At 41.7% G+C, this 57,671-nt stretch carries 57 protein-coding genes; 54 read left to right on the top strand and 3 right to left on the bottom strand.

Annotated elements, in window-relative coordinates; translation table 11 throughout:
* Positions 1 to 118 precede the first annotated feature (118 nt).
* From metG to BLS16_RS06860, 9 genes are all read left to right on the top strand, one after another.
* Entirely contained in the window at positions 119 to 2,068 is a 1,950-nt protein-coding gene (gene metG, locus BLS16_RS06900) for a methionine--tRNA ligase (RefSeq protein WP_092331586.1), read from the top strand.
* Entirely contained in the window at positions 2,065 to 2,841 is a 777-nt protein-coding gene (locus tag BLS16_RS06895; RefSeq protein ID WP_092331583.1) for a TatD family hydrolase, read from the top strand. Before metG ends, BLS16_RS06895 begins: the two co-directional genes overlap by 4 nt.
* A gap of 52 nt (positions 2,842 to 2,893) precedes the next feature.
* Complete coding sequence (locus tag BLS16_RS06890; RefSeq protein ID WP_092331580.1) at positions 2,894 to 3,853, top strand: 3D domain-containing protein; 960 nt, start codon at positions 2,894 to 2,896, stop codon at positions 3,851 to 3,853.
* A gap of 73 nt (positions 3,854 to 3,926) precedes the next feature.
* Positions 3,927 to 5,102 carry a resuscitation-promoting factor gene (locus BLS16_RS06885; protein ID WP_092331578.1) on the top strand — a complete coding sequence of 392 codons (1,176 nt, stop codon included), beginning with the start codon at positions 3,927 to 3,929 and terminating at the stop codon, positions 5,100 to 5,102.
* 162 nt (positions 5,103 to 5,264) lie between these two features.
* Positions 5,265 to 5,972 carry an N-acetylmuramoyl-L-alanine amidase family protein gene (locus BLS16_RS06880; RefSeq protein ID WP_092331575.1) on the top strand — a complete coding sequence of 236 codons (708 nt, stop codon included), beginning with the start codon at positions 5,265 to 5,267 and terminating at the stop codon, positions 5,970 to 5,972.
* A gap of 108 nt (positions 5,973 to 6,080) precedes the next feature.
* A complete protein-coding gene (locus tag BLS16_RS06875) occupies positions 6,081 to 7,247 on the top strand; it encodes a glycosyl hydrolase family 18 protein (protein ID WP_092331573.1) in 1,167 nt (388 codons plus the stop codon).
* A gap of 99 nt (positions 7,248 to 7,346) precedes the next feature.
* Positions 7,347 to 7,895: a ribonuclease M5 gene (rnmV, locus tag BLS16_RS06870; RefSeq protein WP_092331570.1), complete on the top strand. Its 549-nt coding sequence runs from the start codon at positions 7,347 to 7,349 to the stop codon at positions 7,893 to 7,895.
* Positions 7,879 to 8,703: a 16S rRNA (adenine(1518)-N(6)/adenine(1519)-N(6))-dimethyltransferase RsmA gene (gene rsmA, locus BLS16_RS06865; protein ID WP_092331568.1), complete on the top strand. Its 825-nt coding sequence runs from the start codon at positions 7,879 to 7,881 to the stop codon at positions 8,701 to 8,703. Before rnmV ends, rsmA begins: the two co-directional genes overlap by 17 nt.
* 217 nt (positions 8,704 to 8,920) lie before the next feature.
* Positions 8,921 to 9,514 carry a hypothetical protein gene (locus BLS16_RS06860; RefSeq protein WP_092331565.1) on the top strand — a complete coding sequence of 198 codons (594 nt, stop codon included), beginning with the start codon at positions 8,921 to 8,923 and terminating at the stop codon, positions 9,512 to 9,514.
* Between the two features lie 6 nt (positions 9,515 to 9,520).
* On the opposite strand, the gene BLS16_RS06855 is transcribed toward BLS16_RS06860, so the two are convergent.
* Positions 9,521 to 10,387 (bottom strand): glycosyltransferase, encoded by an 867-nt coding sequence (locus BLS16_RS06855; protein WP_092331563.1) that lies wholly within the window; start codon positions 10,385 to 10,387, stop codon positions 9,521 to 9,523.
* 169 nt (positions 10,388 to 10,556) lie between these two features.
* Between BLS16_RS06855 and yabG the strand changes: the two genes are divergently transcribed.
* Complete coding sequence (gene yabG, locus BLS16_RS06850) at positions 10,557 to 11,402, top strand: sporulation peptidase YabG (RefSeq protein WP_092331560.1); 846 nt, start codon at positions 10,557 to 10,559, stop codon at positions 11,400 to 11,402.
* Between the two features lie 78 nt (positions 11,403 to 11,480).
* Here yabG and BLS16_RS06845 read toward each other — a convergent pair whose 3' ends face one another.
* Positions 11,481 to 11,819 carry a L,D-transpeptidase gene (locus BLS16_RS06845; protein ID WP_092331558.1) on the bottom strand — a complete coding sequence of 113 codons (339 nt, stop codon included), beginning with the start codon at positions 11,817 to 11,819 and terminating at the stop codon, positions 11,481 to 11,483.
* A 127-nt stretch (positions 11,820 to 11,946) separates the two neighbouring features.
* Here BLS16_RS06845 and BLS16_RS06840 point away from each other — a divergent pair, with 127 nt between their 5' ends.
* The 8 genes from BLS16_RS06840 to BLS16_RS06805 all read left to right on the top strand — a co-directional run bounded on the left by BLS16_RS06840 (position 11,947) and on the right by BLS16_RS06805 (position 21,051).
* The gene (locus tag BLS16_RS06840) at positions 11,947 to 12,747 is read left to right on the top strand and encodes a cyanophycinase (RefSeq protein WP_014901081.1); all 801 of its coding nucleotides are present in this window, start codon (positions 11,947 to 11,949) and stop codon (positions 12,745 to 12,747) included.
* A gap of 96 nt (positions 12,748 to 12,843) precedes the next feature.
* The gene (gene cphA, locus BLS16_RS06835; protein ID WP_092331555.1) at positions 12,844 to 15,501 is read left to right on the top strand and encodes a cyanophycin synthetase; all 2,658 of its coding nucleotides are present in this window, start codon (positions 12,844 to 12,846) and stop codon (positions 15,499 to 15,501) included.
* Positions 15,502 to 15,672: 171 nt separating this feature from the next.
* Positions 15,673 to 16,524, top strand: a complete 852-nt coding sequence (gene ispE, locus BLS16_RS06830) for a 4-(cytidine 5'-diphospho)-2-C-methyl-D-erythritol kinase (RefSeq protein WP_092331552.1) — start codon at positions 15,673 to 15,675, stop codon at positions 16,522 to 16,524.
* Positions 16,525 to 16,552: 28 nt separating this feature from the next.
* Positions 16,553 to 17,251: a GntR family transcriptional regulator gene (locus tag BLS16_RS06825; protein WP_014901085.1), complete on the top strand. Its 699-nt coding sequence runs from the start codon at positions 16,553 to 16,555 to the stop codon at positions 17,249 to 17,251.
* Positions 17,252 to 17,253: 2 nt separating this feature from the next.
* Positions 17,254 to 18,069 (top strand): pur operon repressor, encoded by an 816-nt coding sequence (gene purR, locus BLS16_RS06820; protein ID WP_092331550.1) that lies wholly within the window; start codon positions 17,254 to 17,256, stop codon positions 18,067 to 18,069.
* A gap of 122 nt (positions 18,070 to 18,191) precedes the next feature.
* Complete coding sequence (gene spoVG / locus BLS16_RS06815; RefSeq protein ID WP_007777981.1) at positions 18,192 to 18,446, top strand: septation regulator SpoVG; 255 nt, start codon at positions 18,192 to 18,194, stop codon at positions 18,444 to 18,446.
* A 289-nt stretch (positions 18,447 to 18,735) separates the two neighbouring features.
* Positions 18,736 to 20,097, top strand: a complete 1,362-nt coding sequence (gene glmU / locus BLS16_RS06810; protein ID WP_092331547.1) for a bifunctional UDP-N-acetylglucosamine diphosphorylase/glucosamine-1-phosphate N-acetyltransferase GlmU — start codon at positions 18,736 to 18,738, stop codon at positions 20,095 to 20,097.
* Positions 20,098 to 20,112: 15 nt separating this feature from the next.
* Positions 20,113 to 21,051, top strand: coding sequence for a ribose-phosphate diphosphokinase (locus BLS16_RS06805; protein WP_092331545.1), 939 nt, complete (start codon positions 20,113 to 20,115; stop codon positions 21,049 to 21,051).
* A gap of 60 nt (positions 21,052 to 21,111) precedes the next feature.
* On the opposite strand, the gene BLS16_RS06800 is transcribed toward BLS16_RS06805, so the two are convergent.
* Complete coding sequence (locus BLS16_RS06800; RefSeq protein WP_092331542.1) at positions 21,112 to 21,840, bottom strand: PRC-barrel domain-containing protein; 729 nt, start codon at positions 21,838 to 21,840, stop codon at positions 21,112 to 21,114.
* A 90-nt stretch (positions 21,841 to 21,930) separates the two neighbouring features.
* Here BLS16_RS06800 and pth point away from each other — a divergent pair, with 90 nt between their 5' ends.
* The 36 genes from pth to lysS all read left to right on the top strand — a co-directional run bounded on the left by pth (position 21,931) and on the right by lysS (position 57,141).
* Entirely contained in the window at positions 21,931 to 22,488 is a 558-nt protein-coding gene (gene pth, locus BLS16_RS06795; RefSeq protein ID WP_092331539.1) for an aminoacyl-tRNA hydrolase, read from the top strand.
* A 61-nt stretch (positions 22,489 to 22,549) separates the two neighbouring features.
* Positions 22,550 to 22,726 carry a hypothetical protein gene (locus BLS16_RS23490; RefSeq protein ID WP_176786096.1) on the top strand — a complete coding sequence of 59 codons (177 nt, stop codon included), beginning with the start codon at positions 22,550 to 22,552 and terminating at the stop codon, positions 22,724 to 22,726.
* A 190-nt stretch (positions 22,727 to 22,916) separates the two neighbouring features.
* On the top strand, positions 22,917 to 26,459 hold the full coding sequence (mfd, locus tag BLS16_RS06790) for a transcription-repair coupling factor (RefSeq protein ID WP_092331537.1): 3,543 nt from the start codon (positions 22,917 to 22,919) through the stop codon (positions 26,457 to 26,459).
* A 38-nt stretch (positions 26,460 to 26,497) separates the two neighbouring features.
* Positions 26,498 to 27,439, top strand: coding sequence for a peptidylprolyl isomerase (locus BLS16_RS06785; RefSeq protein WP_092331534.1), 942 nt, complete (start codon positions 26,498 to 26,500; stop codon positions 27,437 to 27,439).
* A 176-nt stretch (positions 27,440 to 27,615) separates the two neighbouring features.
* Positions 27,616 to 28,176: a stage V sporulation protein T gene (spoVT, locus tag BLS16_RS06780; RefSeq protein WP_092331531.1), complete on the top strand. Its 561-nt coding sequence runs from the start codon at positions 27,616 to 27,618 to the stop codon at positions 28,174 to 28,176.
* Positions 28,177 to 28,530: 354 nt separating this feature from the next.
* Complete coding sequence (gene yabN / locus BLS16_RS06775; protein WP_092331528.1) at positions 28,531 to 29,991, top strand: bifunctional methyltransferase/pyrophosphohydrolase YabN; 1,461 nt, start codon at positions 28,531 to 28,533, stop codon at positions 29,989 to 29,991.
* An 84-nt stretch (positions 29,992 to 30,075) separates the two neighbouring features.
* Positions 30,076 to 30,351 carry an HU family DNA-binding protein gene (locus BLS16_RS06770; RefSeq protein WP_007778009.1) on the top strand — a complete coding sequence of 92 codons (276 nt, stop codon included), beginning with the start codon at positions 30,076 to 30,078 and terminating at the stop codon, positions 30,349 to 30,351.
* A 170-nt stretch (positions 30,352 to 30,521) separates the two neighbouring features.
* Positions 30,522 to 30,785, top strand: coding sequence for an RNA-binding S4 domain-containing protein (locus BLS16_RS06765; protein WP_092331526.1), 264 nt, complete (start codon positions 30,522 to 30,524; stop codon positions 30,783 to 30,785).
* A 177-nt stretch (positions 30,786 to 30,962) separates the two neighbouring features.
* The gene (locus BLS16_RS23485) at positions 30,963 to 31,103 is read left to right on the top strand and encodes a hypothetical protein (RefSeq protein WP_176786095.1); all 141 of its coding nucleotides are present in this window, start codon (positions 30,963 to 30,965) and stop codon (positions 31,101 to 31,103) included.
* Between the two features lie 104 nt (positions 31,104 to 31,207).
* On the top strand, positions 31,208 to 31,486 hold the full coding sequence (gene yabP / locus BLS16_RS06760) for a sporulation protein YabP (RefSeq protein ID WP_092331523.1): 279 nt from the start codon (positions 31,208 to 31,210) through the stop codon (positions 31,484 to 31,486).
* Between the two features lie 36 nt (positions 31,487 to 31,522).
* Positions 31,523 to 32,053, top strand: coding sequence for a spore cortex biosynthesis protein YabQ (yabQ, locus tag BLS16_RS24855; protein WP_427846370.1), 531 nt, complete (start codon positions 31,523 to 31,525; stop codon positions 32,051 to 32,053).
* 148 nt (positions 32,054 to 32,201) lie between these two features.
* Positions 32,202 to 32,444, top strand: coding sequence for a sigma factor-like helix-turn-helix DNA-binding protein (locus BLS16_RS06750; RefSeq protein ID WP_034599402.1), 243 nt, complete (start codon positions 32,202 to 32,204; stop codon positions 32,442 to 32,444).
* Positions 32,419 to 32,730 (top strand): FtsB family cell division protein, encoded by a 312-nt coding sequence (locus BLS16_RS06745; RefSeq protein WP_092331518.1) that lies wholly within the window; start codon positions 32,419 to 32,421, stop codon positions 32,728 to 32,730. Before BLS16_RS06750 ends, BLS16_RS06745 begins: the two co-directional genes overlap by 26 nt.
* A gap of 99 nt (positions 32,731 to 32,829) precedes the next feature.
* Positions 32,830 to 33,219, top strand: a complete 390-nt coding sequence (locus tag BLS16_RS06740) for a S1 RNA-binding domain-containing protein (RefSeq protein WP_014901100.1) — start codon at positions 32,830 to 32,832, stop codon at positions 33,217 to 33,219.
* A gap of 214 nt (positions 33,220 to 33,433) precedes the next feature.
* Positions 33,434 to 35,518, top strand: coding sequence for a SpoIIE family protein phosphatase (locus tag BLS16_RS06735; protein WP_092331516.1), 2,085 nt, complete (start codon positions 33,434 to 33,436; stop codon positions 35,516 to 35,518).
* Between the two features lie 318 nt (positions 35,519 to 35,836).
* The gene (locus BLS16_RS06730) at positions 35,837 to 37,597 is read left to right on the top strand and encodes a formate--tetrahydrofolate ligase (RefSeq protein WP_092331513.1); all 1,761 of its coding nucleotides are present in this window, start codon (positions 35,837 to 35,839) and stop codon (positions 37,595 to 37,597) included.
* A gap of 276 nt (positions 37,598 to 37,873) precedes the next feature.
* Positions 37,874 to 39,328: a tRNA lysidine(34) synthetase TilS gene (gene tilS, locus BLS16_RS06725; RefSeq protein WP_092331511.1), complete on the top strand. Its 1,455-nt coding sequence runs from the start codon at positions 37,874 to 37,876 to the stop codon at positions 39,326 to 39,328.
* Positions 39,329 to 39,406: 78 nt separating this feature from the next.
* Positions 39,407 to 41,326 (top strand): ATP-dependent zinc metalloprotease FtsH, encoded by a 1,920-nt coding sequence (gene ftsH / locus BLS16_RS06720; protein WP_092331509.1) that lies wholly within the window; start codon positions 39,407 to 39,409, stop codon positions 41,324 to 41,326.
* A gap of 35 nt (positions 41,327 to 41,361) precedes the next feature.
* On the top strand, positions 41,362 to 41,814 hold the full coding sequence (ndk, locus tag BLS16_RS06715; RefSeq protein ID WP_092331507.1) for a nucleoside-diphosphate kinase: 453 nt from the start codon (positions 41,362 to 41,364) through the stop codon (positions 41,812 to 41,814).
* A 62-nt stretch (positions 41,815 to 41,876) separates the two neighbouring features.
* The gene (locus tag BLS16_RS06710) at positions 41,877 to 42,587 is read left to right on the top strand and encodes a DUF881 domain-containing protein (RefSeq protein ID WP_092331504.1); all 711 of its coding nucleotides are present in this window, start codon (positions 41,877 to 41,879) and stop codon (positions 42,585 to 42,587) included.
* Positions 42,587 to 43,297, top strand: coding sequence for a DUF881 domain-containing protein (locus BLS16_RS06705; protein ID WP_092331501.1), 711 nt, complete (start codon positions 42,587 to 42,589; stop codon positions 43,295 to 43,297). The genes BLS16_RS06710 and BLS16_RS06705 overlap by 1 nt, the downstream gene beginning before the upstream one ends.
* Before the next feature lie 49 nt (positions 43,298 to 43,346).
* Positions 43,347 to 43,829, top strand: coding sequence for an HD domain-containing protein (locus tag BLS16_RS06700; protein WP_092331868.1), 483 nt, complete (start codon positions 43,347 to 43,349; stop codon positions 43,827 to 43,829).
* 10 nt (positions 43,830 to 43,839) lie between these two features.
* Complete coding sequence (gene folP / locus BLS16_RS06695; RefSeq protein WP_092331499.1) at positions 43,840 to 45,054, top strand: dihydropteroate synthase; 1,215 nt, start codon at positions 43,840 to 43,842, stop codon at positions 45,052 to 45,054.
* Complete coding sequence (folB, locus tag BLS16_RS06690) at positions 45,041 to 45,406, top strand: dihydroneopterin aldolase (RefSeq protein WP_092331496.1); 366 nt, start codon at positions 45,041 to 45,043, stop codon at positions 45,404 to 45,406. Before folP ends, folB begins: the two co-directional genes overlap by 14 nt.
* A gap of 4 nt (positions 45,407 to 45,410) precedes the next feature.
* Positions 45,411 to 45,887 (top strand): 2-amino-4-hydroxy-6-hydroxymethyldihydropteridine diphosphokinase, encoded by a 477-nt coding sequence (folK, locus tag BLS16_RS06685; RefSeq protein ID WP_092331494.1) that lies wholly within the window; start codon positions 45,411 to 45,413, stop codon positions 45,885 to 45,887.
* Positions 45,888 to 46,149: 262 nt separating this feature from the next.
* Positions 46,150 to 47,010 carry a Rossmann-like and DUF2520 domain-containing protein gene (locus BLS16_RS06680; RefSeq protein ID WP_092331491.1) on the top strand — a complete coding sequence of 287 codons (861 nt, stop codon included), beginning with the start codon at positions 46,150 to 46,152 and terminating at the stop codon, positions 47,008 to 47,010.
* Positions 47,011 to 47,049: 39 nt separating this feature from the next.
* Positions 47,050 to 47,907: a pantoate--beta-alanine ligase gene (gene panC / locus BLS16_RS06675; RefSeq protein WP_092331488.1), complete on the top strand. Its 858-nt coding sequence runs from the start codon at positions 47,050 to 47,052 to the stop codon at positions 47,905 to 47,907.
* A complete protein-coding gene (panD, locus tag BLS16_RS06670; RefSeq protein WP_092331486.1) occupies positions 47,900 to 48,283 on the top strand; it encodes an aspartate 1-decarboxylase in 384 nt (127 codons plus the stop codon). The genes panC and panD overlap by 8 nt, the downstream gene beginning before the upstream one ends.
* Before the next feature lie 81 nt (positions 48,284 to 48,364).
* Positions 48,365 to 49,291: a quinolinate synthase NadA gene (gene nadA / locus BLS16_RS06665; protein ID WP_092331483.1), complete on the top strand. Its 927-nt coding sequence runs from the start codon at positions 48,365 to 48,367 to the stop codon at positions 49,289 to 49,291.
* Positions 49,292 to 49,309: 18 nt separating this feature from the next.
* Positions 49,310 to 50,953, top strand: coding sequence for an L-aspartate oxidase (gene nadB, locus BLS16_RS06660; protein WP_092331481.1), 1,644 nt, complete (start codon positions 49,310 to 49,312; stop codon positions 50,951 to 50,953).
* Entirely contained in the window at positions 50,919 to 51,791 is an 873-nt protein-coding gene (nadC, locus tag BLS16_RS06655; protein ID WP_092331478.1) for a carboxylating nicotinate-nucleotide diphosphorylase, read from the top strand. Before nadB ends, nadC begins: the two co-directional genes overlap by 35 nt.
* A complete protein-coding gene (locus tag BLS16_RS06650) occupies positions 51,792 to 52,769 on the top strand; it encodes a biotin--[acetyl-CoA-carboxylase] ligase (RefSeq protein ID WP_176786094.1) in 978 nt (325 codons plus the stop codon).
* 188 nt (positions 52,770 to 52,957) lie between these two features.
* A complete protein-coding gene (locus BLS16_RS06645) occupies positions 52,958 to 53,731 on the top strand; it encodes a type III pantothenate kinase (RefSeq protein ID WP_092331476.1) in 774 nt (257 codons plus the stop codon).
* A gap of 13 nt (positions 53,732 to 53,744) precedes the next feature.
* Entirely contained in the window at positions 53,745 to 54,701 is a 957-nt protein-coding gene (gene dusB, locus BLS16_RS06640) for a tRNA dihydrouridine synthase DusB (RefSeq protein WP_092331473.1), read from the top strand.
* 232 nt (positions 54,702 to 54,933) lie between these two features.
* Positions 54,934 to 55,404, top strand: coding sequence for a transcription elongation factor GreA (greA, locus tag BLS16_RS06635; RefSeq protein ID WP_014901122.1), 471 nt, complete (start codon positions 54,934 to 54,936; stop codon positions 55,402 to 55,404).
* Between the two features lie 246 nt (positions 55,405 to 55,650).
* Positions 55,651 to 57,141 carry a lysine--tRNA ligase gene (lysS, locus tag BLS16_RS06630; protein WP_092331470.1) on the top strand — a complete coding sequence of 497 codons (1,491 nt, stop codon included), beginning with the start codon at positions 55,651 to 55,653 and terminating at the stop codon, positions 57,139 to 57,141.
* Positions 57,142 to 57,671 lie beyond the last annotated feature (530 nt).

The raw sequence follows: 57,671 nt of genomic DNA, 5'->3' as shown, positions 1-57,671 counted from the left end.
TATTAGCCTGTACAAGAAATCCCTTACTTTACATATTAATTCTTAATCATGGGTAGACTTGACAAATATTAATTTCTATATTATTAATTCAAAAAGATATTTGAGAGGGAGACTTAGCGTGAAATACTATATAACAACCCCAATTTTTTATCCTAATTCAAGTCCGCATATTGGAACAGCCTATACAACAGTTGCTGCAGATGCCTTAGCTCGTTATCATAGATTGCAAGGGGATCAGGTCTACTTTTTAACGGGAACCGATGAGAATGCCCAGAAAATCGTTCGTACTGCAGAAGCAAACAATACTGATACAAAAAGTTACGTTGATGGGGTCGTGGAACGGTTTAAAGATTTATGGAGAGCTTTAGATATTTCCAATGACGACTTTATCCGGACAACGGAGGAGCGTCATCAAAAAGTTGTTCAACAAATCTTCACCAAATTATACGAACAAGGAGATATCTACAAGTCAGAGTATTCGGGCTGGTATTGTACCCCTTGTGAAACGTTCTGGATGGAAAATAAATTAAATGAAGGTAAGTGCCCAAATGCCGATTGTGGAAGAGATGTTGAATTACTGAAAGAAGAAAGCTATTTCTTTCGTCTTTCTAAATATCAAGGAGCCTTGCTAGACTATATTAATACACATTCTGATTTTATCCAACCGGTTTCGAGGCGGAACGAGATGGTTAAGTTTATTGAAGGTGGTTTAGAGGATCTTTGCGTTTCGCGCACTACATTTCAATGGGGAATTAAAGTACCCTTTGATCCCAAGCACGTGGTATATGTGTGGCTTGATGCCTTAATTAATTATATTTCTGCCTTGGGTTACCCTGACGGGGAAAACTATAAAAACTATTGGCCCGCTGATGTTCATATAATGGGAAAAGATATTGTGCGGTTTCATGCGATTATTTGGCCAATTATTTTAATGGCAATTGATGTTCCGCTGCCTAAAGTAATATATGGACATGGATGGTATTTAACTAAAGATGGTGGAAAAATTTCTAAATCCCGAGGCAATGTCCAAGACTCCTTTGCCTTGATCCAAAGATATGGGTCAGATGCCATTCGCTATTTTTTGTTGCGTGAGATGCAAGTAGGAACAGATGGGACATACTCGGAGGATAATGTGGTAGAACGGCTAAACAGCGATTTAGCAAACGATTTCGGGAATTTTATATCTCGAAGCTTGGCCATGGTTGTTAAGTTTAGAGATGGAATAGTCCCTCCTCTCGGTCAAGAACAAGCTCTGGAACTGGAATTAAAGGCTTTAAGTACGGAGGTCAAAAAAGCCGTCGATAAAAACTTAAGGAAATGTGATCCTGCAAGTGCACTGGAAGAAATATGGCGGTTTGTCGCAAGATGCAATAAGTATGTTGATGAGACAGCTCCCTGGTCACTAGCTAAACAAGAGGATCAGAGGGAACGCTTAGACACCGTTCTTTACACCTTTGTAGAATGTATTAGGATCATGGCAATTCTGACAGCTCCGTTTATGCCTGGTTTACCCTCTAAGATTTGCGGGCTGCTTGGCAAAGATGAAAGACTTATCAAATGGGAAGAAGCAGATCAATGGGGTATTCTAGAAGAAGGGATCAAGGTACAAAAGGGAGAACCGCTCTTTCCAAGAATTGATATGACCGAGTATTTGACACCAGAGGAGACGAAAACGGTGGATGAAAAACAGAACGCTCCCACAGAAAGTTTAGAAATGCCTGTTCTTGAATTTGAACCGATTAAAGAAGAAATTAGTATTGATGAATTTGCTAAAATTGATTTGCGTGTGGGAAAAGTCATAAGTGCGGAAAAAGTAGAAAAAACAGATAAGCTGATGAAGTTAGAAGTTGAAATAGCAGGAGAAGTTCGTACAATAGTCTCCGGTATTGCCAAACATTATTCTGCAGAAGATTTAATCAATCAGTATGTCGTTGTAGTTGCTAATCTAAAACCTACCAAGCTAAGAGGAATTACCTCCCAGGGGATGATATTAGCAGCCTCACAAGGAGAAGTCTTGGAAGTGCTTACGGTCAACAAGAGACTTCCCGGAGGGGCGCGGGTAAAATGATTTGGGATACACATGCTCATATCGATGATCCCAGCTATGCTGAAGATTTTCAGGAAGTTTTACTTCGAATTCAGTCAGCTCAGATTTCAAGGGTAACAAATGTTGGCTATGATCTGCCTTCCTCGGAACGATCTGTCAAGTTAACCGAGGACTACAATTTTATCTACGCAGCGATTGGAATACATCCTCATAACGCTCAAGATGTTACAGTGGATACCTGGAATAGGCTGCTAGAGCTTGCTAAGCAGCCAAAAGTTCTGGCTTGGGGTGAAATTGGTCTGGATTACTACCGGGATTTATCTCCACGGCCTATTCAAAAGGAGGTATTTATTCAACAGATAAAGCTCGCTAATGAAATTGGATTGCCGATTGTTATCCATAATCGCGATGCCCACCAGGATGTCTTAGAAATCGTTAAGGCTAATCCTCCAAAGTATGGGGGAGTATTTCACTGTTACTCAGGATCATGGGAAATGGCGGATATTCTTTTGAAGTTAGGATTTTACTTGTCTTTTGCTGGGCCCGTTACGTATAAAAACGCTCGCCATACCGTCGAGGTGGCGAAGCGCATCCCCTTAGATAGAATGTTGGTAGAAACAGATTCCCCCTATTTAACTCCGGAGCCACGCCGGGGAAAACGTAACGAACCGACCTATGTGCAGGAAATTGTGCAGAAATTATCCGAAATAAGAAATTTGAGCTTTGAGGATGTAGCATTTGCAACTATGCAAAATGCGGAAACGATCTTTAGACTAAAAGAACCTTCATTTTAGAAGGTTCTTTTTTTTGTAAAAACTTCATACGCTTTTTGTAAGGAGGGGTAAAATGTATTCTTTGCCGATTACTACTTATTCCGATTATTGGCGTAAAACAAAGGCGTTGAGCGTATACTTTGGGAGTTTAGCAGTATTAGCCGCAGGTACCAGGTATTCATCACTATATGAAGCGGATAGCGGGAAGACGCTTAAACCATCCGTACAATTAGTTGATTCCATAAGTTTAAAAAGTGTAAGAACGAATGACTTCCCTGAAGGTACTCAAACAGTTAAAAAAGGTAGTGAGAGTTTAGTTAAGCAAGGATTGAATAAGCCTAGGCAAATTAGCCGGGGATTTCGGGGCTTTAGCCCGCAGGAATCTAGTGTACTTGATGAATCAGCATCGCGAAGCTTGAATTTACAATCAGGTGATATAGAGTCAAGGACGAGTAAAATAGCAATAGTTGATATGGAGTTGCCCTTTAAAACTGAATTTGTTGAATCCGAGAAAATTCCACCGGGAACTAGCCAGATCCAGGTAAAAGGGGAAAATGGCACTAGACGTCAAGTTATCAAGACCTTTGAGATCGGTGGACAACCTGTAGATCAGCAAGTTCAATCATTCTATGAACTTAAAAAGCCAAAGAATGAAGTCGTTCTCCGAAACACTCAACCCATTCCGAAGAAAAAGGTTATTATTGACAACTCAAAGCTTGAAGCCGGCAAGTTAGAATTGGATTTGAGTAAATTGAGTATTGCTAAAACTATAAACGTTGAAGCAACTGCCTATACATTTACGGGAAATAATACAGCTACAGGTATTAAACCGAGAGAAGGGTTGATTGCAGTTGATCCTAGAGTAATAGCTATGGGAAGTCAGGTTTATGTTGAAGGGTACGGATATGCAATAGCTGCCGATACTGGCGGAAATATTCGTGGCCATAAAATTGATGTTTTTTTCTCAACACTAAGACAATGTATTGATTGGGGCCGAAAGCCAGTAAGAATACATATTTTAAATACCAAATAATGTAAAAATATTTTGACAAGTGACCACCTATGCCTTAAAATGAAGTTGTTATCAGTGATTTTGGAGGGATTTAATGTTTCAGAAGAATCCAACTCAGGTAGTAACCTTAGTTCGGAAATCTCGTATTGCTCAGATTGCAGTTGCTTTGGTCGGTATCATACTGGTTGCAGGCATAACGGTTTTATACAATGTGAAGACTATCAATGCCAATATAGATGGGAAACAGGTTTGTATCAGAACTCTTTATGGGACAGTAGGGCAGGCACTTGAGCATTCGTCGAAAATTGAGTTTTATCCAGAAGATATTGTGAGTCCTTCAATAGATACCAAAGTTACCAGTGGGATGGCAGTTGATGTACAAAGTAGCGTTCCAGTTAATCTCTCAGTTGATGGTCAGATTTTTAACACCCGAACAGCTAAAGAAACAGTAGGTGAAGCTCTTAGCGAGTTATCAGAACGTTATAAGCTTGAGATCAAAGATGTGGATGAAGTCAATGTTGCATTATCGGAATCAGTAACTGATAACATGGATATCCAAGTACTTAGATCAATCCCTATTAAAGTTAGTGCTGACGGAAAAAAAATAGATACTTATATTGCACCACGAACTGTGGCTGACGCTCTCAACAAGCTTGGTATAACCTTAGGGGCAGAAGATAGAATTTCTTTAGCTCTGGACCATATGTTGGAACCTAATGACCAACTGAATGTGGTTCGAGTTACCCATCCTATTGAGACCGTAAAAAGTGAGATCCCCTATCAAATAGTTGCTCAACCTGCTGATTACCCCCTTGGCTTACCGGATAGACTAGTCAGTCGGGGCTCTAACGGTCTTCAAGAACAGACAGTAAGACTGACACTTGAGGATGGAAAAGAAGTAGATCGTGAAATACTCAACCAACGGGTTGTGAAACCTCCCACAAATCAAGTTGTTTCCCGCGGTACACAGACGACAATTTCGAGGGGGGGAAATACCATTAGCTTTAAACGGGCTTATGTCATGAAAGCGTCTGCGTATTGTATGCCCGGAGGGAGAACTGCTACCGGTGCATCGGTAGGTAAAGGAATTATTGCAGTTGACCCCAGAGTGATTCCTCTAGGAAAGTCAGTTTATGTTGAAGGGTATGGTTATGCTCAAGCTCTTGATACCGGAGGAGCAATTCGTGGAGAGCGCATTGACCTTTATATGGATTCTAAACAAGCTGCTTTATCATGGGGAGTTCGAACCGTCACAGTATATGTTCAATAAATTCAGCCCTTTTATAACACTTTAAGCCGTTACTTCAACTTCAATAAATGGGAAGAAGCCTTAGGTCAAGCCAAGGCTTCTTTTTTGTTGAGAACAGAAAGTATATCTTTATTTATCAGCACATAATCATTAAAAAGAATCGCTAATTGGGGGAGTGCTAAAATGCGATGGCCGAAGGTGATTATTGGAACAAAGCTAGCTATTTTACTTGTCATTGGTGTTATGGGTACACTAGTACTCTCGGTATTTTGGCAAGGCTCAGCAGCAGTAATTAATCAATTTGAAAACCGTTATGTAGTAATGCTTGATCCTGGGCACGGAGGGTATGATCCTGGAGCAGTTTCATCTCAAGGTGTCTATGAAAAAGCCATTAATCTTAAGATTGCCCAGAAAGTTAAGGAGATGTTGCAACCAAGTGGTATAGAAGTTTTCCTTACACGGGAGGAAGATCTTGATTATGTTCCGGATGGAGTTAAAGGAAAGACGACAAAGAAGCAAATTGATTTAAATCATCGTATTGAAATGGCAAAGGAAGAGAAGGCGGATATATTTGTAAGCCTACATGTCAATGCAACTAAAACAGGTCAAAATTCCGGTGCAGAAACATTTTATCATTATAAATCAGAATCTGGAAAAAGATTGGCAGAATTAATACAACAAGAAATGATTAAAATAAATGGGATGAATCGTAGGGTTGCCAAACCTGGAGATTTTTATATAATCAAAAACACTAGTATGCCCGCTGTAATTGTAGAGGTTGGTTATCTTTCTAGTGTTAAAGAACAGAAGAAGCTACAACAGACTTGGTATCAAGAACAACTATCTAGAGCAATTGCCAAAGGTATTTCTAATTATTTTGAACTTCCATAATTAGCTTGAATAGGATATTAACGTACAATCCTTATATACATAACCTCTTTTTGAAGCGGGGAAGATAAAGTCAGTTACCGAATCTAGATTAAGGAGTTGAAGTGAAGCATGAAACGGTTTCTGACTTTATTAGCGAGTAGTGCCTTGGTTTTAAGCCTTTCTTTGGCGGGATGTACAAATGTTCAACCACCGGCTGCTCCGGAAGCCCCTGAGCAAACAACACAATTGCCGGAAGCCGAAGCAGGAGCAACACGTGATTCTGTATTAGGTCCCGAGAAGCGGGTAGTAATGGGTTTTTATACTGACCAGGAAGGACCTGTACCCAGCTCAAAAGAATCTACATTAAAAAATGCAAAACTGTTGGATGAAGTAGCGTTTTTTTGGTATTCCTTTGATGCAAACGGTAAAGTCATTCCGACTGGAGACATTGATCTGAAGTTAAAGGATCAGGTTCAGAAGAATGGCTCCAAAGCCTATGCCTTAGTGCATAACATGAAATTAAAAGGGACAGTTGGCTTTGATGAGAATTTGGCTCATAGTGTGTTATCAAACCCAGGAAAGCGTTCTAACTTAGTTACAAATTTAGTTAATCTGACAACGAAGGATAATTGGGATGGTATTTCTATTGACATTGAAAAAACCCCTCCCGGAGACCGTGACAATTTCTCGGCCTTTGTTGCAGAACTGAAAAAAGCCTTGCAAGCAAAGGACAAAGTTTTAAACATTTCTATACCTGCCAAATTTGCAGATTATCCATCTGACCTTTGGTCGGGAGCTTATGATTATGCAGCAATCGGAAAATCTGCTGACCAAATCATTCTTATGACTTATGATGAGCATGGGCTGGGAACAACTCAAGGACCTGTGGCATCGGAAGGATGGGTTGATCGGGTTATTAAATTTGCAGTAGGAAAAATTCCTAAAGAAAAAATTGTAATGGGTCTGCCAGTTTACTCCTTTGACTGGGGAACCAATAAGCCAACAATGCCAGACTATCTGTCTTACGCCCAAACTGTTGAGAGGGCTAAGAAACATGGAGTAGAGATCCATACTGACCCGAATGCTAAAGTCCCGCAATTTACCTACACAGCAAATGGGATTCGTCATGAAGTTTACTTTGAAAATATCGCCAGCTTAAGAGCAAAAATGGATGATGCTCTTAAGTATAAACTACATGGTGTTGCCGTCTGGCGTTTAGGAATGGAAGATCCTCAGATTTGGGAACAGCTTCTGAAAACCTACGGAACGAACAAAGAGACCCAAGAAAAGAAATAATTCGGAAGAACTTGAGCCCCCACATAAAAGTGGGGGCTTTTATTTGAGTATTTTAACATTCTCGGTTAAGATATAAGAGTTGAAAACGGAGGAATCAAGATGATAAAGGAACTTATAGTTGTTGAAGGGAAAAATGACGCTCATGCAGTGCGCTTAGCCCTTGGTGAAGTGGATATAATATGGACTGATGGTTATGGGCTTACGAGAAAAAAACTAGAATACATCGCAGAAACGGCCAATCGACAAGGGGTAATTGTATTTACTGACCCAGATACTGTTGGGGAGCAGATCCGCAATCGTATTCGAAGGCACGTACCAAAGGCGAAGCATGTTTACTTAACAAGAAAGGTCGCAACTAAGCAAGGGGATATTGGGGTTGAGAACGCAGCACTGGAGGAAATTCGACGTGCCTTTGCGCAGATCCGGCAAGAGCAGTTTGAAATTGGTCAATTTAGTATAGAGGATTTAATACAAGTTGGTCTTGCAGGAACCGGGCATGCTAAAGAATGTCGCTTTGAACTTGGTCGTAAGTTAGGAATTGGAGATTGTAATGCAAAACAATTTCTCCATCGATTAAACAGGTTTGGAATTTCTCGACAGGAGTTTTTTCAAGTACTGAAGGAGGTGCAACATGGAGAGCGCCGCTGAATATACTCAACGTCTGGTAAAGCATGGGGCACGAGCTTTGAAATCCATGGGCCAGAATTTTTTAATAAATGATGAAGTAATTGAAGAAATTGTTGCTGCAAGTCTATTACAAACAGATATTCCTTTAGTTGAAATTGGGCCTGGCCTGGGAGTGTTAACTCGTAAATTAGCGCCAAGAGTACCGCAGATGTGGGCAATAGAGTTAGACCAACAGAAAATAAATCTTTTATACAAAGAACTTAAGGAGCACTCTGTGGAAATTGTTCACCAAGATGCCTTAAAGGTTAATTTAAGGGATTTATGGGGTGATAGAATGGGGTATTTGATAGGGAATTTACCCTACTACATTACCAGTCCACTAATCATGCATTTTTTAGAGCAAGCTGACCTTTTAAGTGGGATGACGATCATGGTTCAAAAAGAGGTTGCTGATCGGATTAATGCTCGGCCAGGCACTAAAATATATGGAATTTTATCTATTGCAGTCCAGATATCAGCCAATGTTACAAAAATCATGGATGTTTCAGCTAATTCTTTCTGGCCTGTCCCTAAAGTAGATTCTGCAGTAATTAGGTTAGACCTCCGCCCTTATCCAGGATTTGATGTTGATAAGAAAGACTTCTTCCGAGTTGTTAAAGCTGCCTTCAGTCAACGAAGAAAAACTCTAGGGAACTCATTGGCCGGTGGGTTAGGCCTAAAAAAGGAGGAAGTCATCGAACGCATGCAGTGTGCGGGGATTTCAGACGGCAGACGAGCAGAGTCACTGAGTATTGAGGAATTTATAGTATTAACTAAGTCCTTTATTTAAAAATAGAGATTAGTAGTCAAAGGGATGTATGGGTTATAGACAAGTAGGATTGAACAAAGCTCTCCGTGTGGAGGGCTTTTTATTATTTATAAGCCAAAAATATTTGATTTTGAGGGCATAAAACAGAAAAAAAATCCAAAACTATAAAAAAGGTTCTAACTATTTTTCGGAATATCAATTAGATTAAGTTTTTACATACTGGAGGTCGAAGGGAATATTGGGAAAAGGTAAGCACCGCTCAATAAAGTGGTCGAGCGTTATTGCTACGTCTGCGACTTCTGTGTTAGCGCTGACCGCATTAGTTACAGTATACCTAACAGTTGCAGCTTGGAAAGTTCAGCAAGGGACGACACGTCCTTATTTTGTACTCAAAGAGTCGCCAAAAGTAGAGATAAGCAATGAACTTAGCTTAGAATTAAAATTTAATAATGTGGGGGTACACCCGGCGGTTGATCTTTCTAGTGAGACTATCGTTTTCGATGAACAATTATCCGCAGAGCCGATTTATAATGATGAGTCATCAATTGTCAATGAAATACCTAAAGACGCTGCTTCAAGCCTGGTAATGAATATACCAAGTGACGAAATGTACCTTAAACAATCTAATATTAATGCTCATTTCGTAGTTGTTGATTTATTGTACACAGATCCCATTTTAAATAAATCTTATAATCAAACGATTTACATGAAGTGGAGCGGAGTGAATGAGGGAAAGATGCAACCAATTGTACACGTACAAGCTGATGAAAAGGAAGAGATTTTAGATTACTTTCAAAAGTATAATATTGATCCAAGATTAAGAAGGAATTAAAGACAACTAGAAAGCTTCAGGTAGATTTGGCGGTGGCAGGGGAGATCCGGGGATAATTATATGCTGTTCAAAGAAAATTCCTTCAGACTTAAGGGACTGCTCCCAGTATTCAAGAAGATCAAAACGTCGTTCAGGATGATAGCCTAATAAAGTGTGTTTTCCCAAGGATCTAGAGGGAGGCTCATTTTTAACAAGGGATAATCCCATTAAGCAATCTCCGATAATGGTTTCAGCAATCAGTCGGGCATGACGACGATGTTTTCTCGGAGAATGAAGAGCTTCGTGGGGAATTGATGTAGCAACTTTAACAGTCAGGCTGTTTTTTTGGGCCCAATATAGGGTAAGGGGTGGGATTGCTATTGCTTCAGGGGGAAGAGTGGACAGAGCTCGTTGGGAAAGTGCATGTGGTCCGTGTGTTGGGGTTGCGAGGCCAAGGCTTTTAAACAAATCCAGCTCACGGTTTAGTTTTGCCCTAAACCTTAAGACTAGATTGGCCAACTTTTGACGATGTGGAATATAAGGATAGCAATTTGTTAAGGCGACATCAACTCCTGACTCGATGGAATCAAGAAGTTTAACGAGATTCTCATAGATATCTCCCGACATATCCCCATCGACGAAGAGGGCCCCTTTAACACCTAAATGAAGTGCATAGAGTGCTCCAATTGCCCTCGGGATATCAATTCCCAGGGAGTCTGAGAAATAGAGAGTGTGAATTCTAGCATCAGGAATTGAACGGACAAGTTCAAATGTCCGGTCTGTACAGCCATTGAGTACTAATATGATATGACTGATAGGAAGACGCAGAATGGTGGTCAAGGCAGCCAAGATGCTCTTTTCTTCATTTTGGGCGGGAATGATGCCTGCGAACATCATGGAGACCCCCTTTTAGGTAAATTGTTATAATTCTAATATATGCCGTTTTAGTCAGGTTCGACATAGGATATGGAGATATAGCAAATTTACTATCATAACTATGATGAAACTCTAGCTAAGAGTTAAGATGGCCGATGTTAGAATTACCAAAGAGGGGGTCAGACTGATGATTCAGGTTGGGGATGTTGTAGCACGTCTATCACATCAGCAGGATGTCTATTTCCATGTTTATAAAATACAGGGCAACAATTTTAAAGGCAAAGGATCTAACTCTGTAATTCTTAAAGGACTTAATTTAAGGTTATTGGCAGATGCCCCTATCTCTGATCTTGTGTTAAAGAGTCCTGTAGAGGTTGCAAATTATGAACGCGAAGACCATAAAATGATTTATCAAAAGTTACACAAACTGACAAGTCAGAGAAAAGTAGAATTAGACGATCAAAAAGAATTCTTTGAAATACCTGGTCGAGTGTTGCAACTTGATGGAGATCAGGAATATTTACAGCAATGTATTAAGACATATCGTCAAATGAGAATTGAGGCTAAAGGGATTTGTAAATCGGAAATAGAGCAACCGAGAGTAATACGCAAAATATTGCAAGAGAACCCTACGGATATATTAGTGTTGACAGGACATGATGGGCTGATTTCAGGAAAAAAAGATTTTCATAATATGGACAGCTACCGCAGTTCTCGATATTTTGTGGAATCTGTTTTAGAGGCTCGTCGTTTTCAGCATAATCGAGATGCACTTGTTATCTTTGCAGGTGCCTGTCAATCAAATTATGAGGCGATTCTATCGGCAGGAGCAAATTTTGCTTCATCGCCTAAACGCATGCTAATTCACGCTTTCGATCCAGTATTTATTGTTGAGAGAATTGCATTTACCCCAACAGATCAAATTGTTTCAGTAAAGGATATCTTAACCCACACAATTACGGGAACTGACGGAGTAGGCGGGGTAGAAACGAGGGGACAGATGCGACGGGGTTATCCGCGAAGCCCTTATTAAATATCATAATCTTAGACATGAGGAGGGTTGTCTTAAGACAACCCTCCTCATGTCTGGCGTAGCCACCGCGCATCGATGTTATGCCTGTATGATTACGGGAGTTTCGGTTTCAACAATTTGGTAGAGCTCTTCTACGTCCTGATTGTACATACGAATACAACCTTTTGAAACAGCTTGCCCAATGCTCGAGGGGTTATTGGTACCATGAATTCCGTAGTAAGGGATAGATAGTCCCAGCCAACGGGTGCCGAAGACTCCGCCGGGCTGCATTGTTTTGGTTGCGATATAGTAATTGCCTGGAGGAGTAGGGGTAGACTTCTTGCCTACTGCTATAGAATATGAACGAATGCGTTGATTGTCTTTATAGAGTTCAAGCAATCGGCTAGCTGTATAAATATAGATTTGGTAGTTGGGCATAGAGTATTAGCCCCTTTCTTTAGGTAATATATTTCTTAACTCATGGTATGTTTGCAATTTCTGAATGTTCGCTTGCATAATTAAACCCTTTTTAGGTGGAAAATAAGTCAGACTGGAGGGATCAGTTTTGACAGAACGTGTTGAAGGAAAACTGCTTATTATTGGTGGAGCAGAAGATAAGAAAAATGAGTGTAAAATTTTAAAGAGATTTGTTGAGGAATCAGGGGGTAGAGAAGCACGTATTACCGTATTGACCGCTGCGACGGAGTATCCTCTTCAAGTGGGAACAGAGTATTACTCATTGTTTTTACAACTAGGAGCTAAAGAAGTTCAGGTTCTGGATGTTTCAGACCGTACACAAGCTAACAGACAAGGAATTGAAAAAGAATTTGAACAGTCAACAGGAATTTTTTTTACAGGGGGTGATCAACTAAGAATTACTGGATTGCTGGGCGGTACGTTGCTAGGCCGTAAACTTCAACTATTATATGAGAACGGGATCATTATTGCAGGAACAAGTGCAGGAGCATCCGTCATGTCCGATACGATGATTGTCGGTGGAGAAGCAGGAACCGCCAAGAAAAACACTTTATCCATGGCTCCGGGGTTGGGGCTCCTTCGTTCTGTAGTGGTCGATCAACATTTTGCCCAACGCGGGAGAATTGGCAGACTCTTATCTGCGATTTCCCAGAATCCCTATGTACTAGGAGTGGGCATTGACGAGGATACTGCTATTTTAGTTCAATCAGATGCTAGCTTTTCAGTGATAGGAAGCAATACAGTAACTGTCGTTGATGCATCAACTTCAACCACTACAAATGTTTCTGAAACCACTCCTGGCCAATCATTGGTATTAAGCCCGATTGTAATGCATGTTCTATCTGAGGGCTATGGATTTGATCTTAAGCAGCGAGTCTCTAAGCTTTGACCAATTGAAAGAATTAAGAGGAATACCAAGAGAGAAAAAGGTTAAAACTAGTGAAGGATATTTAACCATTGCTTCTTAAGGAGGAACAATAATAAAATGGAGATTAGAGAAATCCATGCAGTCGAAGGGGCTAATGTGTACAGCCATCGCCCAATTATTCGAGCGATTGTGGATCTCCAAGAATGGACGGAACGGTTTACTGATGAACTGGGTGATTTTCCTCATCGACTTGTTGAACATCTACCCGGCTTAGAGGAGCACTACTGCTCTAGAGGCAAACGCGGAGGGTTCCTAGAGCGTTTACATGAGGGAACTCTTATCGGCCATGTCATTGAGCATGTGACTATAGAACTATTAACTCAAGCTGGCCAGACAATTAAATATGGTAAAACTATGGCTGTATTAGATAAGCCTGGATGGTATGAAATTATTTTTAATTACGAAGATAAAAACGGTGCCATTGAAGGTTTTAAACTAGGCTTTTTACTTGTTGATACACTCTTAAAGGAAAACTCCTTTGATGTATCAAAGGCAGTAAATCAAATTATATCCGAAATGTCTAAGTGCGAGTTAGGGGTTTCAACACAAGTAATTGTTAAGGCCTGTGAGGAACGAGGAATTCCAGTTTCTCGTCTCAATGAGGGAAGTTTATTGCAGTTAGGCTATGGCCGTAACCAAAGACGCATTCAAGCGACAATCACAGATGCAACGTCAAGCATAGGGGTGGATATCGCTTGTGACAAAGAAATGACCAAGAAAGTGCTTAGTGAGGGTGGAGTGCCCGTTCCATATGGCCTGATTGTGCGAACCGAAGAAGAAGCTGTAAAAGCATTTATTGATATGGATACTTCGGTTGTCATTAAACCCTTGAATGGTAATCAAGGGAAGGGAGTAACTCTTCAACTCACAAGCATAGCTGAAGTCAGAGCAGCGTTTAAGGTAGCTCAAACTTATGGCGAGTGGGTCATTATAGAGGAATATATAGAAGGAGAGCATTTCCGTTTAGTTGTTGTAGGCGAGCGGCTGATTGCGGCAGCCAAGAGAGTGCCGGCCCACGTGATTGGAGATGGGCAATCCACTATTGAAGAGTTAGTTGCCCAAACTAATTTGGATCCGCTGCGTGGAGATGATCATGAGAAGGTCTTAACGAAGATCAAAATTGATTCCGTCGTCCTTCTGAACTTAACTCTTAAAGACTTAACCCTGGAATCTGTTCCGGTAAAGGGAGAAGTTGTCTACTTGAGGGACAGTGCCAATCTAAGCACCGGAGGGATTGCAGAAGATGTGACGGATCTTGTCCATCCGGATAATGTAGAGCTGGCGGTCTATGCCTCGAAGCTGGTAGGGCTAGATGTGGCTGGAATAGATTTGGTTATTGAGGACATTGAAGCTTCCTATAGGGAGAGAAAAGGCTGTATCATCGAGGTGAACGCTTCTCCGGGTATTAGAATGCATCATTTTCCAAGTAAAGGGAAAGCGAGAGATGTGGGGAAAGCTATTGTAGAACAAGTTATCCCCACCGGAAACGGGCGCATCCCCATTGTTGCAATCAGTGGCACCAATGGTAAAACCACAACTACCCGTATGATTAGTAAGTTACTTACAGATCAAAAGCTATTTGTGGGAATGACTTCAACTGATGGGATAGTTATTAATAAAAAAATGTGGGCAAGAGGAGACATGACCGGGCCGGATAGTGCTAAAGTCGTTTTGAGACACCCACAGGTTCAAGTAGCTGTATTAGAAACCGCAAGGGGAGGAATCCTCCGATCGGGCTTGGGTTATGATTATGCAGATGTGGCTGTTATTACTAATGTTTCAAGTGATCATCTTGGTCAATACGGAATAGAAACTCTTGAAGATATTGCTCATGTTAAGAGCCTAATTGCTGAAGTAGTCAAACCTCATAGCTACGTGGTTTTAAATGCCGATGATCCGTATGTTGTCCAAATGGCACAGCGAACTAAAGGGAGGGTCATCTTCTTCAGCACTGAAAAAGATAATATCCATATTCGAAAACACCTGGCAAAAGGTGGAATAGCTGTCTTTGTGCGCAGAGGTATAATACTTCTTTGTCAAGGCTCCCAGATTTATCGCATCTGTTCTGTAAAACAAATTCCCGTGACCTGGGATGGGAAGGCTAAACATAATATTCAAAATACCCTTGCAGCAATTGCTTCAGGATGGGCTCTGGGGATAAGTACTGCAGCTATTCGAGATTCTCTCCAAGGGTTTTCTTCAGACTCAGAACACAATCGTGGACGGCTTAATCTATATAAGGTCGATGGTGTGGATGTATTTGTTGATTACGGACATAATGCAGCAGGTATTGCAGAAATTGCCAAGACCCTTAAAAATTTTAAGAAAAAATCCCTCGTTGGCTGTATTACTGTTCCGGGAGATAGACCTAATGAGATGGTGAGAGAAGTAGGGCGGATTGCAGCAAAAGGATTTCAACGACTAATTATTCGTGAGGATCAGGATCTACGGGGACGAAAACCCGGTGAAATTGCTCAAATTCTGTATAATGAAGCTATTGCCAGTGGTATGGATACTAAGAACATAATGGTTGTACTCCCAGAGTTAGATGCCTTTTGTCGAGGGCTGGATAGTTGCTCGCCTGGGGACACATTTGTAATGTTCTTTGAGCATCTAGAGCCGATTGAGGAAGAAATTAGAAAGAGGCTTGAATTGCAGAAGGCTTTATCGTATGTTCCAGCACAGAATGATTGGGTTGTTGGTGGTGAATTTTAAAAACTTAAAGTATTCAAAGGGTAGTTTTAGTAAAGAGTTTTGTAGGGGCGAGGATTATCTTCGCCCCTATTGTTCTATTAAGATTTTGCCTAATGAAGTGCTGGAACTCCAACCTGAAAATATGTATAATAGTAAGAAATACTCTGGCAATGTTCGGAAGAGGTAATGTATATGGGAGAATCTTTTCTTACAATGTTCGCAAATGCGAAGATTAATTTAGCCTTGGCCATAAATGGTGTCCGGGAAGATGGGTTCCATGATCTTCAGAGTGTTATGCAATCCATTGAATTACACGATATTGTTAAGGTTCGTCGTTATGGTGAAAAAGTTGTATGTCGTTGTGGAAGATTAAGTGGTTCGGGAAATTTGGCCTATAAGGCAGCGATGGAGTTTCTAGAACAAGCTAAACTATCCGGTGGAATAGAGATTGAAATTGAGAAACACATTCCGATACAGGCTGGATTAGCTGGAGGTAGTGCTGATGCCGCAGCCACTCTTTGTTTATTAAATCGGCTTTATGATGAACCCTTTAGCACTGATGAGCTGCTTAAGCTGGCAGGTATATGTGGAGCTGATGTGGCCTTTTGTCTTCAAGGTGGAACCATGTGGGCAACCGGACGTGGTGAGCGGCTAGAGCCATTGCCTAAAGCTCCCAGAATAGATCTTGTCTTAATAAAGCCAGATTTAGGAGTGAATACGGGGGAGGCTTATCGACAGTTTGATTTATTAGGGCAATCAGGTCAATTAAGCAAAGCGGATTGGGAACAGGCCTTAGTAGAAAAATCTTTAGAGAAAATCAGGGAACTTCTCTATAATGATCTGGAACCTGCCTCAATTCAACTAGTTCCCATTATTCAAGAATATAAGAAAATTTTACTGGATTTGGGCTGTTCGGGAGCCTTAATGTCTGGAAGCGGATCGAGTGTATTTGGAATTGCCCAAGGAGAGAACCATGCAAGGCAAGTTGCATCCGAGTTGAGAAAAAGGGGTTTTAAACACGTTTGGGTGACTAATACTATTTAAAAATAATTCTCTGAAAGGGGATATTACGATGGGAAAAAGATTATTGCCGGTAATACTAGACGGTTATAAACCATTACGGGAGATTGTTTTTGAGTCTATGAGGGATGCGATTTTAAGTGGCGTTCTTGAACCGGGAGAGAGGTTGATGGAGATTCAGTTAGCCGAAGAAATGGGGGTTAGCCGAACTCCGGTACGTGAAGCAATTCGGAAATTAGAATTGGAGAACTTTGTTGTCATGATTCCACGTAAGGGAGCCTATGTTGCCGGGGTTTCGTCAAAAGATGTCGCCGATGTTTTCGAAATACGTTCAGCTCTTGAAGGACTTGCAGCAGGGCTGGCAGCAGAACGTATTACGGAAGATGAATTAGAACAAATGGAGCGAGTATTATTTTATCGAGCCAATGCCGAAGGCGAGATGGATTTAGAGCAGATTGTAAAGTCTGACACGGATTTTCATGCCTTGGTGTATAGTGCCAGCCGCAATGAACGATTAATTCAAATTTTAGCTAACTTGAGGGAACAAATCCAACGTTTTCGGGCCACTTCCTTAGCGGTACCAGGACGAAATAAGCTGGCTCTTGAGGAGCATAGAATGATTGTTGAAGCATTAAGAAAACATGATAGCGAAGAAGCCCAGTCATTAGCAATGGCGCATATAGTTACAGCAGAGAATGTCATGTTTGATGTACTCAGTATTAAGAATGAGCCGGACAAGGTGGATAAATAATCGTGGAGAAAATGAAAAGAGCGGAACGGATGGTGGCCATCACTCAAGTGCTGATGTTAAAGCCCAATGTCCTGACTCCTTTAGCCTTATTTGCCGAACAATTTCGAACAGCTAAGTCCACAATTAGTGAGGATTTAATGGCTGTCAAGGGGAGTTTGCAGCTCTCCGGGCATGGTCATCTTGAAACCATTCCAGGGGCTGCCGGAGGGGTGCGTTATATTCCGGAGATTTCCAGGGAAGAAGCAACTGCCGTGCTCAATTCCTTAGCAGAACGGTTGAATGATAAAGAGCGAATTTTAGCGGGTGGCTTTATTTATATGACGGATTTGTTGTTTAATCCATCTATTCTACGACCACTAGGGTTAATATTTGCAGGTGCCTTTCGACAAAAGAAGCCTGATGTAGTAGTAACTATCGAAACTAAAGGTATTCCCTTGGCCCTTGTTACAGCAGAGGCGCTGGGAGTGCCTATGGTGGTCATTCGAAGCGGCAACAAGGTTACGGAAGGTTCCTCGGTCAGCATCAATTATGTTTCAGGATCATCCCGACGTATTCAAACAATGTCCCTCTCTAGAAGAGCTTTAGAAGCACGACAACGAGTGCTGATTATTGATGATTTCATGAAAGCCGGCGGAACAGCGTTGGGAATCAAAAGTCTGATGGAAGAATTTCAAGCTGATGTTGTCGGTATTGGTATATTGGTGGAAGCACAAATAACTTCAGAGCCAAAGCTTGTTGAAGGGTATCTGTCGTTGTTACAGCTTAAGGAGTTGAATCCTGACTCAGGAAAAACCACAGTTGTTCCTGTCTTTTTGTAAAAATGATATAAGATATTTTAATTAAATTAAAAGAAATTTTCCTGAATTTGAGGCAGGATTTTTTTACCATACAGAGAATATTATTATGAATAGGCCCGGAAGTGGAAGGGTGGTGATTCATAATGAATATTACCGATGTGCGGGTTCGGAAGATTAATACTGAAGGAAAAATGAAAGCAGTAGTCTCAGTAACCTTTGATAATGCTTTCGTTGTTCACGATGTCAAAGTTGTAGAAGGTATGAATGGGATTTTTGTAGCTATGCCAAGTCGTAAAACTCCTGAAGGGGAATTTCGTGATATCGCCCATCCCATTTCAGCTGTTGCTAGAGAAGTCATTCAGACTGCGGTTTTAAAAGCTTATCAAGAAGCCATTTGAATAGCTTATTTTAGATATTTTAGGCATGCTAAAGGGGACCTTGCAGTTGGGTCTCCTTTAGCGTGTCTAAATTTTTTGTTATTGTATAGCGGGAATTTGATTAGTTATAGGCCATAGATAAAAAGGATGGTAAATAAAATAAAAAAGGATTCTCGCTAAATTTGGCGAATAAATTAGATTTGAGGTCTGCTACAAAAGTCTTAGTTGCACTTAAGCCATCTGAAAGTTATACTTTTACGGGTATATAAAATAAGTAGAGGTTAAACTAGAGCTGGAGGCGAATTAGATTATGTCTAATTTGGTAGCGGTGATTATGGCAGCAGGAAAAGGTACAAGAATGAAATCAAAGTTGCCGAAAGTTATGCATACATTGGCTGGAAAAACTCTTGTTGAACATGTCTTGGATATGGTGGGCAAAGTTGGGGTTAACCGCCCGCTGGTTATTGTAGGACATGGTCGGGAGAGTGTCGAAGCCTGTATAAATAATAGAGCGGAGATTGTCATTCAAACTGAACAACTTGGTACCGGACATGCAGTTCTGCAAGCGATGCCTTATGTAGAAGATGATCAGACAGTTCTTGTTTTAAGCGGTGATCAACCGTTGCTTAGATCCGAGACTTTAAATGCTCTGGTTGAATTGCATCAGGCTCAGGGGGCCAGTGCTACGGTTTTGACAGCCTTTATAGAGCAGCCTTTTGGATATGGCAGGATTATTAAAAAAGGTGTGGATCTTGTTAGGATTGTTGAAGAAAAAGATGCAAGTCCAGAGGAAAGAGAGATTAAGGAAATAAATACGGGGACTTACTGCTTTAAGGGATCGGCATTAAAAGCTGCACTGTCAAAGATTACAACCCAGAATGCCCAAGGGGAATATTATCTAACGGAAGTGTTTGATATTTTCCTTAAAAATCAGGAAAAAATATTAACCTATAGTACAACCAGTTCCTATGAAGCGTTAGGTATTAATAGTCGTGGTCAATTAGCTGAGGCTGAGGCAATTGTACGTAAGAGCATCTTAGACTATTGGATGGCCGAGGGAGTTACAATTGTGGATCCTTCGTCTACATTTATTGGGATAGATGTAGAACTGGCTCAGGACGTGACAATATTGCCGTTTACACGATTATTAGGTAAAACTGTCATTGAAGAGGATGCCGTTATTGGGCCACAGACAACCATCGATGATTGTATCGTTCGATGTGGTGCCGCAGTAACTTACACCGTCGCTAGGGATTCGGAAATAGGTGAAGGTTGTAATATTGGTCCGTTCAGTTACTTGCGTCCAGGAACTAAGCTAGGACCTGGAGTCAAGATAGGGGACTTTGTCGAAATTAAAAATAGCTGGATTGAAGCTGGAGCCAAGGTGCCCCATTTAAGTTATATTGGGGATGCGCATGTTGGGAAATCTGCTAATATCGGAGCGGGAACGATTACTTGTAACTATGATGGGGTTAACAAACATCCCACCAAGATTGGAGATCATGCATTTATTGGCAGCAATACTAATTTAGTTGCTCCTGTCGAAGTGGGGGAATATGCGGTCACGGGTGCAGGGTCTACTGTTACTAAGAATGTTCCGGCAAAGGCCTTGGTTGTTGAACGGAGCCAACAAGTTATCAAGGAACATTGGCATCGCGAAAAGATTAAATAGGGGGCAAAAAGAGGCATGGCAGCAAAGGAATTTAAAATTTTTTGTGGGAATGCTAATCGTCCATTGGCACAAGAAATTGTAGACTATCTGGGAGTACCACTCGGTGAAGCCAAAATCAAACGTTTCCAAGACGGAGAGACATGTTTAGCTATTGATGAAAGTGTCCGAGGGGCAGATATTTATGTTGTTCAGCCAACATGTTACCCGACAAACGACAATATTATGGAATTGCTGATTATGATCGATGCTATACGCAGGGCGTCAGCACGTCGAATTACGGCAGTTATGCCTTATTATGGTTATGCACGTCAAGAGCGAAAGACTAGGGCTCGTGACCCTATTACTGCAAAGTTGATGGCGAACCTTATAACAACTGCTGGGGCAGACCGTGTTGTCACTATGGACTTACATGCTCCTGCAATTCAAGGATTCTTTGATATTCCACTCGATCACTTGCCCGGTGTCCCAATTTTGGCAGAATACTTTAGGGAAAAAGGCTTGGAAAATCTTTGCGTTGTGTCTCCTGACTTAGGTGGTGTTACCCGGGCAAGAGATTTGGCTGAACGGATTGGTGCCTCACTTGCCATTATCGATAAGAGACGACCGGAAGCAAATGTTTCGGAAATTATGCATGTCATCGGCGAGTTGAAAGGTAAAACTGTTATTATGATCGATGATATTATTGATACAGCTGGGACAATTACTCAAGGAGCTCAGGCTCTGGTTGAGCGGGGAGCGAAGGAAGTCTATGCCTGTTGTACTCATCCTGTATTGTCAGGACCGGCTGTGGAACGCTTGGCTAACTCGGTTATTCGTGAACTTGTCGTGACGAATACAATACCTTTAAGGGAGAAAGTAATTCCCCAAATTAAAGTCTTGTCAGTAGCTCCATTATTAGGGGAAGCTATAGTTCGGATTCATGAAGATCTCTCAGTGAGCAAACTTTTTAGTTAATAAGTTGGACCTATTGTCTGAGGCAATAGAGCCAAAACATAAAAAGAGGCCCCCGGGGCTTTATCCCTGGGGGTCTTTGGGTGTAGGCACCTCTGAGACGTTTTCCTCCTCAATTGGAAGATTTGGGCTGGCTTGCTGAACAATGACCAGTTCTTTAGTATCGGGGAGCTGAGAGACAGATTTAACCTTGTCTTTTTTAAAATAATGACTGATAGTATGAGTGGTGTCGGAGGCTAGGCTGGATGTTGTATGAATGAGATTTTTAAAGGAATTACTCAGGCCTTTGTCTGATACATTAAGTGCATTTTCACTTCCTTTTTGACTTATAATAACATCATGGCCGATAGTGGTAATGTAATCTGCCGAAATAGACGCCTTGCCATTAAGAAAGCCCTCTAACTTGCCGCCGGAAATCTCAATCTCTGTTATTTTACCGGTACTTGGATCAATATAATACTCTTCTGCTGTTCCAAGGGTTTTCCCGGTTTCTGTGACCATTTTTGTTCCGATGATGGTCAGCTTTTCCTTGACTAAATCTAATAACTCAGGCATGCTGGAGGTTTTTTCAACGTGAGACTCCTTGCTAATGGTAATCGCATCGTCGCCAACGCTGACGACTTTTGAATAGGGTATAATTCGTTGATCCTTAAAAAAGCCCTTAGGGTCTACGACAATTGCTGCAAGGGATTTTGTGCTGGCATTAAGAATTAAGCTTTTTACATAGCCTAGCTGCTGTCCTTCTTGGAGGGAAATAATGGGTAAGGATAGAAATTTTCTGCTGGGTTTCATAGTTCACCCCCTCTATTTAGTGTGAATTCGTTTCCTATTCTTAAAGAATGTATTCAAAGTGTGGCATGAATATGCTTTGGAGGAGATAAGATGAAGGTCATCATGGGCCTGGGAAATCCTGGAGTTCAATACGAAGAGACTCGCCATAACATCGGTTTTTTGTTGATTGATCTTATTGCAGAGGTTCATAATCTGCAATTTCGCTCCAAGTTCCAAGGATTAGTGGCAGAGGGGCAAATTGAGGGAGAACGATTATTTCTCTTAAAGCCTCAAACATTTATGAATTTAAGCGGACGTTCTGTAGCTGAGCTTACTAAATTTTATAAAATTCCGCTGAATGATTTACTAATAGTACAAGATGATATGGATTTGCCCCTTGGAAAACTCCGTCTGCGTGATCAAGGGAGTGCAGGAGGGCATAATGGTATTAAATCTATTCAGGCCGAACTAGGCTCTGAAAAGTTATGGAGACTTAAATTGGGGGTTGGTCGTCCGCCAAAAGAGTGGGATCCTGCCCGATACGTCCTTGCTCCTTTTTCAAATGATGAATCGCAGATGTTGGATGATGTATTAGAAAGGGCTGAAAAAGCTAGCTATTTATGGATAAAAGAGGAATATAGTCGGGCCATGAATTTGTATCATCGGTAGGATCAAAGTATAACCTCCTATCCTAGGGGTAATTCTACTAGCTAGGGAGGTGAATTACGGGATGAAAATCTTTAAGGTTTGTCATGCTTGTGATCGAATTATTGGTGAGATTGAATTAAATGACTTGACCGGCAATAACTCGGATCCTATAATGGATATCATTGGTAACGTAGCCTATGCTCTTTGTACGGATTGTTTGCATGATATGGAAACTAAGCCGCGCAATGTATACCATTAATCTTAAATCCTAGATCATGTTTAGAGACTAGGTAGAATAAAATGTTGATGAACGCAGCCGCAGCTATGATTGGCGTTAGGGCTGGTAAATGGGGGCCCTTGAGCGGGCGTTCATCTTTTTTGAATGTCGTAAAGAGAATAAATTGTTATTAATAATGAACTCTAGCTAAGTTTCTTTAATACCCGAAAGGATGGACATCTTGAATACTATTCATAGTTATCTGCGACGGGGGCTCGATATTAAGGAGATTAATCAATCCTTAAGTCATAGAGAATGGCCCCAAATGATTTATGATTTAACAGGAAGTCAAAAGGCAGCGTTTGTCTCTCAGATTTTTCAAAGATCAAGGCCGGGGTTGATTTTGACATATTCAGAGGAGCAAGCTCAAAAGTGGGTTAATGATCTGCGGACATGGTGTTCAGATCAGACTGTTATACATCTGCCAACTACTGAATGGCTTCCTTTTGAAATATTGGGTAGAAGCAAAGAAACTACCTCCGAAAGAATTCGTGTATTAAATCGATTGTCACATGACCCAAAATGTACCGTAGTCGCTTCTGTCCTTGCTGTTGAACGTCTCTTATTCCCTTCTTCACGGTGGAGGGAGTTTACTTTGACGTTTGAAATTAGCCAAAGGTACAACTTGTCTGACATTCTGTCCTTACTTATTACCGGAGGATATGAACGAGTAGAGACTGTAGAAGGACAGGGGCAATTTGCTTTAAGGGGCGGAATCTTGGATATTGCCCCCTTGGATGGCGGGGCTGTACGAGTTGAGTTTTTTGATGATGAAGTGGATTCAATCCGAACCTTTGATTTAGGAAATCAGAAATCTACCGGTTCGATGAACAAGGTCTCAGTTTCTCCTGCTATGGAATATATCATTACCAAGGAGGAGTTAGGAGAACTTCGATATGCCATCCGGGCTGAGGCTCGCAAAACCACTGGACGGTTGCAGCGCTCAGGGCGAAAAGAAGCCGCTGAGCACCTACAAAATAAAGTTGATTTCTTAGTAGAACGCCTTGAACAGGGGATTCTGGATGAAAATGTTTATCCATTTTTAAGTTTAGTCAATACACCACTCGTTCCCTTTTTCTCATATCTTTCCAATGACCATTTTATTGTACTGGATGAGCCACTGCGTCTAAAAGAACAGTTGGAGTTTCAAGCCAATGAGCGTTTATTGGATTTCACACAACAATTGGAAAATGGAGAAGGAATTGTTCACCCAGAGTCACAATATATTGCTTACGAGGAGCTATTGAAGTTTGGAGAGCACCATCCCTTGATTGGACTTTCTACTCTCCTCAGGCAGGCGCCTGGGCTTTCTCCCAAGCGAATTTTTAACCTTAATGCTCGACCTCTAACAGGTTTTATGGGAAAAACAAGTAAATTGGTTGATGAGATTGTACATCGCAAGGATGCAGGGAACGTGGTTGCGCTATTTGTTGGAGATGAGGATCATGTTGAACGGTTGATTCAAGGCCTGAAGGATAGAGGAGTAACTGCAGCTCGTAAAGAGCTGCAGGATCCAGTTGAAGAAGGAAATGTCTATATCTATCCATATTCTCTTGATCAGGGCTTCGAGTTGCCTCTGGGGAAACTTGTTATTCTGACCGAAGCAGAAATCTATAAACGAGAGAGTAAGGCTGCTGGAAAAAAACCAAACGCACCGGTTCCGAAGAATGTTTTTGTATCGGATCTTAAGCCCGGAGACTTTGTAGTTCATGTTCATCATGGAATAGGTCAATTTACAGGTATTGAACGGTTAGAAGTAGGTGGCATTGCCAAAGACTATTTTGGGATTCGTTATGCTGGGGAAGACCGGCTTTATGTTCCTTTAGACCAGCTCCATCTCCTTCAGAAGTATTTGGGGAGTGCCGGGGAAACTTTGCCGAAGCTTTACAAACTTGGCGGTTCAGAATGGTATAAAGTCAAGAAGAAGACAAGAAGTGCTGTCAAGGAAATGGCTATTGATCTGGTAAAGCTATATGCTCAAAGAGAAGCTATTAAAGGTTATGCTTTTTCCCAGGATAATGTCTGGCAAAATGAATTTGAAGAGAAGTTTCCCTACGTTGAAACCCCAGATCAACTCCAGAGTATTGTCGATGTCAAGTCAGATATGATGCGTTCACGACCTATGGATCGGTTGCTTTGTGGAGATGTTGGCTACGGAAAAACAGAAGTTGCTCTTCGAGCGGCCTTTAAGGCTGTGATGGATAGCAAACAAGTAGCGGTACTTGTTCCTACCACAATTCTAGCTCAACAACATTTCAATACCTTTAAAGAACGCTTTATTGGGTATCCGATAAGCATAGAGATGCTAAGCCGTTTTCGTTCACAGAAGGAACAAAAGGAAATAATTAAGGGACTCACAGATGGGAAGATTGACATAATAGTGGGGACACATCGTATCCTTTCAGAAGCCGTTAAATTCAATGATTTAGGGTTATTGGTAATCGATGAGGAGCAACGTTTTGGAGTTGCACACAAAGAAAAACTTAAAACCCTAAAAGGAAATGTAGATGTGTTGACTTTATCCGCAACCCCAATCCCCAGAACCTTGCACATGTCCCTCGTGGGAGTTCGGGATATGAGTGTTATCGAGACCCCGCCGGAAGGGCGTTATCCTGTTCAAACCTATGTTACTGAATTTAGAGCTGATGTGGTACGGGAGGCAATTCGTCGTGAAATCCAACGCGGAGGACAGGTCTTCTATGTGCATAACCGAGTTGAGGATATGGATCAAGTTACCCGTTTCTTGAGTGAATTAGTGCCTGAAGCGAGGTTTGGAGTAGCCCATGGGCAAATGCGCGAAAGAGAATTAGAAAAAGTTATGCTGGATTTTCTAGAACATGAAATGGATGTCTTGGTATCCACAACAATTATTGAAACAGGGCTGGATATGCCTAACGCCAATACTTTGATTATTGATGAGGCAGATCATTTTGGATTATCTCAACTTTATCAACTGCGAGGGAGGGTTGGACGGTCCAATCGTAAAGCTTATACTTATCTTTTGTATAAGCCTCAAAAGGTTCTTACAGAAATTGCCGAAAAACGCTTGGCTGCTATACGTGAGTTCACAGAATATGGAGCAGGTTTTAAGATAGCAATGCGAGATTTGGAAATTCGGGGTGCTGGGAATTTAATTGGTGCTCAGCAGCACGGGCATTTGGCTGCTGTAGGATTTGAAATGTACAGTCAGATGCTAAAAGAAGCAGTTCAGGAACTTCGTGGGGAGAAAGTTGAAGAGGCCATAGAACCCAGCATTGAGCTGCAAGTGGATGCTTATTTACCGGATACCTATGTTGCTGATAATCAAACTAAAGCATCATTGTATCAACGCTTAGCTATGGTGCGTGATGAGGGTCAACTTAGTGAGATGGTGGATGAACTGGTCGATCGTTTTGGAACCCCTCCCCGAGAAGTGGAACACCTTATTGAAATTATTCGCATAAAATTATTGGCTGGTTCGTTGAAAATCGAGCAAATCCAGCAGGCCAAACAAAACGTTAGTCTGCGTTTCTTAGCTAATATTGACTTCTTGACCGGTGAACATCTGATGTCCGTGGCGTCAGCATCCCCCTATCCGTTGTCGTTTAAAACTATGCCTAATGGAAATCTAGAGTGCAAGATACGTATTCGAACCCTTGGTCAAGAAGCAGCCATTGAGGCAGTTCGCAGGGTACTCTCGACATTTTGCGACATTGCTTCAAGGACAACTCCTTGATATACTATTCTCACGTCTAATTGAAAGGGTGTGTCTATATGAGAAGGTCCCGTGTTGGGTTGATTTATGGAGTGCTGGCATTGATGCTTGTGACCACGGGGTGCTCTTCGCTGGTTGGAGGTAAATGGGCAGTTAAAGTTAACGAAAATCCAATCTTAGTGAAAGATTATGATGCTCGTGTTGAAGAGGCCCAAAAAATTTATGAAAAACAGGGTATGAAATTCGATACTGACCAAGGAAAACAAGCATTACCCCAGATCAAGAGTCAATTGTTAGATCGTATGGTCGAAGGGGAGCTAATGGCCCAAGAGGTTAAAAAGCTCGCCCTTAATCCAGAGGATGAAAAAGTAAAAGAGCAAGAGGAAACTATTAAGAAGAACATGGGTGATGAAGCGACATTTCAAGATACTCTTAAACAACAAGGGATGTCAGAAACTGAATTACGAAACTTTTTGGCAGTTTACGGAAAAATTACCAATGATGTTACAGTGAGTGATGCAGATATTAAATCTTTTTATGATCAAAATATTGCCTATTACAGTCAACCTGAAAGTGTAAAGGCTCGGCATATTTTAGTTAAAACTGAAGATGAAGCCAAAGCAATCATCGCTCAATTAGATACGGGCGTTAATTTCGAAGAGCTTGCTAAAGAAAAGTCCATTGAAACAGGGGCTAAAGAGTCTGGCGGGGATTTGGGATCTTTTACAAAGGGAAAAATGGTTCCTGAATTTGAAACTGCGGCTTTTGCTCAAAAAGTAGGAACTTATTCAACAACACCTGTGAAAACCGAATTTGGGTATCATGTAATTAAAGTTGAAGCTCATACACCTGCAGCGGCTCCAGAATACGAAAAGGTGAAGGGTCAAGTAGGACAGGACGCCTTGAACCAAGCTAAAGACGCAAAGTTTCAGACCTATTTTGACGATCTTCGTAAAAATGCAAAAATAGAGTATTCCCAAGGATATAAGCCAATAAGCTAGGAAAACCGGGGAAAGAAGGCATTGTAAAGATGCCTTCTTTTGTTTTACATTGGAAAATAATGAATAATTGGCAATCCCTAGATATATACTATCATTGAATTTACAAATAAAACTACAGAAGCAAAAAGGACAAGACGAAATAAGATTCGAAAACGACAAAGGAGGAATGTGCGTCTATGAAAGCAACAGGTATAGTAAGAAGAATCGATGACCTCGGTCGTGTCGTTATACCAAAAGAAATTCGTCGGACTCTTCGTATTCGAGAAGGAGATCCGTTAGAGATTTTTGTTGATCGGGAAGGAGAAGTGATATTAAAAAAATATTCCCCTATCCGCGAATTGGGAGAGTTTGCCAAGGAATATGCAGACTCATTATTTGAGGCGACGGGGCATATAACTTGTATCACTGACCGAGATACAATTATCGCCGTCTCTGGGGCATCAAAGAAAGAGTATCTGAATAAAGCAATTGGCCCGGCGGTAGAACAAGCAATGGAAGAAAGAAAGACTATACAAATAGGTATAGCAGGAGAACATGCCTCTTGTAAAACATGCCCAGATAATGAGGATGAGGAATGCAAAGTTACGAGTGAAGTAGTTGCACCTATTATTACCCAAGGGGATCCAATTGGTGCAGTGATACTAATGTCCAAAGATGCTAATATGAAGATGGGTGACTTGGAAGTTAAATTGGTAGAGACCGCTGCCGGATTCTTAGCCAAACAAATGGAACAATAAAACATAATTCCATAGACTTACATAGTTATCGTGGACTATATTAGGCATAGGAGATTTTCAACATACTAAAGGCGCAACCCCCAGGTGCTAAGGATAAATCGCCTTAGAATGACTGGTTCTCCATAAAATCTGGGAAAATCCCATTGCAGTAGATGTCATAAACTTTGACAAAGCGGTCTCACCGCTTTTTTTTTATATCAGGTAAACTCACAGGTCAATTCTTGTTAGTGTATAAATAGCAGGATTTCCATCACATTCTTGACCTAATATCATGCCGGTAAAGCGGAAGACCAGTGATTTAGCTATACTGACCAAGAAAGTTTGTGGTAAAATATATAAGAGGTGATACCGAAAATGTCTTCGTGTCTTCATGTTATTGGGTTAGGCCCGGCTGGGCTAGAGCAGTTAACCCTTGGAAACTATCGACGTATCTGTAGTGCTAATAAAGTCTTTGCGCGCACAGATCAGCATCCTTGTGTGCAAGAATTAGTGGCCGAAGGGGTATGTATAGAATCATTTGATAAAATCTATGCAAAGGAAAATACGTTTGAGGAAGTCTATGAAAAGATAATTGAGCATCTACGCCAGGAATTAAGTAAAAGCCCGGAGGTTATCTATACCGTACCCGGACATCCCATGGTTGCGGAAAAGACTGTACAACTAATTGGAGAAAGACTTGCGCAAGAGTATGATGTAGTAATCCATCCAGCTATGAGTTTTGTGGATGAGATTTTTAGGGTTTTGAAATTCGACCCAATCGATGGAGTCTCCATAATAAACTATAGTGCCCTTAAGGATTTCGAACATACGGGGCGGGAGTGGCTCATTGTTCCCCAAGTGTATAATAAATTAATTGCTTCTGAGGTCAAATTGGATCTTATGGAAGTCTATCCTGATGATGCCGGGGTTTATGTTGTCCAAGCCTTAGGGACAACCTACGAACATATTGACAGGCTTCCGCTTTATGAAATGGATCATGGAGAATACGATCATTTGACAACAATTGTTTTACCGCCCAATACAGAGGTCACCTCTTTTAATAGGTTGGCCAAAGTAATGAAAACTTTGTGCTCGGAAGGAGGTTGTGCATGGGATAGAGAACAAACTCATGAGTCATTAAAGAAATACTTAATTGAAGAAAGCTATGAAGTTATCGATGCTATTGAGAAACAAGATATGTATAATTTGTGCGAAGAGTTGGGAGACTTACTATTGCAAGTAGTTTTTCATGCTCAGATTGCCACTGAAGCAGGTACCTTTGGACTTAAAGATGTTTTGAGCGAAGTTATTCAAAAAATGATTCGTCGGCATCCTCATGTTTTTGGAGAGGAAAGGGCAGAGACCGCGGATGACGTCATTGTTACTTGGGATAAAATCAAATTAAAGGAGAAACAGAACAAGGCATATAAGGAGTCTGACTTCTTTAGTGATCCCAAAGGTTTACCAGCTCTTATGTTGGCGACTTCTACACAACGCAGAGTAGGAAAAATAGGATTTGATTGGTCAGATATAGAAGGCCCTTGGGCTAAAGTGCTGGAGGAATTAAAAGAGCTGGAGAATGCTTTAGTTGATGAGGTTGGAATTCGTGAAGAGTTCGGTGATTTGTTGTTTGCAGTCGTTAATCTTTCTAGGTTTTTAAAGCTTGATGCTGAAGAAGTTTTACGGGATACTATACATAAGTTCCAGAGACGCTTTTTGAAAATGGTTGAGTTAAGCAAAGAAAATGGGATTGATTTTGAGCTTCTTTCTCTTGAACAGATGGATGTTTTCTGGGAAAAGGCAAAATCCCAAGAAAAAAGTGGTAATATGGAGTAATCTAATCCAAAAAAAGCAGGAGAATGGTTTTTTATCGCGAAATATAATTTACGTAGTAGATCAGTTATTTAGGAGGGACTCATTTTGAATAAGGCTGAATTAGTTAGCGCAGTTGCAGAGAAAGCCGACATGTCCAAGAAGGATGCAGAGAAAGCAGTTAAAGCTGTTTTCGAAGTAATTGAGGAATCGTTGGCACAAAGTGAAAAAGTCCAACTAGTTGGCTTCGGGACATTCGAAGTTAAAGAACGTGCGGCAAGGACAGGGAGAAACCCACAAACCAAGGAAGAAATTCAAATCCCTGCTGCAAAGGTGCCTGGCTTCAAGGCAGGAAAAGCACTTAAGGACGCGGTACAAAAATAAGTCTTCGGACTGGTGATAAAGTCAGGTTCCAGGTCTTTCTGGAACCTGACTTTGTATATCTGCCAAGATTTGTCTTGCCCCAAAGTTTATTGTGAGGTTGCACGAATTAGCTGGTTTTGCAGGATGTAAACGAAGCCGACTGACCCAAAGACCTATAAAGGGGGGGTTATATGCGAATTGACAAATATCTGAAAGTATCTAGACTAATAAAACGCCGGACGGTGGCTAAAGACGTCTGTGTTGGTGAAAAAATTTCAATTAACGGAAGGCTTGCTAAGCCCTCGGCAGAGGTCAAAATGGGGGATCGAATAGTTTTAGAGTTTGCTAATCGAGTGATTGAAGTTCAAGTATTGTCAACTCCGAACAGTATTAAAGCTAACGAAGCACAGACGCTCTACGAATTGATTCGAGATGAAAGAAGGACAGAGTCTTAATTTAAAGGCTCTGTTTTTTAATACAGCAGAAAGTATAAGGGGCTACCTCCTATTGAATGTTTAGAACATTCAATAGGAGGTGGCCCTTTCACTTTCGTCAGTAATAATTCAAGAAAGCTATCAAGATCTAAATTAATATCAGAGTATAATCATCTGGGACTGGAAGGGAGAAAGGACATGGATTATCGCTTAAAAGTACGTGATTCACTTAAGTACCTTGAAGAGAATCTGGGTGGTTGGCGAGGTCAGATGCTCTCAAAGGTGAGCTTCGAGTTGAACAGAGTTATGATTTCATCGGCTGGAGTGATTGCGGTCTGACTAATATGAATGAATTGCGTTACAACTAAAAACTAATTCCTAATGTCTAAAGTTCGGGCAAGCTGAATAGGGTTATAGAAGAAAAAGAGATAGGGGGATGGGGCATGGTCGAAAAAGCTGCCAAAGGGCATCGCCTTGTCATGGAGAACCGAGAACTTCTCGAATTGTCGGGGATCCGAAAGGTTCAGTCCTTTGACCCCAAGGAAATTATTCTGGAAACCGAACTTGGGATCTTAAGTGTCAAAGGGGATCAGTTAAGCATCAAGTTGCTAAATCTTGAAGAAGGTTTAGTTGATCTTCAGGGGTCGGTGGGTGCTTTAATCTATCATCGAAGTTCGGGGAATGCTTCACGTCGTGGATTTTTGAACAGAGTATTTCGTTGACCTGGATTAAATGGATTCCTCCCAAAGCTTGTTAGAATTAGAGGGAGAGGAGGAAGGGCAATCTCAGAATTCGAAACATTTTTTTGGGTAATCTTCGCTGGTGCGACTGTGGGATTAGTTTTTGACTTTTACCGTTCTTTTCGTCGCTGGCAAAACTGGGGGCAAATCTTAACGTTTTTCGGGGACGTAACTTTTTCACTAATAGCGATGGTAATACTATTTTACTATTTTGAAAGAGCTAATGCCCTTGACTTCCGCTTGTATATTATTTGGGGGAGTTTGCTGGGCTTAGGGTTGTACCTGAGAGTTTTAAGCCGGTTTGCCTTGAGAGCTTTCTTTGGATTCTATAGATTTATAGCATTTCTTGCGGAGCTTATCCAAAGAGGCATTAGGATTCCTATTCGTGGCTTAGTACTGATTATGCGACCACCCTTCGCTATTTTACAATGGTTAAGTTTGCTTCTTTTTAGAATTGGAGAAGTTATCTTTTTTAAGAGAGTTGTAAACACGAAAATCAAATTGCGGGAATGGTTGAAGACTCTGTTACCCCCACGAACAAATGGCTAAAATTTTCCAGGGGTATTGATTCCTTAAGGCTTAGTGACTATAATGGAGTTATTATCCCAGATTGTAAGTAGTTTGTACATGGTTTGTAGGCAATATGTCCACAGTATATCCACAAATTGTGAATAACTTTAAGCAAGGGCGTGCCGGGGTGCAACTAGAAATTAGAGGTTTGGAAAAACTTAGTTTTCGGGAACGCCAAGCTGTAATTCTCAAAGAAAGTGGAAGATCTTTAGAGGACATTGCTAAGCGCCTTCATCTTAGTCAGAGCTCAGTTGCTACGTTATTAACCCGGGCAAGAAGTAAGGGGTACGAAATTGTGTGTATTATTCCAGGTACGGAACTTGGGTTAGGAGGAGAGGAATTAGATGAAGAGGGCTCGTCAGAAGATTAACCCAAGAAATTACCAAAGAGTCCGAATTCGTCAAAGCTCCATTCTTATATTTTTAGCAGTCATGATAATCGTCGGGAGTTCGATGTGGCAGATCTGGAATCTTAGAACTAGGGTAGACGGTCAACTGGCTCAGCTGAATGAGGAAAAGGCTAAATTGCTTAAACAAGAGAAACTTCTCAATGAAGAGATTACTCGTTTAAACACTCCGAGTTACATTGAACAGTTAGCCCGAGAACAGCTAGGCCTTGTAAAACAAGGTGAAATTCTCATTTCTCCCAAGAATTAGTACTGCACATTAGTCTTCTTAACCTTGACAGGCATGAAATCTACTGCATATAATATAGATAAGTATAGATAGATCATCACAAGGAGGAGTTTGCTTCGTATGGCCATTGACGTTGGCAGTATTGTTGAAGGTGTCGTTACAGGGATCACGAACTTTGGGGCATTCATTGAATTGCCGGATCGAATTACCGGACTAGTACATATCTCGGAGGTCGCAGATGCTTATGTCAAGGACGTTCGAGATTACTTAAAGGAACAAGACCATGTTAAAGTAAAGGTCATTCACGTTGACGAAAAAGGGAAAATAGGACTCTCTATTAAACAAGCAAACCCCACTGTTCGTAATGTGGGTCGTGAACGCCGTCTTCCGCCGACTGTGTCCTTTGAGGATAAATTGGCTAAGTTTATAAAAGACAGTGATGAACGTCAAACCGAATTTCGTCGTGCCACAGACTCTAAACGTGGAGGTAGAGGATCAAGTCGTTACTAATATAACCGCCGAAAGGCGGTTTTTTATTTTATTTTGATTTGAGGCAATTACTAAAATGCTGGAATATTTCTTTGGCATAAAGAACATCTCGGTATTTTTAAGAGATTAACTGTGAATGAAGTCGAAAGTTTCTGTGCGTTATTGACGTTACTAGACAAGCTTTGCCAATAATTTAAGCTATAATATTACCAATAAATGGTTAAGAGGTGACATTATGGCAGAGTGGGCGACACTGAAACTAGATCAAGGTCTGCGAAGCAGAATTTCCATTGAAAGTGCGGTTCTTCCCATGTTATTAGGGGGGGTGTTGGCTCGAGGAAGCATTTTTGAGTTATACCCTTTTGGGGTCGCTTTTGGGGCAGCATTAATACTTAGAGGGGAGAAAGGATTTCCGTTTGGTATACTTGGTATTTTAATCGGTATGGTATCATTAAATGACATATCCTTCGTTTTAAAAAGTGTAGCTGTTTTAGCCTCCTTGATGGTTATTTTACCTTTAGTGCGGAAGAAAAATCATGAAGGGGCTTATTTGGTTGCAGCAACAAGCGTTATGACAGCCTTAGTCTCATTTCTTGCAATTACCTTTACAGATCCTGATCCTTATGCCTTTTTGATAGTTGCTCTGCAGGGGATGATTGTAGGAGGATGCTCAATTATTTATTGGTTTGCTTTATGTCATAAGGAAGTAATTTGGAAGGGCGAATTTCAAAACGAACAAGGTATTGCTTGGCTTTTTATCCTAATTGGTGTAATCAGCGGTCTCCAAGGGGTTCAAGTCATGGGAATTAATTTTGCTATTGTCTTATTGAGCTTTTTTACTTTATTTGTTTCAGAACGATATGGGGCCGGAACTGCAGCAGGTGTGGGAGCACTGCTCGGTTTTATGCCCCAATTGTCTATAAGTACTCAGAATCTGATTGATGCGGGAATATATGGTTTGGCAGGATTTTGTACCGGAGCCTTCCGGCGATTCGGCAAACTGGGAATAGGGACAGCCTTTATAGCGGTTATGCTGATGCTTACTATTTTCCTGCGACAGGAGGCAATCTATTCTCAGCTTATTTCTTCAACAGTAGGCCTGTTTCTCTTTTTGATTTGGCCAGGAGCAACACCGGAAAAGAATTTTTTAAAGCCTAAAGTTATACCGGAAGTTGAGACAACAGTTTCTAAAGTTAAGGCTTTGTCGGAGATCTTTGATCAGATTGCCATGAGTTATCAGGCTGCAGAAGCGGAGTCTTTTGAGATGCGTCCTGAGGTTCCGGAATTAATGAATGTCCTGGTTGAGCGAGTATGCCATTCCTGTCCGACAATGGATGTATGTTGGAATCGAGAGTTTTACAAAACATACCATATTTTTTTCGAGCTTTTTGGCCTGGTAGAAAAAGAAACAGATATAAAATTGCAATCCTTACCAATTGAGTGGAAACGACACTGCGGACGATTAAAAGAGATGCTTTTGGGAGTTCAGTTTATTATTGAGCAAGAAAGGAGCCAAGAAACATGGCGACGCCGCTTGATAGGCAATCAAGAGGCCTTGTCCAGGCAATTTCTCAACGTTTCACAAGTTATCGGAAACTTGGCGAAAGAGCTGCACACACAACATAACTGGGAAGTAGTAAAACCATCAAATCTAGCACGTCGGCGTCGCTTCTTTCTAGATGTAGGGATAACCACATTTGCTAAAACCGGAAACGGAATGAGTGGAGATAATTATGCTTCGATTGCCTTCTCATCAAAAGAACACGCCTTTGTTCTGAGTGATGGAATGGGTGTGGGGGAAAATGCTGCGAAGATGAGTGCAACGGCCTTAACCCTTCTAGAGCAACTGTTAACAACGGGTTTTAAGCCTGAGGGTGCTATTCAAGCACTTAATTCCATTTTAGTATTGCGATCGCCCGAAGAAAGCTTTGTAACAATTGATATGGCCATTCTTGACTTAGAATCTACCGGGTTGAAGTTAATAAAAGTAGGGGCATCACCCTCCTATTTGATTGGACAAGATGGAGTTAAGAAAATCGAATCATCAAGCCTTCCGGCAGGTATTTTAAACCAGATTGATACTCCCATTATTGAAATGGATATGCAGAGTGGGGAAGCGCTGATTTTGTTAACCGATGGCGTGCAAGATGTTATAAAGGAAGGGGGGGACTGGATTATGGAGTTTTTAGAGAAGACCCCCTTAGATAAATCTCAGGAAATGGCGGATCTTATTGGTCAGGAAGCTCGCAGAATAAGCGGGGGGGATTTGGATGATGATGGGATAGTCATGGTCATTCGAAAAAACTTTTGGAGTACCTGATATTTTTGATGTGGAAAACATGCCTAAAAGATTAGAGTAAAAGCAGGATATCAGAAATGCGTGTCGAATCAAACTATTGTGTCTATTTCAAGACCGCCCGGCACCCAGAGTCAGAAATAATTGTTGGGAAAATTTTAACTCTGCGATGTATTTTTCACTTAAAATAAAAATACATTTTGTGGAATATACTAATTCTTATTGATTAGGAGGCTGCGAAGGGATTGACTATTTTTAGATACTACTGTTAACTGAGGTGCGGGAAAGCTTTCCATATTATTAGGGAAAGTAGAAATTTATTATAAGGGAGCGGATTTAAAAATGGCTTGGGATGCAACAAAACTTAAAGACTGGCAGATTGCCGAAGAGGCCGAGAAAAACATGCCTTCCGTGGAAGAATTGATCGAAAAGCTATCCCTCAGGAAAGAGGAAATAATCCCCTATGGAAAAACCCCTAAAGTTGACTTTCTGAAAATGATGGAGCGCCTTGGAGATAAACCTGATGGCAAATATATTGAAGTAACAGCAATTACTCCAACACCACTCGGTGAAGGAAAGACTACAACGACACTGGGGCTTATTGAAGGACTGGCTAAGAGAGGCAAGAATGTTGGTGGCGCAGTACGTCAACCCTCCGGCGGCCCAACCATGAATATTAAGGGTACTGCTGCAGGTGGTGGCAACGCCCTCTTGATTCCAATGACTGAGTTTTCTTTAGGACTCACAGGAGATATTAATGACATCATGAACGCTCATAATCTTTGCATGGTTGCCCTAAATGCCCGGATGCAGCATGAGGCTAACTATACGGATGAAGAGTTAGCTAAAAGAGGCTTGAAGCGTTTGGACATAGACCCTAAAAATGTAGAAATGGGCTGGGTTATCGATTACGCTGCTCAAGGACTAAGAAATATTATCATAGGTATTGGCGGTAAAAAAGATGGTTTCCAAATGCAGTCAAAATTCGGGATTGCTGTTGGATCAGAGTTAATGGCCATTTTGGCTGTCGCTAAAGATCTTCCGGATCTCAGAGAGCGGATTGGCAAAATCGTAGTTGCTTATAATAAAACTGGTCAACCTGTAACTGCTGCAGATTTAGAAGTTGACGGCGCTATGACTGCTTGGATGCGGAACACCATTAATCCAACTATTTGTTACACTGCTGAAGGTCAACCGGTTATGGTTCATGCAGGTCCTTTTGCTAATATTGCAATCGGGCAATCCTCTATTATTGCGGACCGGGTTGGTCTGAAAATGTTTGATTATCACGTTACTGAAAGCGGCTTCGCTGCCGACATTGGATTTGAGAAGTTCTGGAACGTTAAAGCCCGTCTGGGTGGCTTAAAGCCAAATGTTTCTGTTCTCGTGGCAACAATTCGGGCGCTTAAAATGCATGGTGGCGGACCCGCAGTGGTACCGGGTCGTCCATTACCTGATGAGTACACTAAGGAAAATCTCGAACTGGTTGAAAAGGGATGTGCGAATCTATTACATCACCTAGAAATCATTAAGAAATCCGGTATTGTACCTGTTGTTTGCATTAATGGGTTCTATACAGATACTCAAGCTGAAATCGACTTGATCAAGAAGATAGTTGGAGCTGCGGGTGCTCGTTGTGCCCACTCAGATCACTGGCTCAATGGCGGCGATGGCGCTTTAGAGTTAGCGGATGCTGTTATGGATGCCTGCGAAGAAGAGTCCAATTTCAAATGCCTCTATCCACTAGAAATGCCCCTTCGTCAACGTGTTGAGCTTATTGCTAAGGAAGTTTACGGTGCAGACGGTGTCGATTGGTCACCTGAGGCTGAAGCTAAGGCTAAGAGATTTGAATCAGATCCCTATTATGCTGATTTCTCAACTATGATGGTAAAAACTCATTTAAGTTTATCTCATGATCCCGCACTGAAAGGTGTTCCTAAAGGTTGGAGACTGCCTATCCGTGATGTATTAGTTTACGGAGGAGCAAAATTCCTTTGCCCAATGGCAGGTGCAATTAGCTTAATGCCAGGAACAAGCTCAGACCCAGCTTACCGAAGAATTGATGTGGATACAAAGACTGGTAAGGTAAGTGGATTGTTCTAAAAAGTATGGTTTTGTTTGAAAGAATTGAGCCCTGAGAAATCAGGGCTTTTTCTATTTGTTGAATGGGTAATTGCATATGTCCCTGAAAAGAATTTCAGAGTTAACCTTTTTAAAAGCCAAAGATATCGCATCTGGCTTACTGATTATCAAAGGAACTACAATTTTATGGGCAAAGAGTGTTTGTTTTTAGAGAAAGTGTTAAACTAGTTTATGAAGATAAGTTATAAAGTATTTTTTCAGTGGAAAGATATAAGTAATGAACAAAGGAGGCGCAAGATGTACGAGCATTTGCGCAAATACATACTGCCTCAATTAATTCCTTCGAAAACTAAAGTTATGGTTGCAGTATCCGGCGGGCCGGATTCTATGGCTTTAAGTCATATCCTTTGGAGATATGTACAGGAGGAATCGGGCAAAGAAATATCTCTTGTATTAACTCATGTACATCATGGGGTTCGAAAAGAGTCTGATGATGAAGCGGTCTTGGTTCAAGAAATGGCTGACCAGTGGAAGCTTCCCTGTCTTATTCATCGGTTTGATTCAAAGCAATATGCTAAAGAGAGTGGAAAATCGTTTCAGGAAGCCGCCCGAGAGTGGAGATATGCCCGTTGGAAAGCAGACATGGAGGAGTATAAATGCTCTCTATTGGCTACGGCTCATCACCTAGGAGATCAAGCTGAGACGATTCTATATCGGCTGCTTAGAGGAAGTGGAACGGCAGGATTAGCTGGAATGTACCCTACCAAGGACTCAATTATTCGCCCTCTGCTTACCTTTTCCAAAGCAAGTGTTTTAGATTATTGTACTAGAGAAGCAATTCCCTATGCCCTTGATCATTCGAATGAAGAGCCGATATACGTAAGGAATCGTATCCGCTTAGAGTTACTGCCAGAATTAGAGAGAAGCTACAATTCCCGCATTCAGGAGATTTTAGGGCGTACTGGAGAGCTCTTGCGTTGGGATGAAGAGTATTTAACGACACAAGTGGAGGCTGCTTGGCTTCGTTATCACAGAGAAGATCTTAAAGGAACCACTTGTCTTACTTTGGATGTATTTAAAGAACCTGCCGCCATACTTTCTCGCTTATTGCGAAAGGCAGCGATGCAAGTCAACCAGGAGCCTCGAGGAATAGGTTTTTCCTATATTAGTAAGATTATGTCTTCTCAGGCAAGGCTCGGTTGGATGCAGGACTTGCCGGGCTTGAAAGTTGAGATTACAAATGAAGGATTGATATTTAGCCCTCCTCAGCCCAATAAAGTGCGATTAAATAGGGGCGTTGACAAGGCAGATGCTCCACCGGGGCTGGACATAGAAACCCCGTTATTCATGCAAAAGTGGACAGAAATTCCCGAACTTGACATAGCTATTGGCTTTCTGGGAGAGGAGGATCTTACCTCCTTAAAAACGGAGGAAGGACTTGAATATCAGATGGCAGTCTTTAGCCGTGACCTCTTAACATCTGTTGCAGAGTCATTGGTGTGCCGCTATCGGAGAGAAGGGGACAAGATTTGGATTCGCGGTGTTGGCCATAAGCCGCTTAAAAAGGTTTTTCAGGAGGCAAAGATAGGAGAGAAAGAGAGGAGCAAAATACCTTTAGTCGCTCTTGGAAACGAGGTGCTATGGATCCCGGGGGTTCGCCAAAGTGGGCTATATCATTTCGGTTATAATGGGGAAAAAATCTATTGTATTCTTGTACCACGAAGGGGTGTTAGCAATTTGAATTCATTGTAAAAACTGATACTGCATGGTATAATATGAAGAATTGCTTCTTAATTGAAGTAGCTTCTTAACTAGAGAGGAGGACCATATTTGAAGGTCTTAAAGAATGCGGCAATTTATATACTTATAATTCTCATGGCAATAGTCTTAATAAAGTGGTCGACCCCTCCTGTTAATAAAGAGGTAGGTCTGGATTATAACGCTTTCAAAAAGGCGGTTGTTGAGGATCAGGTTAAAAGTGTGGTGGCTGTTGTTGACAACAACTCCACTAAGTATACCGTTACATTGAAAGACGAGAAAAAACATGAGGTTATCGGACTTGCCTCTGACCCGCAACTTGTAGCAGATTTATATGCTCACGGCCTTCCACTGGTTGTGGAATCGCCACCGAAGTCTCCTTGGTGGATGGGTCTTCTAACTACAATGTTGCCCATCATTGTTATTGTAGGTTTGTTTTTCTTTATGATGCAGCAAAGTCAAGGCGGCGGCAACCGAGTGATGCAGTTTGGGAAGAGCAAAGCCCGCTTGGTTAGCGAAGATAAGAAAAAAGTGACATTTGCAGATGTAGCTGGTGCCGACGAAGTCAAAGAAGAGCTTCAGGAAGTTGTTGAGTTCTTAAAGTCTCCGAAGAAGTTTCATGAGTTGGGTGCTAAGATTCCTACAGGTGTTCTGCTCTTCGGACCTCCAGGAACGGGTAAAACCTTACTTGCACGAGCGGTCTCCGGAGAAGCTGGGGTGCCATTCTTTAGCATAAGTGGTTCAGACTTTGTTGAAATGTTTGTTGGAGTCGGGGCGTCTCGAGTTCGGGATTTATTTGAACAAGCCAAGAAGAATGCTCCTTGTATCGTATTTATTGACGAAATTGATGCGGTTGGCCGACAACGGGGAGCTGGTTTAGGCGGAGGACATGATGAAAGGGAACAGACTCTGAACCAACTTCTTGTAGAAATGGATGGGTTTAACGGTAATGATGGAGTCATTATCATTGCGGCTACAAATAGAGCGGATGTTCTTGACCCAGCATTATTGCGTCCCGGCCGCTTTGATCGGCAAGTGATTGTTGATGTCCCGGATGTTAAAGGTCGGGAGGAGATTCTCAAAGTTCATGCGAAGGATAAACCGCTGACAAAAGACGTTGACTTAGAGGTTATTGCTCGTCAAACCTCTGGATTTACTGGTGCTGATTTATCGAATCTCTTAAATGAAGCTGCTCTTCTATCCGCGCGGCGGAATGAAACTCAGATAAAACAACAGGCTGTTGAAGACTCCATTGAGCGCGTAATTGCTGGGCCGGAGAAGAAAAGCAGAGTCATTAGTCCTTTTGAGAGGAAGCTGGTTTCTTATCATGAAGCCGGGCATGCACTGTTAGGGGAACTTCTCACTCATACTGATCCTTTACACAAGGTCTCCATCATTCCGCGCGGGAGAGCGGGAGGCTATACACTTCTTCTACCAAAGGAAGATCGAAATTATATGACCAAGTCACAATTGCTTGATCAAGTGGTAATGCTGCTTGGTGGGCGTGTGTCTGAAGCAGTAGTGCTTCATGAAATCAGCACAGGCGCCTCAAATGACTTGGAGCGTGCCACAGGAATAGTTCGTAAAATGATTACAGAATTAGGAATGTCTGAGGAATTGGGTCCACTTACTTTTGGCCATAAAGAAGAACAAGTCTTCTTAGGCAGAGATATTTCTCGTGACCGCAGTTATAGTGATGCTGTAGCATACTCCATCGACAAAGAGGCCAGACGCATTATTGATAGTTGCTATCAGAAAGCTCAAGATCTCATTATGCAAAATATTGACAAGTTACATGCCATTGCACAGGCATTAATGGAAAAGGAAACCCTTGATGTCAAAGATTTTGCAGCGTTAATGGAAAAGTTCGATCAAAGGATTGAGGGCAGTGAGAAATCCGTTGACGGATTAGAAAGTCTTGAGATAAAAGATAAACAAGATTCAGAATTGCCGGCTCAAACAATTGAAGATGCGTTTAATAAAATTCAATAGATTATAGAAGTTTCGAATTAAGGAGAGGACGTAGGATGGAAGAACGCACATTTATTATGCTTAAACCAGATGCAGTTCAGAGGGGATTAGTGGGAGAGGTCATTAGTCGATTTGAAAAAAAGGGCTTTAAGCTCGTAGGTATGAAGCTTATTCAAGTGCACCGGGGCTTGGCGGAAGAACATTATGCAGAGCATAGGGGCAAAGGGTTCTTCGAGCCAACAGTTGGTTACATCATGTCTTCTCCTGTGGTGGCGATGGTTTGGGCAGGAAAAAATGCTGTTGCCTTAGCTCGTGAGCTGATGGGAGCGACAAACCCGGCAAATTCTAATCCCGGCTCTATTAGAGGAATGTATGGGATGGATATCAGCAGAAATGTTATACATGGTTCAGATTCTCTCGCTAGTGCTGAACGTGAGATTGCCCTTTACTTCAAGCCTGAGGAACTTATAGACTACAAAAAAGCCGGCGAAGAATGGCTGAGTGAATAAAAGAAGGGACGCCCGCAGGGGTGTCCTTTTTTCAAGTAGCAGTGGCAAATGGAGGTGTAATAATGCATTTAGATAAAAAGGAGCGGTCTCTACTGGGTTTATCAACAATTCTTCTTGGATTTCTCTTTGTTCTCCTGATTAAGGCCCAGGGAGTAGCGGGCAGTCAGGTGACATTTCAAGAAACAGCTGTTCCCAGTCTAATTAAAACTGAACAAGAAAACCAACAACTCTCAATAGAGAATGCCAAGATCCAAGAGGAGTTAGTCAAATATGCCCAAGGCCAGAGTGCGTCGTCTTTATTAAATCAGCAAGTACATGAGGCGATGATGAATGCCGGCTTAGTAGAACTTGTAGGGCCGGGTGTGCAAATTACATTAGATGACTCGACACGTGTAGCTACTGGAGACGAAGACCAGAATAAGTATTATATTCATGAGGAATATATTCGCGAAATTTTAAATGCTCTATGGAATGGCGGTGCGGAAGCCGTCGCTATTAATGGACAGCGTGTAACCACCCATACAGAGGTCTTCTGCGGGGGATCGTTTATTCAAATTAATGGCACTCGACAAATGCCTCCTTATGTGATTGGAGCGATAGGTGATTCTCATAATCTGTCTGCGGCTTTGAAGTTTTATGGTTGGGATAGACTGGGGGAATTTCAGGAGCAGTATGGAATAACTCGGAAGCTAGAAGTACTAGACAATATCATAACTCCGGCTGGCAAACTAAAAGAATACCGTTATGCAGAACCTGTCAAGGAGGGAACATAATGCAGCGTTGGAAAAGAACTTTAGCTTTACCGGTTACTATGGTAGCAATTGCTTTAGGCTTTTTAATTGCCCTTCAGGCCCAAACACAAAAGAATGTATCGGCCGCAGAACAAATTAGCGAACAACGTATGAGCCAAATGAAGGCGGTTCTTCAAAATTCTCAAGAGCAAAATGCTCAGCTCCAAAAGGAACATCAGGAGTTATCGGCAAGGTTGGATGTGGCACGTAAACAGGTAGGAACAGATCCTCAACTTCTGGTACACTTAAAACAACTGCAAATGCTTGATGGTACACAGGCAGTTGAAGGCCCGGGAATACTGATCAGTATCGATGACCGTAATAATAAAGTTGCTTTTCCCCTCAACACCAATGATATTGCAACTATGATCAATATTTTGAAGTTGGCGGGAGCGGAAGCAATTAGTATCAATGATCAACGAGTCGTTGGTTCCACGGCCATTGTGATAAGTGGAAATTCAACCATCTTGGTAAATCAAGTACCTGTGAACCGGTCGGAGGGGGTTCCGTACGAAGTAAGTGCGATTGGAGATCAAGCTACCCTTATGGATTATTTTTCCGAACTTGAAGCTGTGACCCTTAAGCAGAGAGGGATGACGGTCAGTATCGCCAGAAAATCCTTGCGAATTCCATCCTTCAAAGGGTCGTATACATTTAAACAAGCGAAAAACTTTAATTCTCAGGAGTCGTAGAATCCGCTAAGAATGGCGATCATGAGGGGTGTGGGATAGTTTGTATTCAATGGCACGCGTCAATCGTTTAATAGACCATAAGGATTTTGCAAGCTATTTGCTAAAAAACGTTGAATTAGAGAAAGAGCGACTTTTTTGTAAACATGGCTTTGAGCATGGACTAAATGTTGCGCGTGTAGCATATGCTTACCTCTTAGAAAAGGGAGATTTCCATTTCTCTAAAGAATCAATTTATGCTGCAGCATTGCTTCATGATATTGGACGTTGGGTTGAATATCAGACGGGTGAAGATCATGCCGAGGCAAGTGCTCGTTTGGCATACCCTTTGCTGGCAGAATGTGATTTTAGTTCAGAGGATATCGGAGTCATTTTAGAGGGGATTCGCGAACATCGGCTACACCATAATGATGAGTTAAGCCGATTAGGTGAGGCATTAGCTAGAGCCGATGATTGGTCCAGAGATTGTCGATATTGTGGAGCTCAAAGTTCGTGTTACAAATTTAAGCCTGCGATGAAGCAGATTATGTATTAAGGAGGCAACAATGCAAGTATATGGGATGCGCTGGGTTGCGATTAATAATTTGCAAGAATCTAAAATAGCCTTGACACAGATAGGATCCGATCCGGGAGGAGTAGCCCAAATGGCCGGCAAGGGAATAGGGCGTGCTATAAAATTAGAGCAGGTTCCGTTGCGAGTAGCCCATATTCTCAAACAAGAGATGCTTTCCGTTGGTGGGGATGCTGCTGTACACAGGGAGGTAATAACTAATAACATAGATGCAACAGATGTCATGTTATTAGGTACAGTCCGGCAATTAGAGCACCTGGCGAAGAAGGTGCTGGCACAACCATTTGGACTAAAGAGCGTTGGACATGCTCTTAAGCAACTTCTGACTGATTTAGAGCCGGCCAATATCCGTAGTATAAATTGCCGTGGAAAGGAACTTATTCTGGGGGGGCGTACCCTAGTAATGGGAATTTTAAATGTCACTCCGGATTCGTTTTCTGATGGTGGTAAATTCAATAACCTAGAAGACGCTGTCACTAAGGCAGAATCTATGATAGAAGATGGGGCAGATATTTTAGATATTGGCGGGGAGTCAACACGACCAAACTATTCGGGCATAAGTGCCGAAGAGGAATGGATGCGCTTAGAACCGGTATTGAAGATGCTGCTAGAACGAGTAAGTGTTCCCATTTCAGTAGATACCTACAAAGCTAGTGTAGCGGCTAAAGCTCTTGAAGCAGGCGCGCACATGATCAATGATGTATGGGGATTGCAAAAAGACCCGGCTATGGCTAAAGTTGTCGGTGATTTCCAAGTACCTGTTGTTGTTATGCATAATCAAGCTGGAACGGCCTATCATCATTTAATAGGCGATATTTTTGCATTTTTACAAAAGAGCATTGAATTAGCAGAATCCTATGGCTTAGAGAGGGATCAAATCATTGTTGATCCGGGAATCGGATTTGGGAAAACGACGGACCAAAATCTTGAGGTCATGGCTCGCTTGGCCGAATTTAAGACCTTAGGGCGTCCGGTATTATTAGGAACTTCGCGTAAGTCAATGATCGGAAATACATTAAACCTACCCGTCAATGAGCGCTTAGAAGGGACGTTGGCCACCAGCGTTTTAGGGATTGTTTCGGGAGTGGATATCATTCGTGTTCACGACGTTAAGGCTAATAAAAGAGCAATGCAAATGGCAGATGCGATTGTAAGGGGACAGAGAGGAGCTGGCTATGTCGGGGCATGATGTTATCCATTTAAGGGGACTGGAATTTTATGGGTATCATGGGGTAATGCCGGAAGAACAGGCATTAGGACAGAGATTTTTGATAGATCTGGATCTCTTTCATAATTTGCAGAAGGCAGGTTCTTCAGATAGCGTGGATGATACCATTCATTATGGTGAAGTATATCAAGTGATTAAAACATGCGTAACTAAAGGCAGGTATCTGTTAATAGAACGCTTGGCGGAAGAAATTGCCCAGAGAGTACTGGATCAGTTTGCCTGCGAGTCGCTACGAGTAGAAGTGCATAAACCACAAGCGCCTATCCAAGGTGTTTTTAGAGATGTTTCAGTGGAGATTTGGCGGAGCAGGTGATTGAATGAGAACATTCTTAGGATTAGGAAGTAATCTGGGAGATCGAGCATATTATCTCAGCGAGGCTATTTCAGCTTTGGAAGGCCCAGCTATTAGAGTTATTACGGCATCTCGTATCTATGAAACCGAACCCTGGGGAAGACTAGATCAACCTTTATTCTGGAATCAGGTGGTGGAAATCGAGACAAGCTTAGAACCATTGGACCTCCTTCATGTTTGTCAGGAAATTGAACTTCGCCTAGGGAGAGTTCGCAAAGAACATTGGGGGTCAAGGACGATTGACATTGACCTGCTTATTTATGATAATAGGGTTAGTGAGTCTGAAGAGTTAAGATTGCCTCATCCGTATTTAGAAGAACGAGCTTTTGTGCTTGCCCCTTTGCGGGAAATAGCTCCGGAACTCATCTTGCCTTCCGGAAGATCAATAAATGAAGTTGAAGGGGAAGGGAAGGTCTATCCTCTGACCACAAATAAACAATGAATCTAATTGGACAATATCAAACCATGAATTGTACTTAATTAGATTAAATAATTTTAATTCAATGTCAGAATTATAAGAAAGATGATAAAATTAGTACGAGTCTAAATATTAGTTCGACATATGCTTTTTAGTTAAATAATTAACCCGCTTGGATCTTGAAGACCGAGACGGAGGGAACGATATCCTTCACGCTCGTGGGGGTGTTTTTTTTGTTATTCGACAGTTACTGGATTGCATAGTTCATTATGAGAAGGAGATCGGGATGAAATTTGGGGTTATTGGAGCAGGAATTGTAGGAACTGCTTTGGCGGTACAGTTAACGAAGGCGGGACATCAGTGCGTAGGGGTTCATACCCGAAGTCGTCTCTCTTACGAACGTTTTCGAGGTTTTATCAACAAGGATCATTTGCAGTTAGAGGAACTTGTGCCAGCAGTTGATTGTTTATTCGTTACGACTCAGGATGGGATAATCCCTTTGATTGCAGAAAAGCTGGTCGCCAAGAACCTTGTTGTTCCAGGCCAAGTCTGGATTCATTGCTCGGGATCCCTTCCTTCGGAAATTTTACGTGTTCAGAAAGATTTGCCGGTCAGGTGCTTATCGTTACACCCTCTGCAAGCCTTTGCAAGTGTGGAGAATGCTTTGATGATCCTGTCAGGAACTCATTTTGGCGTAGAAGGCGAGGAAGAGGAACTAGGAGCAGATATTGTAAAAGATCTTGGTGGTATCCCGCATAAGATTTTGGCTAGCGAAAAGACTCTTTATCATGCCGGTGCAGTAGTTGCCTCAAATTATTTGGCTGTGCTTGCTTCCATGGCGGTAGACCTTTTTGCCGAGGCGGGTATTCCAAGAAGCGAAGCATTAGTTTCATTATTGCCACTAATGCAAGGGACGCTTTCTAATTTAGAGCGAGTCGGGTTGCCTCAAGCGTTAACTGGTCCAATTGCCCGAGGAGATGCTCAAGTGGTAAAAGGACATTTAGACCAACTGCCGCCTAGGCTTACAGAGATTTATAAGGGTTTAGGGTTGAAAGCTTTAGAGTTAGGGGAAAGCAAGAGATCTATTCAAGGCTTAAGTTATTCTATAGAAGAGCTTGATATGTTGAGAAGTTTGCTTGGGGGATAATTGCTTAAACCGTTTTCCTAAAGAAAGGTGGAATGTCGAATGAAGAGAACCTCTCGTATTTCTGATCTGCAGGATATTATAGCCGAAGAAAAAAAACGGGGGCGAAAAATTGCTTTCGTCCCAACTATGGGCTTTTTACACCATGGGCATCTGACATTAATTGATCAAGCCAAGAAAACGGGCGCATTCTTGGTAGTGAGCATTTTTGTTAACCCCTTACAATTTGGCCCTAATGAAGACCTGACGCGTTATCCCAGAGACATAGAACGTGATGCTCTTTTGGTCGAGGCAGCTGGGGTTGATATCCTTTTCCATCCGACCGTTGAGGAAATGTATCCTGAGAAAATGGTAACATTTGTAGAGGTCGGAGAATTGGATGAGATGCTTTGCGGAGCAAACCGTCCTGGGCATTTTCGTGGCGTTGCAACGGTGGTCAATAAGTTGTTTAATATTGTTCAACCGGATATGGCCTTTTTTGGTCAGAAAGACTATCAACAGTATCTAATTATTAAACGGATGGTTACTGATCTCAATCTTCCGATTCAGATTTGTCCTGTTCCCATTGTGCGTGAAGACGATGGATTGGCGATGAGCTCGCGAAATGTCTTTTTAAATCCAGAACAACGGCGGGAAGCCTTAATTCTGTCTAAGAGCCTTAATGAAGCCGAGAGAAGCATTCAAATGGGGCAAAAATCAGCTCGAGAAATTGAAGAACAGATAATAAAGAGTATAACCTTAAAAAGTCAAGGGGTCATTGACTATGTTGAAGTTAGGGACGCAAGTGACTTGACCGAAGTGACAGATATTAAGCGACCAGTTTTAATTGCTTTAGCCGTTAAATTTGGGACAACCCGTTTAATTGATAATAAGGTTGTGGAGGTTAAGCACAATGTATAGAACAATGATGAAATCAAAAATTCATAAGGCGGTTGTAACAGAAGCAAATCTTCATTATGTAGGCAGTATTACAATTGATAGCGCATTAATGGAAGCGGCAGACTTATTAGTTAATGAAAAGGTACAAGTTGTTAATAATAATAATGGAGAAAGACTCGAAACTTATGTTATTCCTGGAGAGAGGAATTCCGGAGTAATCTGTTTAAATGGTGCTGCTGCCCGTAAGGTGCATGTTGGAGATGAAGTTATCATTATTTCCTATGCCGTCTTAACCGATGAAATAGCTCGGCAGTATACCCCAAAGGTTGTCTTTGTTGATGAGAAGAACCAAGAGACCAGGATTTCTGATCGGGAAGTCCATGGGCAGAAGGCTTGACAAAGCAAAAAGCTTTAACTTAAGTGGAAGCTTAAGGCGTTGGCTATTTGTGTTAAGTCACTTTAGAGAGGGTGTAAAGATATGAATTATAGCATAAGTCGCGATTTATTTGAAAGTTTAGCTAGAGAAATTGAGGAACTAAAAAAAGAACGCAACGCAGTTATTTTGGCCCACTACTATCAGAGACCAGAGATTCAGGATATTGCTGATTTTGTTGGAGATTCTCTCCAATTAAGTCAACAAGCGGCTGACACTGATGCAGAAGTGATTGTCTTTTGTGGAGTCCATTTTATGGCGGAAAGTGCTGCTCTTTTATCCCCTGATAAGGTCGTCATATTGCCAGAGTTGAATGCAGGTTGCCCTATGGCAGATATGGTTGATGTAGAGGGGTTACGGGCCTATAAAAAGAGAGTTCCCGGAGTTCAAGTGGTTTGTTATGTTAATTCTTCAGCAGAAGTTAAAGCAGAGAGTGATATTTGTTGTACTTCCTCTAATGCAGTTAAAGTAGTACAGTCATTAGCCGGTGAGGATATTTTATTTATTCCCGATGAAAATCTAGGTCGATATGCAGCCAAAATCTTGGGACGTTCACTTCAGTTATGGCCCGGTTATTGTAAAACACATCACCGCCTGACTAAGGATGACATTGAGGCGGTAAAAAAAGAGCATCCCTTGGCTGAGGTTATTGTGCATCCAGAATGTCGTGAGGAAATATGCCAAGTGGCAGATTATATAGGCTCTACTGCAGGCTTAATCAACTATGCGAAGAACTCCGAAAATCAAGAGTTTATAGTAGGTACAGAGTCAGGGATACTACATCAACTCCACAAAGTTTGTCCGGAGAAAAAATTCTATCTTGCTTCAGAACGACTGGTTTGTCCAAATATGAAGATGACTACCTTAGAAAAGGTTCGCGATGGACTTAAAACCCTCTCTCCCCGGGTTACCGTGGAAGAGGATATTCGAGTAAAAGCCAAAGCGACACTAGAGCGAATGCTGGCCTTGTAAGCAGCAGGAGAGCAGGGGATGGGTGTTTTGAGACGATATTTGTGCCCTTGGTCTAAATCAGGGGTAGAGGTCTTTGAATCGGACGTACTCGTATTAGGAAGCGGTATAGCAGGTTTATATACTGCGATTAAAGCAAGTGAGCATTTTCAGGTTACAGTTCTGACCAAAAAAACAATTAAAGAAAGCAATACTGAACATGCACAAGGTGGGATCGCGGTTGCCATTGATGAGGCTGACTCACCGTCACAGCATTTGAAGGATACTCTAAGAGCAGGTGCAGGCCTCTGTGATCCATTAACGGTTAAAATTTTAGTCGAAGAGGGCGTTATTTGTGTTGAAGAGCTCATGGGTATGGGGGCCCAGTTTGATTATCAGAATGGAGAGCTTGCTCTTACTCGAGAAGGTGCCCATAGTCAAAAACGAATACTCCACGCCCTAGGGGATTCTACAGGCTGGGAAATTGAGCGGGCCTTAGTTGCTAAGGTTAAGTCAACTCCCGAGGTTAGTACTTTTGAAGATCGTTTTGTAATTGACTTATTAGAAAATGCTAAAGGGGATATTATAGGTGCCTTAGTTTTGAACGGGGAGACTGGAGAACTAGAAGGACATCTGGCAAATGCAGTGGTTTTGGCAACAGGCGGTTTGGGTCAGGTCTATAGCTTTACCACTAATCCTAATGTTGCAACTGGTGATGGAATGGCGGTAGCGTTACGTGCTGGTGCGGATTTGATGGACATGGAATTTGTCCAATTTCACCCAACAGCATTATTAATTCCCAATGCTCCCCGCTTTCTTATCTCTGAGGCTGTACGTGGTGAAGGTGCACATTTAATCAACGCTGCCGGTTCACGCTTTATGGATAAGACAGACGGGAAAGAGCTTGCTGCAAGAGATATTGTGGCCCGAGCAATTTGGGAAGAAATGAATAAAGGCTCTGTTTATCTGGATTTTCGCCCTATCGGAGAGAAGCGAATTCTTGAGAGATTCCCTAACATTTACAAAACCTGTCTGAAGTATGGTGTAGATGTATTAACAATGCCTTTGCCAGTTGCCCCGGCGGCTCACTATATGATGGGCGGGATTGCCACAAACTCATACGGTGAAACCAGTCTATCTCAGCTCTATGCTGCAGGAGAATGTGCTTGTAATGGGGTTCATGGAGCTAATCGGTTAGCAAGCAACTCTCTATTAGATGGGCTTGTATTTGGTGGACGTATCGTTAAAAGGATAAGAGATAAATTTGATGGTAAGCGACCCTTCTGGAAAGAGGTTGTGAGTCCTGAAGATAGTCAATCCGGAATTGAAGCTGGAACAAATGTGTCTAAGCAGATGTCAAGTCTGTGCTTGCGCAAGCAAATTCAAGACTTAATGTGGAGTCGGGTTGGTATTTTGAGGAATGAAGAGGGTCTCAAAGAAGCAGCAAGGTTGCTTGCGGATTGGGAGCACGAGGTTTTGTTAACTCCTTCCGTGGATGACTATGAAACAGCTAACATGTTGATAATTGGGACAGCTATTGCTAAAGCAGCTTTGGATCGCAAAGAAAGCCGAGGGGGACATTTCCGTTCGGACTATCCCTTGCCGCTTGATGCGTGGCAAAAGCACTCTCTTCAACGTAAGGAGGATAATTATGTACGCTACATTTCAGTTTCAAGAGCTGATTGATCGAGCGTTGCTTGAGGATATCGGGACAGGGGATCTTAGCACTAAGATTTTTCCGGATGATCTCACGAGTATGGCCAAATTGTACGCTAAACAGGATGGGGTAGTTGCGGGGCTGGAGCTTGTTGAGCAGGTTTTTCAGCGTGTAGACCCGAGGATTAGGGTTTGCAAACTGTTTAAGGATGGTTATGAGGTCAAGGTTGGGGAGGTCGTAATAGAACTTGACGGGCCTCTAAGCGGTATTTTACAGGGAGAAAGAACAGCCTTGAATTTTATTCAGCATCTTTCCGGAATCGCTACGGCGACCAAACGGGCTGTTGACCAAGTTTCGGGCCTATCAACTTGTATAGTTGATACCCGAAAGACCCTCCCAGGCTGGCGTTCTTTACAGAAATATGCAGTTAGAGTCGGAGGTGGACAAAACCATCGCTTTGGCCTCTATGATGCAGTGATGCTAAAAGATAATCATCTCACGGCAGTAGGTGGTTTAACAGAAGCCGTTAAAAGGGTAAGGGCTACAATTGGACATATGATTAAGATCGAGGTTGAGTGTGAGACTATGGAACAGGTTGAGGAAGCTGTAGCCTGCGGTGTCGACGTAATCATGCTGGATAATATGAAAATTGACGAGATGCAGCTAGCGGTTCAGTACATCGATGGGCGAGCAATTGTTGAGGCATCAGGGGGAATTCAGGAGGACCAACTTCGCCAGGTGGCTGAGACAGGGGTTGACCTAATTTCAATTGGGGCATTAACACATTCAGTCAGGGCAATGGACTTTAGTCTTGATATAGGAGAAATAAAGGCTACAACCAGAGCAAGTTGGGAAAGAGGATCTTAAATGTTGCGTGATGACATCCTTTATCTTTTGACGGCACATTCAGAAGAAGTAGTGTCTGGTCAGAGAATAAGCAACCAATTAAATGTCACTCGAGCTGCTGTTTGGAAACAGATTAAGATATTAAGGGAAGAAGGCTTTGCAATTGAGGCCCAAACCAAGAATGGCTACCGATTATTGAAAACCCCTCTTGCTTTAAATGAGTGGGTATTTAAGCAGGCGTTGAGTACCCAAGCATTAGGAAGAGTGGTTGATTTTTCCGCTGAGCTATCATCGACAAATGATCGGGCAAAAGAGCTGGCTCGCCAAGGCGCCTTACACGGACTGACTGTGTTGGCAAGTCGACAGCAAGCGGGGAGAGGAAGGCTTCAACGGCAGTGGGAGTCTCCGGCAGGGGGACTATGGATGTCCGTTGTTCTAAGGCCAAACCTGTCGTTAGCCGATGCTTCAAAAATAACCCTTGCGGCAAGTGTGGCGATTGTAGACACTTTGCAGGAACTTTTTGAGTTGTCTATAGGGATCAAATGGCCGAATGATCTTATTTATAAAGGACAGAAACTGGCTGGAATTCTTGGAGAAGTTGTAGGCGAGTGGAATACAGTTCAAACGTTAATTCTGGGAATAGGGGTAAATGGCAATTTTCCCCGGGAACAATTGAATAATACATTTCCGGCTACGACTCTTCAAGAAATTTTAGGGTTTGACATAGACCTTAATTTATTAGCCGCAAAAATCTTAGAAAACCTTGAAAGAGAATTGATCTTCCTCGAGGAAAAAAAGTTTGATGAGATGAGATCTAAATGGACGAAAAGAGCCATTGGTTTAGGTGAAGGGGTGAGAATATTCCGGGGAGAGGACGTAATTGAAGGTGTCTTTAAAGGGATCTCAATTGATGGGGCACTAATCTTAGAAACTGGAAACGAAGAGGTAACGTTTTCTGCAGGAGAGATTAAACTACGGTCTAAACAGGGGTACTTTTAACTTTTGCACGATTTTAAAAATGCAATGGCTTCGGTGATAAGGCATGGTCTTTCACTGGAATGTTGTTTCCTTTTAGTGTTTTACCAGTATTAGTCATTATGTTAGGAATTATTCTTGATGTTGTATATGGATCAGCAGCGATTGGGTTTGATCTAGTCGTAGGATCTTGAACTAAAAGGAGCGGTATTATGATTCTTTTATTTGATGTGGGTAATACAAATATTGTGTTGGGAGTCTATGATGAAAGGACGTTAACTAATCATTGGAGAGTGTCCACAGATAAGTCCCGAACTATGGATGAATACGCAGTGGTTATTAAAAATTTATTTGATTTAAGTGGGTTGAGTTTTGAAGTAATTGATGCAGTTGTGATTTCATCAGTAGTTCCTCCGGTTATGCCAACGTTGGAAGCTCTGGCGCGAAAATACTTTGGAGTAGAACCTCTGGTTGTGGGGCCCGGTGTTAAAACCGGAATGCCTATTATTTATGACAACCCTAGAGAGGTCGGTGCTGATCGCATTGTGAATGCGGTGGCTGCATATACTAAATACGGCGGCCCCCTAGTCATTGTGGATTTTGGCACTGCAACAACATTTTGCGTAATATCGAAACGGGGAGAGTATTTAGGTGGGGCAATTGCGCCGGGAATTGGAATCTCGACAGAAGCCCTATTTCAGAGGGCTTCGAAATTGCCCCGAATTGAGATGGTTAGACCTACATCAGTTATTGCCAAGAACACAGTAGCGGGAATGCAATCCGGGATATACTATGGGTTCACCGGTCAAGTAGATGGTATTGTTAAACGTATGAAAAGTGAACTAGGGCCGGAGACTAAAGTGATTGCCACAGGGGGATTAGCAAAAATGATTTCTCAAGAGTCAGAAATGATCCAAAAAGTAGATCCTTTTCTAACCCTTGAGGGGCTGTTACTAATCTACGAGCGTAACAGGAAAAGTAACTAAGAGGAATAATAATATGAAGTTAGGACATTATGAACTTGGAGTCCCGGTGTTTATGGCACCTTTGGCTGGGGTAACAGATAAAGCGTTTCGAGAAACAGTACGTTCGGTCGGCGGAGAGTATGTATGGACTGAAATGATAAGTGACAAGGCACTGACTTATCAAAACTCGAGAACTTTGCAGATGCTGGACTTAAGTGGCGAAGGGGAGCCAAGGATTGTACAGTTATTCGGCAATGATCCCGAGACAATGGCTCAAGCGGCTGTATTGGCCGTAAAGTGCAATGCTAATATTATTGATATCAACATGGGGTGCCCTGCTCCAAAAATTATCAAAAATGGTGAAGGATCGGCATTACTAAAGGATCTCCCCCGTGCTCAGGCAATTGCTTCAGCGGTAGTCCGCGCAGTCAATATACCTGTAACGGTAAAGATACGCCTTGGTTGGAATGATAGGGAAATAGTGGCGCTTGAATTGGCGAAAGGGTTAGAGTCGGTTGGTGTTCAGATGATAACCGTTCATGCAAGAACCCGCGAACAGTTTTATTCTGGGCATGCTGACTGGGAATGGATTCGACAAGTAAAGAAGGCAGTCAGCATCCCGGTGATTGGCAATGGGGATGTTTTGAAGCCTGAAGATGCCGGTAGATTGATTGAGCAAACTGAATGTGATGGGGTAATGATCGGACGCGGAGCATTAGGAAATCCCTGGCTCATACCGCGCACCCAATTTTTTTTGAAACATGGGCAAATATTACCTGAGCCTTCCATTGAAGAGCGTATACAGGTTGCCTTAAAACATTTTGAACGTGTGTTGCATTATAAGGGTGAAAGAATCGGTCTTAACGAAATGAGAAAACATGCTGTGTGGTATATCAAAGGAATTAGCAAGGCTGCAAAAGTTCGTGACGAGATAATGCAAACCAGATCCGTCGAAGACATGCAAGCAGTCTTAAATAGGATTTCAGGGTAACGCTGGATATCTTGCCGAAATAATAAATAATTTGACAAGATGCCTTGTTAACGTTAAGAGGTGCGTCCTTGACAATAATTTGCCAGGTCCTTATAATAACGAGTAATGCAAATGAGGAATTTTTTAAGGAGTTCCTATATTAAAGGAATTACGCATATAAGGTTCTTAAAACGCTCGGTACAGTCAGTATAGAAGCGTGATGCGTAGGACGAGAAAAGGGAGCGAGGAAAATATGGCTGAAAAAGAAGTTATTCTAACATTAGAAGGCCTCAAGAAGCTTGAGGAGGAGTTGGAACTATCTAAAACTGTGAAGCGGCGGGAAGTTGCCGTGCGCATTAAGCAGGCCATTGACTTTGGAGATATCAGTGAAAACTCTGAGTATGACGATGCTAAAAACGATCAGGCCTTTATCGAAGGTCGGATAATCACTCTTGAAAAGATGCTCAGAAATGCGCGAATAATTGATGAACTTGAAGGAACTGATGTTGTGGCGGTAGGTACAAAAGTACGCCTCAAAGACTTAGACTACGGTGATGAAGAAGAATATTTTATTGTCGGTTCAGCTGAGGCTGACCCAGGTACTAATAAAATTTCCAATGAATCTCCTGTTGGAAAAGCAGTCTTAGGCCAAACTAAAGGATCCGTAGTCGAAGTAAATGTTCCAGCAGGTATTTTACACTATCAAATTCTTGATATTAAATAGACTTTAACATTCAAGATTTGAAATTTGTGTAGACACATTAGCTTTAGAGAGTGCAGTGTTTCTGTGACTGGTGGTTTGGTTTAGCCACGCACAGATGCTGCACTTTGTTTATTGATTTTGTTAATCCAAAATATGGAATATAGTCCTTGTTGAGCAAACGATATTTAAAGATTATATCTAAACTTGTTTATTGAAGTCTTAGTTTGGTAAAATTGGTAATAGAGAATAATTGATGGAGGAATAAAGATGGATAATACCAACGACCTCTGGCGAATTCGTTTAGAAAAGCTTGAGATGCTTCGCCAAGCAGATATTGAACCCTATGCTGATCGCTATGTGCGAACCCATAAAACCTCTGAGATATTAGAGCACTTTGAAGAGCTAGAGGGCCAAGAAGTAAGTATTGCTGGTCGAATTATGAGCAAGCGTGATCAAGGTAAGGTTATCTTTACACATGTACAAGACCTTAATGGACGTCTTCAGATTTATATTCGAATGGACGAATTGGGGCAAACTATGTTTGACCTAATCTCTAAATTCGATGTAGGTGATATTATCGGAGTAAAAGGGAAGGTTTTTCGGACTAAACGAGGAGAAATATCTATTCATGCAGGAGAGGTTTTGCTTCTGTCTAAAGCTATGCGACCACTCCCTGAAAAGTTTCATGGGCTAACCAATGTAGAAACCCGATATCGTAGACGTTATTTGGACTTAGTAATGAATCCCGATGTGCGTCAGGTTTTTGTGACACGGAGCAAAATAATTCGTTATATGAGAGAGTTTCTGGAGGAGCGGGAATTCCTTGAGGTGGAAACGCCTACTTTACATACTATTCCTGGAGGGGCAGCAGCGCGTCCATTTATTACTCATCACAACACTCTTGATATGGATCTATATTTGAGGATTGCTCTCGAGCTTCCGTTAAAACGTCTTATTGTAGGTGGACTTGAAAAAGTTTATGAAATTGGACGAACCTTTAGAAACGAGGGAATTTCAATCAAACATAATCCCGAGTTTACTATGATGGAGCTTTATCAAGCGTTTGCTAATTATGAAGATATTATGGAATTGACTGAAGAAATGATTGCTCATATTGTGCAAAAGGTTCACGGTACTACCGAAATTACCTATCAAGGTCAACCCCTTCAATTTAAGACACCCTGGAAGCGCCTCCCTATGATTGATGGAATATTAGAGTATTCGGGAGTGGACTTTAGGGAAATCGTAACAGATGAACAAGCTCGTGATAAAGCTCGTGAAAAGGGCATACACGTCCAAGTGGATGCATCACGAGGGAAAATCATCAATGAGTTTTTTGAAGCCTTTGTTGAACCAAATTTGATACAGCCGACATTTATCATTGGACATCCTGTGGAAATATCTCCATTGGCAAAACGCAATGCTAAGCAACCCGAATATACCGATCGGTTTGAGGCGTTTATATTTGGACGTGAACTAGCCAATGCTTTTTCCGAGTTAAATGATCCTATTGATCAACGACAACGTTTTGAATCACAGGCTGCCGAGCGCGCCAAAGGGGACGATGAGGCTCATATTATGGATGAAGATTTTGTACAAGCTCTAGAATATGGTCTTCCTCCTACGGGCGGGCTCGGAATCGGAATAGACCGTTTAGTGATGCTATTGACGGATTCTGCTTCAATTCGCGATGTTATCCTTTTCCCAACGATGCGACCAAGAGATGAAAATGTTCAAGATGAAGATACTATAGAATAGTATTGCGAAGCTGCTCCATTTAAGGGGCAGCTTTGTATGTTTTAATCGTACAAACATCTAGCATTTAATTAACAAATAATAAGGTTTATTGAAATTAAGCACCCATAAGAAACTTATAATTAAAAAATTAAAACTAGAGATATATGGAGCATAATGGAGTAAAATTGTAATTATTAAAGTAAATATGGTTATAATATCACCTAAGGGAGTTTGAGTAGGGGCGTATTCATATGGTATATTACTATTTGTTCGCTCGACAAAATAATTGTAAAGCGAAAGGCGTTAAAGGTTATTGAAAAGTCATTAAAAATGTCTTGACAATGTAAAGCTAAAATGCTACTATGTAATTCCGGTCATTGATTCTGAACAAATAAATTGAAATCACTGACACCATGGTCTTTGAAAACTAAACAACAAGGACAGCCAATGAGAGAGACTCGCAAGAGTTTCAAAATAAATCATGAGTCAATCATCTTCTTCTAATGAGAAGTTTGAAATAACTTTTTTTGGAGAGTTTGATCCTGGCTCAG

Source organism: Desulfosporosinus hippei DSM 8344 (assembly GCF_900100785.1).
GTDB classification, from domain to species: domain Bacteria; phylum Bacillota; class Desulfitobacteriia; order Desulfitobacteriales; family Desulfitobacteriaceae; genus Desulfosporosinus; species Desulfosporosinus hippei.
This window is presented reverse-complemented; position numbering and strand designations above follow the sequence as displayed.

Bases quoted from the DNA above. Each gene is read 5' to 3' on its own strand.
- BLS16_RS06745 (WP_092331518.1), top strand. From the start codon at position 32,419: ATGAAGAGGGCTCGTCAGAAGATTAACCCAAGAAATTACCAAAGAGTC.
- BLS16_RS06650 (WP_176786094.1), top strand. From the start codon at position 51,792: ATGTTGCGTGATGACATCCTTTATCTTTTGACGGCACATTCAGAAGAA.
- tilS (WP_092331511.1), top strand. From the start codon at position 37,874: ATGTACGAGCATTTGCGCAAATACATACTGCCTCAATTAATTCCTTCG.
- mfd (WP_092331537.1), top strand. From the start codon at position 22,917: ATGGACATCTTGAATACTATTCATAGTTATCTGCGACGGGGGCTCGAT.
- nadA (WP_092331483.1), top strand. From the start codon at position 48,365: ATGAATTATAGCATAAGTCGCGATTTATTTGAAAGTTTAGCTAGAGAA.
- BLS16_RS06740 (WP_014901100.1), top strand. From the start codon at position 32,830: ATGGCCATTGACGTTGGCAGTATTGTTGAAGGTGTCGTTACAGGGATC.
- BLS16_RS06735 (WP_092331516.1), top strand. From the start codon at position 33,434: ATGGCAGAGTGGGCGACACTGAAACTAGATCAAGGTCTGCGAAGCAGA.
- BLS16_RS06680 (WP_092331491.1), top strand. From the start codon at position 46,150: ATGAAATTTGGGGTTATTGGAGCAGGAATTGTAGGAACTGCTTTGGCG.
- BLS16_RS06825 (WP_014901085.1), top strand. From the start codon at position 16,553: ATGGGAAAAAGATTATTGCCGGTAATACTAGACGGTTATAAACCATTA.
- cphA (WP_092331555.1), top strand. From the start codon at position 12,844: ATGGAGATTAGAGAAATCCATGCAGTCGAAGGGGCTAATGTGTACAGC.
- panC (WP_092331488.1), top strand. From the start codon at position 47,050: ATGAAGAGAACCTCTCGTATTTCTGATCTGCAGGATATTATAGCCGAA.
- spoVT (WP_092331531.1), top strand. From the start codon at position 27,616: ATGAAAGCAACAGGTATAGTAAGAAGAATCGATGACCTCGGTCGTGTC.
- folB (WP_092331496.1), top strand. From the start codon at position 45,041: ATGTCGGGGCATGATGTTATCCATTTAAGGGGACTGGAATTTTATGGG.
- BLS16_RS23485 (WP_176786095.1), top strand. From the start codon at position 30,963: ATGGATTATCGCTTAAAAGTACGTGATTCACTTAAGTACCTTGAAGAG.
- folP (WP_092331499.1), top strand. From the start codon at position 43,840: ATGCAAGTATATGGGATGCGCTGGGTTGCGATTAATAATTTGCAAGAA.
- nadC (WP_092331478.1), top strand. From the start codon at position 50,919: ATGTACGCTACATTTCAGTTTCAAGAGCTGATTGATCGAGCGTTGCTT.
- folK (WP_092331494.1), top strand. From the start codon at position 45,411: ATGAGAACATTCTTAGGATTAGGAAGTAATCTGGGAGATCGAGCATAT.
- BLS16_RS06785 (WP_092331534.1), top strand. From the start codon at position 26,498: ATGAGAAGGTCCCGTGTTGGGTTGATTTATGGAGTGCTGGCATTGATG.
- yabP (WP_092331523.1), top strand. From the start codon at position 31,208: ATGGTCGAAAAAGCTGCCAAAGGGCATCGCCTTGTCATGGAGAACCGA.
- BLS16_RS06855 (WP_092331563.1), bottom strand. From the start codon at position 10,387: ATGTTCGCAGGCATCATTCCCGCCCAAAATGAAGAAAAGAGCATCTTG.
- rnmV (WP_092331570.1), top strand. From the start codon at position 7,347: ATGATAAAGGAACTTATAGTTGTTGAAGGGAAAAATGACGCTCATGCA.
- BLS16_RS06700 (WP_092331868.1), top strand. From the start codon at position 43,347: ATGGCACGCGTCAATCGTTTAATAGACCATAAGGATTTTGCAAGCTAT.
- pth (WP_092331539.1), top strand. From the start codon at position 21,931: ATGAAGGTCATCATGGGCCTGGGAAATCCTGGAGTTCAATACGAAGAG.
- BLS16_RS06880 (WP_092331575.1), top strand. From the start codon at position 5,265: ATGCGATGGCCGAAGGTGATTATTGGAACAAAGCTAGCTATTTTACTT.
- dusB (WP_092331473.1), top strand. From the start codon at position 53,745: ATGAAGTTAGGACATTATGAACTTGGAGTCCCGGTGTTTATGGCACCT.
- yabN (WP_092331528.1), top strand. From the start codon at position 28,531: ATGTCTTCGTGTCTTCATGTTATTGGGTTAGGCCCGGCTGGGCTAGAG.
- BLS16_RS06710 (WP_092331504.1), top strand. From the start codon at position 41,877: ATGCATTTAGATAAAAAGGAGCGGTCTCTACTGGGTTTATCAACAATT.
- BLS16_RS06800 (WP_092331542.1), bottom strand. From the start codon at position 21,840: ATGAAACCCAGCAGAAAATTTCTATCCTTACCCATTATTTCCCTCCAA.
- rsmA (WP_092331568.1), top strand. From the start codon at position 7,879: ATGGAGAGCGCCGCTGAATATACTCAACGTCTGGTAAAGCATGGGGCA.
- yabG (WP_092331560.1), top strand. From the start codon at position 10,557: ATGATTCAGGTTGGGGATGTTGTAGCACGTCTATCACATCAGCAGGAT.
- BLS16_RS06845 (WP_092331558.1), bottom strand. From the start codon at position 11,819: ATGCCCAACTACCAAATCTATATTTATACAGCTAGCCGATTGCTTGAA.
- spoVG (WP_007777981.1), top strand. From the start codon at position 18,192: ATGAATATTACCGATGTGCGGGTTCGGAAGATTAATACTGAAGGAAAA.
- BLS16_RS23490 (WP_176786096.1), top strand. From the start codon at position 22,550: ATGAAAATCTTTAAGGTTTGTCATGCTTGTGATCGAATTATTGGTGAG.
- ndk (WP_092331507.1), top strand. From the start codon at position 41,362: ATGGAAGAACGCACATTTATTATGCTTAAACCAGATGCAGTTCAGAGG.
- BLS16_RS06705 (WP_092331501.1), top strand. From the start codon at position 42,587: ATGCAGCGTTGGAAAAGAACTTTAGCTTTACCGGTTACTATGGTAGCA.
- greA (WP_014901122.1), top strand. From the start codon at position 54,934: ATGGCTGAAAAAGAAGTTATTCTAACATTAGAAGGCCTCAAGAAGCTT.
- BLS16_RS06890 (WP_092331580.1), top strand. From the start codon at position 2,894: ATGTATTCTTTGCCGATTACTACTTATTCCGATTATTGGCGTAAAACA.
- BLS16_RS06875 (WP_092331573.1), top strand. From the start codon at position 6,081: ATGAAACGGTTTCTGACTTTATTAGCGAGTAGTGCCTTGGTTTTAAGC.
- BLS16_RS06805 (WP_092331545.1), top strand. From the start codon at position 20,113: ATGGCAGCAAAGGAATTTAAAATTTTTTGTGGGAATGCTAATCGTCCA.
- ispE (WP_092331552.1), top strand. From the start codon at position 15,673: ATGGGAGAATCTTTTCTTACAATGTTCGCAAATGCGAAGATTAATTTA.
- BLS16_RS06765 (WP_092331526.1), top strand. From the start codon at position 30,522: ATGCGAATTGACAAATATCTGAAAGTATCTAGACTAATAAAACGCCGG.
- BLS16_RS06730 (WP_092331513.1), top strand. From the start codon at position 35,837: ATGGCTTGGGATGCAACAAAACTTAAAGACTGGCAGATTGCCGAAGAG.
- BLS16_RS06645 (WP_092331476.1), top strand. From the start codon at position 52,958: ATGATTCTTTTATTTGATGTGGGTAATACAAATATTGTGTTGGGAGTC.
- BLS16_RS06895 (WP_092331583.1), top strand. From the start codon at position 2,065: ATGATTTGGGATACACATGCTCATATCGATGATCCCAGCTATGCTGAA.
- BLS16_RS06885 (WP_092331578.1), top strand. From the start codon at position 3,927: ATGTTTCAGAAGAATCCAACTCAGGTAGTAACCTTAGTTCGGAAATCT.
- glmU (WP_092331547.1), top strand. From the start codon at position 18,736: ATGTCTAATTTGGTAGCGGTGATTATGGCAGCAGGAAAAGGTACAAGA.
- lysS (WP_092331470.1), top strand. From the start codon at position 55,651: ATGGATAATACCAACGACCTCTGGCGAATTCGTTTAGAAAAGCTTGAG.
- nadB (WP_092331481.1), top strand. From the start codon at position 49,310: ATGGGTGTTTTGAGACGATATTTGTGCCCTTGGTCTAAATCAGGGGTA.
- panD (WP_092331486.1), top strand. From the start codon at position 47,900: ATGTATAGAACAATGATGAAATCAAAAATTCATAAGGCGGTTGTAACA.